The sequence below is a fragment of the Methylomonas rhizoryzae genome (assembly GCF_008632455.1).
GTDB lineage: Bacteria > Pseudomonadota > Gammaproteobacteria > Methylococcales > Methylomonadaceae > Methylomonas > Methylomonas rhizoryzae.
This window is the reverse complement of the sequence record NZ_CP043929.1, coordinates 2,535,464-2,593,134: the sequence shown is the minus strand read 5'-3', so window position 1 is coordinate 2,593,134 and position 57,671 is coordinate 2,535,464. Positions and strand designations below refer to the sequence as shown.

Sequence of the window (57,671 nt, the reverse complement as noted above, 5' to 3'; positions counted from 1 at the left end):
CGGCATTTCCCACGAAGTGGGCTCCATCGAAGCCGGCAAACTGGCCGACCTGGTACTGTGGCAACCGGCGTTCTTCGGCGTCAAACCCAGCCTGGTCATCAAAGGCGGCTTGATCGCCGCCGCGCCGATGGGCGACGCCAACGCCTCGATACCCACCCCGCAACCGGTGCATTACCGACCGATGTTCGGCAGCTTCGGCCGCACCGCCGCCAACAATTCGATGATCTTTTTGCCGCAAGCTGCGGTTTCGGCAGGCGTGGCCGGGCAATTGGGTTTGCAAAAACGGGTCGGCACGGTGCGTAACACTCGCAACATCGGTAAATCCGATATGAAGCTGAACGACTACCAACCGGTGATGGAGGTTTGTCCGCAAACGTATCAGGTCAAGGCGGATGGGGTGTTGTTGACCTGCGAACCGGCGGTGTTGTTGCCGATGGCGCAGCGGTATTTTTTGTTTTGATGAGATTTTGCCGTGACCGATCAATCAAATGACTACGGCAACAAGTTTACCCCGTTGCGCCGTATGGCCTCAGGAAAGTCCGCGTGGCAGTAGAGCCGCTCCTGTGCAGAAGATCGATGAAGCGTTTTACCCGTCGCTCAAGCAATGGGGGAGGGCGCATGCAGGTGTAAAAATTGTAGCCGGGCCGGTGAACTATCGGCCGCGGCGGTTGCCCCAGATTCGAAAAGCAGACGAACAGCTGCTACGCTTGGCGTGTAAGCTTTTATAACTGAACTCTATAGGGATTAATAATAAAAAATGAATTTGAATTTATCGAAATCAAACGATTTTAACGTGTTGACCGTATTGGACGAAAGAATCGATGCGCATAATTCCGCGGATTTAAAAGACTATATTTTACGCCTTATAGAGCGGGGCGAGCAGAATATCATCGTGCAATTGGAACATGTGCGGTTTATCGATAGTTCCGGCTTGGGCGCTTTATTGTCCGGGCATAAAAATACTATAGCTAGATCGGGACGGTTTGTTTTGACGAATATTCAACAGCAAGTCGGCTCCATGTTCGAGTTAACCCGTTTGAACCGGGTTTTTGAAATTTATGCCGGCGTCAGTGAAGTAAGCAACGAATAGCCAGGGTATAAAATTATGTGCTCTGAAATAATACAAGTCGACGTATTAATACCTACGCATACTAAATATCTGGATTTGATTGGTAGTATAGGCGAGCGCATAGTCAAAGAACTGGATAATTATTCAGGCGATAAAGATGCGTTAGCCTATCAATTGAATCTGGTATTGACTGAAGCCACGGCCAACGTGATTAAGCATGCCAAGGACGAACACAACGAGAATTCGGTACGGATCAGAATACATTTGCACGATAACATATTGGATATCAAGGTATTCGATCACGGGCAAGGATTTGACTTGAACAAGGTGCCTGAGCCGGATTTCGAGGATCCCAAAGAGAATGGAATGGGTTTGTTTTTTATTCGCTCGGTTATGGATTCGGTTACCTACAGCCGAGTAGGCGACCAAAATGTTTTGGAAATTATAAAATATCTGAATTAACTAATTAAGCAAGAAATAAATATGCAAGCACGGAATAACGCATGGTTGGATAATCTGGATCGGTTTGCCGTTAGAGCGCTAGGTACCAAACAGTGGTCCGGTTTGAAAAATAGTTACGTTGATCAGTTAGTCGTAGAGTACCAGGCGTATATTTCTCCCCGATTTGCGCTAAACGATATTTTGCATGTGCAGGCGGCATTTAACACTGGGCAACAGTTGGTTAGCTGGGTTAGGCCGGACAAATATCATCCCGAATATCGCTTGCATTTTTATTGCTTGCAAGAGCGTTATTTGGACGAATTCATTCCGGTATTGGAAAATTTGCATTTGCGGGTAGTGGATCAAATTCAATTCGGCTTTTCGGTCAATGATCAGCGCGTCACGCTTAAGAGTTTTATCGTTAGAGCGGCCGGCTCGGGATGTATGCCGTTTTACCGGATCAAATCCTTGTTGCTGGCGGCTTTGCAACGGATTTGCGCCGGCCGTCTGGAGAATGACCCGCTCAATCGGTTGATTCTTTTAAGCGGTTTGAGCTGGCAAGCCTGCGACGTGTTGCGCGCCTACCGCAACTATCTTCTGCAATTGGATCACCGCAGCTCCGTTACCACTATCCAGCAGGCCTTGCTGGAAAACCCACGGGTTGCTAAAAGCTTGTTCGATTATTTCGAGGCCCGGTTTCGACCGGAACCGAGTTGGCAGGAGCCGTCGCGGCGCGAAGAACAGGCCTTGTTTTCACTACGATTGGGCTTGTTGGAAAACATGGCGGCCGTCGACAGCATCCACCACGACCGCATTTTGCGCACCTTTTTTAACTTGATCGACGCAAGCGTTAGAAGTAATTTTCATCTGCGCAAAGACAGCGACGACTATTTCGTCGCGATCAAAATCGATAGCTTGGGCGTTATCGATATGCCGGCACCCAGGCCCCAATACGAAATCTATGTGCACGCCTGCGACATGGAAGGCATACATTTGCGCGGCGGCAAAGTGTCGCGCGGCGGCATCCGTTGGTCGGACCGGATAGACGATTTTCGCACCGAAATTCTGGATTTGATGCAAACTCAGATCAGCAAAAACGCCTTGATCATACCGACCGGCGCTAAAGGCGGGTTTGTGGTGAAAAACGGCCGTAGGTACGAAAATGTTGCTGCAGCCGGCAAAGCCGCTTATTTGCGCTTGATTCGCGGCTTGCTGGATTTGACCGATAACTTCTGCGGCGAGCAGGTGCTTTGTCCGGCCGAAATTGTGGCTCACGACGATCCTGACCCTTATTTGGTGGTGGCCGCCGACAAGGGAACGGCCCGGTTTTCCGATATGGCCAATGGCGTAGCGCACGAGTACGGCTTCTGGTTGGGCGATGCCTTCGCCAGCGGCGGTTCGCAAGGTTACGATCACAAAGCTTTGGGCATTACCGCACGCGGCGCTTGGGAATGCGTCAAGCGGCATTTTCGGGAACTCGGCAAAGACATTCAAACCGAACCGTTCACGGTCGTCGGCATAGGCAGCATGGACGGCGACGTGTTCGGCAACGGTATGCTGTTGTCGCGGCAGATACGCTTACTGGCGGCGTTCAGCGGACAACATATTTTCCTCGACCCCGATCCGGTAGACCTCGAGGCGGCTTATAACGAGCGTAAGCGTTTGTTCGAGTTGCCCGGTTCCAGTTGGGACGAGTACGATCGAAAACTGATTTCTGCGGGCGGCGGCGTGTATCTGCGAGCCGACAAAGATATTTCACTTTCCCCGCAAATCAGAAAATGGTTGGGCATCCGGTTCAAGGCTATCGACGGCGAATCGTTAATCCAGGCCTTGTTAAAAGCACCGGTGGAATTGTTGTGGCTGGGCGGCATAGGCACCTATGTGAAAGCCGCTGCGGAACAGCACGAACAGGTCGGCGACCGCAATAACGACAACGTCAGGATAGACGCTTGCGATTTAAGGGCTTTGGTGGTCGGCGAGGGCGCCAACCTAGGCTTTACGCCGAAGGCGCGGGTGGAATACGGCTTGCGCGGCGGCAGAATCAACACCGATGCGGTGGACAATTCGGCCGGTGTCGATACTTCCGATCACGAAGTGAATTTAAAAATCTTGCTCTCCGGTTTGGTCGGCAAAGGATTGCTTGCCGACTATCGGCAATTGTTTGCCGATCTCACCGAAGCGGTCTGCGAATCGGTGATAGCCGACAATATCGCGCAAAGTTTGTGTTTATCTTTGGATCAGCGTCGTTGCGCCGAAAATCCGGCCTTGTTCATGCAAGTCGCCGCGCGCTTGGAGGCCTGCGGATTGTTGGACAGAGAGTTGGAAGCCTTTCCTACCGACGAGGAAATCAAAACCCGCTCCGATCATGCGTTAACCCGGTCCGAGTTGGCGGTGCTGATGGCGTCGGCGAAAATGTATTTGACCAAGCAATTGGAGGAGCACGGCGATTTATTGCAGGCGGCCTGTTATGACCAATACCTGGCGGACTATTTCCCGCCCGCTCTAGCGGTAAATTTTAAGGCGTGGTTTTCCGAACATCCCTTAGCCGCACAAATCAAGGCAACCGTCATTAGTAACCGCATCATCAATCAAGCCGGCAGCAGTTTTTTGGTGCAGGAAGATAGTCAAAACGGCAATTTGCTCAATTATGCGTTGAGCTACTTGGCTCTGGATCAGATTTTCGACGCGCCGCACTATCGCGAAGAAGTCGAAGCCGCCAACAATCAGGCGGCTGCGGATATTCAATACGAAATGCTTTTGACGTTGGAGCAAGCCTTAATCCGCTGTTGTCGCTGGGCGGTTTCGCACCAACAGGCATTGACGCCGGATAACGATACCATCGTGCATTATCGTCGAGAATTAGAGCGTTATCGGCAGCATTTGCGCCAACACGCGCAACAGCCATTGCAAAGCGTCAGTCAAGCCTACTGCGGTGTCGGCGTTTCTAGGCCGCTAGCGGAACGGGCGGCGTTGATGCGGCATATGGCCGATTTCATGTTCATGACTGCGCTGGCGAATAAAACCGATTTAACCTTCAATGCCTTAGAAATCCTCATCGCGGATATCGACGAACAACTAGGCACGCGAGATTTGGAACGTCAACTGGCGCAGATGCCGAGGCGGGATCAGTGGGTGCGAGCGATTTGCAATACTTTGCAAGCCGACATACAAGACTTTGTCGCTCAATTGTTGGTCAACATGGTGAAAGCATCGGCAAGTTCCTGTAGCCAATTTCTTGCCGGGCATGTAGATAATGCGGCCGTGGATAAATACAAAAGCTTGTATTTGGAAAACAAGAAAAACAGCCCGCCAAATTTGTTGGCTTATGTGCTGTTGATAAGACAATTGGGCGGATTGGTCTGTGATAAATCCGCAGCGGCGAGGTAGGTAGCATCCACGAAAAACCGGTAAGATGCCGACCCGTCTTTCCGCGTCAGCAGACTTTTGACGTTATTTGACTATCCCGGCCGGTTTCTGAAACTATGGGGCAAACACGAGCATAGTCATCAACCCGCCGCATAGTAGAGGTTTGCCGATATGAGTTTTGCCACTTTGAGCCAGTTGTTTCTGTTCTTGTTATGGCCGGCGGTTTTTCTGGCGGTTATTTATTTCAAGGATAAGGAAAAGTTTAAACAACGGCTGAAGCAGTTCAAATTTAAGGATTGGTAACGCGGAAAGTCGGCGATGCAGCCGGATTTTTCCCGTGTCTGGGAGCGGTCCGGCGTCTACCCCGTAAACGTTAGCCATTCCGGTTTGAAAATCAGCAACAGGCCGACCACAAGCAACACCGCTCCGCCTACCGCTTGAGCGTGTCGTGCATAAGTACCGGTCAACCCCGTTAACTGCAAGGTTTTCATGGCGACGAAAAATATCAATAAGTCGTCCGACATAAACACCAGGATATAAAGTCCCAAATAGGCGTGATACTGCCAACTGGGTAGCGCGCTTAACACCAGTATTTGAGTGTATACCGCAGGGATACCGGCCGAGCAGATTAACTCGACCAAATTGACCAGAAAAGCCAGCAGCACTATCCCGGTTATCGCCAAAAGGAAACGGCGTTCGCCGGCCAGCGTCCGTAAACCGGCGAATACTCGTTGCCTGGATGCGCTGTTGGTCACCTTGCAAACCGCTTCCGGATTAGTGAAATAGTCGCGTAAGTAATAACTTCCGCCTGCCAAGGCCAGCACGCCGGTCAGCAAGCGTATCCATAGCAACATGCCCAGAAACAGTAGCAGGTTGAGCCAAGCGGCCATAAACAAATAATAAACCGCTGCCGACGCCATGATGAACACGCTACCCAACACCCACATACGCAAGCGGTCTTTTAAACCTATCAACAAGCTGATCAGAAAAATCAAGGTCCACATCGCGCATGGGTTAAAGCCGTCGATTGCCCCCAGCATAACCGTCAACACCGGCAACGAAACGTGGGCAATCGATACTTCGCCGAATATCGGTAGTTTTAATACCTTCGGAACCGCAGGCGGACGAGCGGACGCTTGTAAACCCTCACTACCGGTTAATAGGGAATGCACGATGTCGTTACAAGCCGAGCGTAAACAGTCTGCCGCTGCGGTTTTAATCGCTTCTCCGCTGGTGCCGTCGTCGCTAAAGCCTTGAAAAAAGCGTTCACCGATGACGGTTAGCGGTACGCCGGGATGCTCTATGCCGAAATGTTCGGTGATGACGGAAAAGACTCTTCGGTTATCCGCTTCCCGGGTCAATTCCAAATAGCGGATCGGCGGACTGTCACCCTGCGCCGACCAGGTTTCTAGGTAACTGATTGCACGGCTGCAATGGGGGCAGCCGTCGGCCCAAAACAGGTAAACGGTAACCGCTGCAGTATCGGCTTGAGCATGAGCATTGGCGCTAAACGCTGCCAATAGCAAGGATAAAAACCCTAAGCATGCGCGGATTTTGTTCGCTGGCCGCATTGCACATCTCCTATTCGTCGACAGTATAAGACGTACTCAAGCTTAGACCCTGCACAACGCGCTCCGCGTCGGCTTGATCTCAAGATATTGAACAAGCAGAAGTTTCCCGGAAATTTGAAAAGGTCGATGGCGTAATGGCACTGGCTTGTATCCTTTTTCAATAGCCTTTGCGATGAACAAACTCAGCGCCAATTCGATGCGCGGCATCGGCTGCTAATTGCAAGGCTTTCACCTTGCAGCCGTTTTTCAAGATGTTGAAAAACATTTCAATCTCCCATCGGCAGCGATACCCGTCGACCAGGGGCGCCGCCTCGGACCAGGTTTGTACTTCAATATTCGTCAGCAGTCGCCATTTTATTTCGATCACAATGCCGACGGAATAAAAACCTCCACCGCTGGGGAGGGTGCGGACGATAGATTTTTGGTGTTGGATAAAAACGGTAACGGCACCATAGATAATGGCTGCGAATTATTCGGCAATGCTTATCTGAAAAGTAACCAAGATAAAACCTAGACAGGTTTTGTCTTGCGGGCTTGTAGCTGCCATTTTGTCTGCCAGTTTTGGCGCGACAGACTGACGAAATTGTCACTGGCTACGCTGAGCGGATAAAACTGTTCTCGATAAGCCAATGATTGATAGATACTTATCTTAGTGACCCAAATCATGCTCTAACGTGCGGAATTAAAATTTAAAAGCCGTAGAATTCAACCGGCATGGCCCGAATATACAAAAGACCGAAAAACCGATCCCAATGGTCACAGCCGATTTCACAACACGCAACAGGATAACAAGATGAGTTTTGTAAACGAAAAGATCCCGGAAGCCGATTTAAAACGTATCGATTTCAGTAAAGTCGCTGATCCGTTAAGTAACAGACCCATTTTTCCACCCCATGAATGGACAATTGATCGTGATAGAGATATTGCGTTGATTTCTTTGGGCGGTGGGATTGGGGAAAACGCCAGGTATCCCCACTTTTTCCTTTTTTATTGGCAAGGGCGAATTATACACGTCCAATTGTCTTCGAAATTTACTGGCGACTTTCCGACTAACGATCTGGAAGTCACCTGGAAGCTTTTGTTCCACAGCCGGCTGGAAGGCGTGCCGGAACAAGAGCTGATTGCTACGTTAAAAGAGGCGTTGACGTGTCATGGTTACTTAGGGTTCGATTGCCGAGATCAGGTCAAGGCATGCCATTTTGATTTTGATGGCCAACATTCGATAGGAGGTTAAGGGTATGACGCTGCAAGATATTCTGAACGATTTACGAATCAACAACGCCAAATCCGAAGGATTTTACACCACGGACTAGCTCGTCGAACTATTCAAGAGCGCCTCTATCGATGTGCCCGGCCCGCGTAGGGCGCAATAACCAGCGGCATTGCGTCGTATTTAATAAATTTGGTATTGATATTAAAAAAATGGATTACCGACGAATTTGGCATCCTGCGTAACCTATTTTTTTACGATCAATTTATTGCAAAGAAAAAATAATGACATGTTGATACAACATATTCAATTTTTACGGGATTAGATCAAATCGGTAAAGGCGAATCACCCATTTAAAATTCACGGCTGGGTGGTATTGCCAGAACATATGCATTGTTTGATTGAATTGCCGAAAAACGATACCGATTACGCAACAAGAATATGTTTGATAAAAATTGGATTTTCCAAGGCAATACCAAAAACCGAGCGAAGATCAGTCATTAGAATAAAACGAGGAGAACGCGGCATTTGGCAAAGGCGTTACTGGGAGCATGTAATAAGAGATGAAGCAGATTTTCAAGCGCATCTGAACTGTATCCACTATAACCCGGTGAAACATGGCTGGGTCAAGCAGAAAAAGACTGGCCGTACTCGACCTTTCATTTATGGGTCGAGCGCGGGGTTTATCCTTTAAATTGGGCAGGAAATGACGGAGATTTATATGAGTTTGAGTAGTTTGAAGATACGGCTCAATGCCCGCTGGTTATTGCGCCTTACTGCTTTAATGCAAGACCGGACCCCATTATCACCCCGGCCTTGGTTCCTTCTGATGACTTTTTTCTTGAAAATTCTTGTAAATGGCTTCGATTAAATCAATAGTTAAACATATCGCTGAAGAAGGAGTTCAGGGTTTTGGTTTTGGGTTTATATTCATATTTATTGGAGTGGGCCTGATACTTGGTGTGGGTGGATATTCCGATCTAAAAATTGGTAGATACTTTATGCTTTTTGGGATATTTATAATTTTAGTGCGCTGGATTATTTTTTATTAAAATTAATTTTTACTGAAAGGAACTATGTATGTCTGAGACGCTTGAAAATATACAGACAGTAACTGGAGTTGCTAGAACAATTGGCGCTATTATTGCGCAAAGATATGGTGGAGAAACTGGTCAAGCGGCGGCTGCATATTTGCTTGGTCAGCCAGTTTGGGTCGCAGCAGCAGCGGATATGGTTGCAAAAACACAAGATGGAACTATTCCTAATAGTCAACTTGGAGAAGAATTAGCCGAAGTATTTAGTCAAACAGCGAATACTCTTTCTGGGTTTGGGTATTTAGCCGATTTCGCTGATATTGGTTTTCTTCAGTTTTCTGGATATACAGGGCTTCTACTTATTGCGTATGAAAATACATCAGATAAGCGCCTAGCAAAAAGTTAGCGTGTATTTAGAGCCAAATCCACGGCCAATTTCCTCAATGGCCTGTTCCAGTTCATCCGGCGTATATGCTTTGAAAGGCAGCCATTCATATTTCATCTTATGCCACAGCAATTCGATTCGGTTCAATTCAGGACTGTAGGGAGGCAGAAAATAAAATCGCATGCCTTTCTCTTCCAATAAATCCCAATAAGGTTTCAGCTTTTTGGCGGTATGAATGGAGGCATTGTCCAAAATCACCACCATCGGCTTGCTGACGCGTTCGATCAACGCCATCAGAAAGCCAAAGAACCACAGACCATTTACGCTCTGCCAAAGTTGGGTCAACAGTAGCCGCCCCGATGACAGCAGCGCGCCGATCACATTTATGCGCTGCGCGCGCTTAGCGGTAATGGCATGGACTTCGCCGCGCTTCGTCCAAGCCGAACGATTCGGTGGTTGCGGCGCAAATCCGGCTTCATCCACATACGCCAATTCGATATCACCGGCTTCCGCTTGCTTAATCAGTTCTGCGATATCGTGTCTCGCTTGTTCGAAGCGTTCGGGATCTCGCTTTTTTTTAAACTATAGCGCGTGCGCTTCCAGACATAGCCCATGCGTTTCAACTCGTTTCGCAACGTACCGGCACTGATCGTCACGCCGCATTCCGCCGTCAGTCGACTGACCAGAGCCCGACAGGTCAATGGTTCTGCCTCAATCCAGCCTTTGAGCTGATTGCGATTCGCGTCCGTCAGTTTACTCGGCGCACCACTGCGCGGCTGATCCGGTAAGCTCGCTAGCCCGTTTCTCCACCACTTCCGCCGCCGCTCACGAATCGCTTCCGGCTTTACACCCTGATGCGCGGCAACCGCAATCACTGTTTGACCATCGGATAACATCAGGATGGTTTGCGCCCGTTCGCGCTCTCGCCAATCACTCCCTTTCTTGACGATTATTTGGAGTTGCTCTCGTTCGGTTTCGCTCAATTCAATCGGTTTTACGCGCATTCCTTTAGTTATCGCTCTGTTCAAAACCCTGCTATTCTACTGCATGGCGATTTATTGTTAAGCGCTTAGCTACAAAGAGACTTTTTTGGACTTCAATATTTGACGGCCTTACCGGAATTGGTAACCTTGATGAGTGGGTGACACATGTTAAAGAGCTATTTCCTATCATCGACTCTCTCATAAACATAGGACATTGTATTGGGCTAAATTTACCAACGCCATATGATATAGCAGGCTGTTGATTTTATCTCCCCTGTAACCCGCATTGGCTGGTTGAGTCAGATGTGTTGGTAAATCATAAAGTATTGTTCTAAATGATAAAATAGTTCTATCTCCAATATATTGCACTGTCCCCATGCGCGGCGCCGACATTACTCAAGAAGACCTGTTCAGTTACCGAACCCTGGAAAGCCGGATTCCCAAAAAGCATCCGCTACGCAAGCTGCGTCAAGTGGTCGACTTGTTGCTCGCCACGCTAAACGACGAGTTCGACGCGCTCTACGCTCGTCGCGGTCGAGATTCCATTCCGCCGGAACGCTTGTTGCGCGCCAGTTTGTTGCAAGTGCTATTTTCCATCCGTTCGGAACGGCAACTGGTGGAGCATATCGACTTCAACCTCTTGTACCGCTGGTTTGTCGGCTTGACGATAGATGACGAGGTGTGGGATCACTCGACCTTCAGCGCCAACCGCGACCGTTTGCTCAACGAACGGATCAGTCGTTTGTTTTTCGAACGGGTACTGGCCTTGGCGGAGTGGAAACAGCTGATCTCTGACGAGCATTTCTCGGTGGACGGCACGCTGATTCAAGCCTGGGCCTCGCACAAGAGTTTCGTCAAGAAAGACGGCTCGACCCCGCCGCCGGAAGATGGCGGCCGCAATCCCACGGTCAACTTCAAGGGCGAGAAACGCAGCAACGAAACCCATGCCTCGACTACCGACCCCGATGCTCGGCTGTACAAAAAGAGCGAGGGCGACAAATCGCAGCTGGCTTTCCTCGGTCATGCCTTGATGGAGAACCGTAATGGCTTGGTCGTCGACGTCGAAGTCACCCAGGCCACCGGCACCGCAGAACGCGAGGCGGCCCATGCCATGGTCAAACACGATCCACAAACCGGGCGCGACCTTGGCCGCCGACAAAAATTACGATACGCAGGATTTTGTCGCCAAGTTACGCCAGCGCAAAGTCACGCCGCATGTCGCCAGCAAGGAAAAAGGTTCGGCCATCGACGGACGTACCACACGGCATGAGGGTTACCGGAAAAGCCTCAACGTCCGCAAGCGGATCGAAGAAGTCTTCGGTTGGGCCAAGACGGTCGGCCCGCTACGCCCAACCAAGTTCCGGGGGTTAAAGAAGGTCGCCGCGCAAACGATTTTTACCTTTGCCGCCTATAACCTGACGCGCATGGGTACCATTTTCGGCTGGCGATACAGTACCGCCTAGGCGGTGGTGCGCCTGAAATCCGCCAAAAGGCGGAATTTAACGCCCTTCGGGGCGAATATAACCGGCTAAAACCGGTTTTTGAGGTGTGATCGGGCTTCCAGAAGCCCAACAAAACCAAAAAATGGTTTTGAAGCCGAAGGCATATAGGCAAATTTCAACACCCTGTTAAGGTAAATGAAACATGAACTTCATAGAAAACGACGAACAATTCGATGCCATGCAAGAAGCTCTTTTAAGAGAAATAGTCCGTGCAATCCGCACGGGTTTGGGTGACATCGGTATTGAGCCGGAAAAGGCATTTGAAGCCACGGAAAAAATGACCTTCAGTATCGCGGCATTACTAGACGGGGCTAGACCTGTAATGATTGAAGGGGAAAAAGTTAAGCCGTTCCTCGCTTTCAAAAAAGATAAAAATTGCCTTCTTTCAAACGGCGGCTCGTCCCTGCATGAAATGGCGTTCGATGTCGCCCTTGAAGTCTGTGGCGATGTAGATGAAGCGGCTGGCTTGGAATAAAGCAGAATTTTTACAATAGACATTTTCTTACGAAAATGATTTTTACCGCTTAAAGGTAGATAGACGTGCTGCCAAAACCCTTTGCCACACTCAACAGAGCCGACCTTGAACAGGCTCCCATCTGGGAATGGGCGCCAGAGGATTCGTCAGCAACAGAAAACGAGTTGGCAGATGAATCCTTTGTCTATGCGACCCAGTACGCCAGCATACCGATGGTTGATTATGGGCAATTTGTGGTCAGCGCGGACATTACGCTCAAAGAAGGCGGCGTAATGCCGGGAATCTGCGAAGTCAGCGTGGCCGCTGGCGAGCTCGCTGTTGTACCCGAGGTTGTTTTCATGCTGGACAGACAGCTTACCATACCCGCCGTGGAAACCAACCGGCTGTTGTCCCGTTATACCAAAACGCTGGAAAACTATCCAACTGGTTTTGTTTTGAAGGTACTGGTCGAGGGGGAACGCGAACTACGTTCCGGTAGTATAACCGCTGGCGACATGAAGGATTTGGTCGCAGTCGGCATGGACATGCTGAATGCATTAAAGTCGCTTCGAGCAAAATAACTTAGATTAGATCATGTGCCTGCAAGACTACCCCTTCCGCTTTGACCGATGGCCCAAAGGCATCGCTTATCCGCAAGACCATGATGGCGGTGATTCGCTTATGATTTCCATTGATCTTGGCGCGGTAGAGGAGAGCACTAAAAAGAAAATCATACATGAATGGTGTGCTTTTCTACCTGGCCAAGCGGGATTAAAACGGCTCAGCCTCTGGTCGCATGTAAACCAGCCGCTGTTCGAAGCAGCCTGCCAGCTTGACGGGCTGGAAGTTTTGCAAATCAAGTGGAGCAACATTACCAAGCTCGATTCAATCCGCAAGCTTAAAAATCTGCAGGCGCTTTCAATCGGCAGTTCTACCAAGATTCAGTCGATTGAGCCGCTCGCCGATCTTATTTCCTTGCACCTTTTGGAAATTGAAAACTTCAAAAAGATCGTTGATTTTTTCCCATTCACGCGACTGAAAAATCTGGAGTACCTGTCCGTGACGGGAAGCATGTGGACTCGGCAGAATGTCGGCAGCATGGAACCGTTTGCCGAGATGACCTGGCTAAAATCATTGGCGATCGATACAACCCACGTTAAGTCAATCCGCCCTTTGGCACGGTTAACGCAACTAGAAAATCTTGATATTGGCGGCAGGCTGCCATTTGAAGAATACGCCTGGTTATCAGCTAAATTGCCCAATACGGATTGCCGCTGGTTTTCACCCTATCTGGAACTGTCCGAGAGCGGATATAGCCCTTGTAAAACCTGCGGACAAAAAGCCATGGTGATGCTCACCGGCCGGGGTAAACCGGTTATCTGCAAATTCTGTGAGGCCGATAAGCTGAACAAACATGTGGCGGTATTTAATGCGGCTCGACAAAACGCGGGAAAGGAACCAGGCGTTTAACAAGATATTTTGGTTATCTAATGAAAATTAATTCATAAAATTATCGGGGGCGTTTGGTCGAGTTTGATAAGTATTCATTGAAAATGAGATCAATTTTTACTTGAATCCGACCGCAGCACACGCCAACACCAATCGTTTAACGAATCAATAAGCATTGAAGCGCTCCAGCCATTCGGGTAGATTTAGTGCCCACCATCGATCCCATTCCTGAGTGTCCTCAACATCAAAATAATAGCCTTCTTCGCTAAAATTGGCGCGGGGCAGCCATGTCAGATCGCTGGCATAATTGTAGATCGACCTCAATCCTTCCTTGCAGGGTTGACTGAGAAATTTTCCAGCACTTTGCGTTGTAATTGCGCATAAGCCGCCGATTCCTCTTCAGTAACATACTGAAACCAGGAGACCTAGTCCACCTTCTTGCCGCTTTCATCGATGTGTTCGCACAGAAGTTGTCAGATCTCATAATTTCTGAAAAAGCCATGACCATAAAAATCAAGCGTTTGCATAAATGTTGAGATTTTCATTCCCTTAAAAAATCGCAGTATTAACGGTAAAAATCTAACAAAATCTCACAATTTATGAAATCCTGGCAGGCAAGTCCCGGCCATTTGCCGACTGTCGCGATTTTCAAGCCAATGGCAGTTGAGCGCTCCTGACTAGCCATTCAACGCACCGACGAGTGGCGCTGATGAACGTAGCGCGGATCGAACCGATGCAGCGGGCCAGGTGGTGGTTTACAGCGCTAAAAAGCCATTTGCAAGCCCCACACACAGAGCGAAGTCAGCATATCAGTATCACTCGCCCACTTCACCACTTGGCGGGAAAATAAATCGATGACCTCGGCCACGTAAAGCCAGCATTGTAAGGTCGAGACGAGGGGTGATTAGACCGAGGGACTTTGAAAAAGGGGAATAGATATCTTAATTCTGCACAATGCTAATTCCGGGAAACTATTTGGAGCCATGTTCTGACTTTCGTTTTTAGGCGCACCGATAAGCCAAACATCGAAAGCTACCTGTCGGGGGCGCCCCGACAGGTATAGGCGGCTGAGTTAGCCTCAATGGATGCATTGCAATAGGAAATTTCCCCTCAATTAAAACAACCTTTCAGCCAGCTCACGAGCATGGCTATAACGGTGATACCGGCGCTTAGCGTTAGCATACCGCCAAGGCTCGGTCCGCCGATTCCGAAAAAGCCGAGGACAGCCAATATGGCGGTTCCAACCCCGGAACCAATCAACAGTACGCGCAGCATTTGGCACTGCGCGGGCCGGCAATTGTTAATCCAGGTGCGGACGGTAGCGGCTAACAAGGCAAAGAGCAAAATTCCGGCCGTTGTCCGTGCGCTTCCGCTGAGCACGCCGAGCGCAGCCAAAAACGTTACGATGAGCAGAATGCTTACAATGCCGAGCATACGGCATTTCCGATAAGCTTCTTGCCAGTTACCGTCGGGCGATGCCACTACTTTGGAGGAATCGCCGCCAAAAACGTCGACCCGGTTGGCGATTAAACCGAGATAGCGGTCGAAGACGAAGTACCACCGGTTGTTCAACGGGATTCCCCGTGCTATCCAGCGCAGCACGGAAAGCTGCCGTTCTTCGTTGCCCAGTATGGTCTCTTTGTTCCGGACCGGAATCGCGAGCTGGAATGCGCCCAGAACACGCCGCCATTCGATGTCCGGCCGTACGATGGACGCCGACAAAGCTGCAGCCTCAGTGCTCCGAGGTACATCAGGGCCACCATAGCCGAAGGCATTCGTGATTTGCCGGACCAAGATGTTGAACTCCTGCCCTTTATCCACCGTTACGGGCATTTCGACGGAAAGCAGACCGGCGTAACCGTTGGCGGTGCCGGAAGGAATCGGTATATAGGTAATACCGCCGCTGGGGCACAGCAAAGTATGCGCGTCGGCTGGTTCCAGCCGGTGGTTGGTGTACATTTTGTCGGCCATCGCAAGCACATCGCTCACGTCGACCTCGGGCAGGTAAATCGTCGCCGTGCTTCCGTCCGGCATGTTTCCCCAATCGATCATCAACTCGTCTGGCAACAGACCCGCTTGAATTGCCGCAGCGGGTGTCGACCGGATTTCGAAGGTGCTCACCGCCTGAGCGGAACCAATGTCGCTCCAGGCTATGTTGCGTTGCGCCAGTTTGTCCCAGTTCGATGGATCTTTGCCCACGGGTATTGCGACCTGATCAAACGCGATCTCGGCAATCAGGCATTGATGCCCATTGCGGATGATGGCCTCCTGCACGGAAACGGCGGCGTCGGCCGCGGAAAACGGGCCATCCTCGTTTCCCGCTATCACGGTCGCCGGCAAAACTTTATTGGATGGCTGGTTGGTATCCAGCCAGCAGCCGAAGAATACGTCGACTTCCGAGCCGTCGGCGTTCGCGGTAATGGTCTGTACGTTTCCGAACACAGTGCCGGAGCCGTCGGTTCGAGTATCGGCCTGGTCAACCATACCGGTAGTTGCGGTATTGACGCGCGGTAGCGCAAAGCACGGAATCGTCACGTATTCGTTGCCCCGAATACCGGGCAGCGGGATTTTTTGCCCGTTGAAGGTACCGTCGGACCAGAACCGGTAAGCGCCCGTCATCGGGTAATTCGTTCCCGCCGGTATATCGTAGTCGGTGTTGGTCGACTGGGTCGATAACAGGCGGAAGAACACTCGCACGTTTGCGGCGCTGAGAGTGCCGATGTAATGCACTTTGGCCAGCGCAAAGTTAAAATAGGTATCGCCGCTATGCAGATAAAGCGCAGAGTTTGCCTGGTCCACCGGTAGCCCGTCGAACGACTGGCCGCCCGCCGTGCCGTTTCCGTCCGTCAGTGCTTTCATCACGTCTTGAATGAAGGCCGGCGCATCCGATGCACCGGCGCCCATCGTCACGCCGAATTTCGTTTCGCCAGCTCTGACGACGAATACCCTGAGATCGATACTCAGCCATGGAGGATCACCGTGCAGGATGAAGGGATTCGGCTGTTTGATCAGTTCGATTTGGGCGGAGGCGGACAGATCGAGTCCGGCGATCGCTGCATTCAATGTGAGCAATCTGGTCGATTCCGGAAAGTCGAATGCATCGTTGGTCGCACCGAAATCGAGGTCGTAATGGAAGGTGACCCGTTGTTCTTCCGCCCCGTAGCCCCCGGTACTCGTCGTGTTGCCGGTGCAATCGACGAGCATGTCGCTACCGATCGGCGATAGCACGTCCAAGGTGTCGTTCGCGGCGGCGATGCCGATTTCCGCCGCGGTAAACCCGTCAACCACGACTCGAAAGGCGTTCGGAACGACGGCACTGCCGGCGGCGCGCCGGGCACTGATTTCATCTTCTCCCAGCGTACTGCGTTCCACCAGAAAGTGCATGCCTAAATCGGGCCCGATTCCGATCGCGTGAAAAGCCTGTTTGACCGAGAGCAGATGGTTCAGGTTGCCCGGATACAGATCCTTGCAGGCCGAAATGAAGGCAAGGCGGAAATCCGTGAATACGGCGTTATTGGTCAGAAGGCCGGTCGAAATGACCCGGTACACCATTTGTTCTACCGGTCCGATGCCGATGCCGGCGACGGTAACGCCGGAAAGTCGGTGGGTTCCGCCGTTGATCATCAGATAGACAGCGTGGGTGATAATGGGGCAGTTCCAATGCACGCCGTGGTAGTCTAAACCGCCTGTATAACGGATGCTGTAGTGGTCGGGATAAAAGCCGTTCCGGCAACTGGTTGCCTTGGTTACGTCGCTGGTGGCATCGTATTGGACCACCCCTGCCGTGTCGCGGCTGGGATCGATCATATTCCGGCCCACCGTACCGTCCAGCCGGTATTGCCGGCCATGATGCCAAGGCCACGGATCGTCGGCGGCGTGGCCGCTGGCAACGAAAGCGCCGAAAAGATCGGCAATCGCCTCGTTCAAAGCGCCGGTTTCGCCGTCATAGGTTTGAACCACGTTGAAGCCGGTGTTGACCCCGTGGGTAAATTCGTGGGCCGTCGTATCCAGAACCGGAAAAAAATCACGATCGATGCCGTCTCCGTCACCGAAATACAATTCGTGCGTGCCGGGGTCCCAAAAGGCATTGTTGGGCATGCCGATAACGCCGCCGGGGTCATACATGTTATGGGCGTGGCCCCTGACGTCGGCACCCGCGCCGTCCCAGCTATTTTGCCCGTGAGTTTGGTAGTAATAATCCAGCACATAGCCCAGGAAACGGTGCAGATCGACTTCGGTGCGTTGGTCGTCGAAACGGTTTGCCGGTGCGGCTCCACCATTATTCCAGTTGTCGTCGGCATCTTCCGAGTAGTTTCTCAAGCTCAAGCTGGCGGTATTTGCATCGTCATAGGTGTGGATAACCGGTCTGGTCCCGACCGGCCAGGCTGCCGAGGTTGCCGTATCCCTCAGCCGGAAAACCGTCCCCGAGGCCTCGGAGTTCAGTGCAGCGCCGGCCGAGTAGTAGCCGGTACCCACGGTCTGTAGCGCGGGATATTCCAGCAGAACTTGGCCGTCGATGGCGTCTATCAGATAAACCGAATCGGTGGAGCCGCCGGCGGCCGACGGTACGACTCTGATTTGCCAGCAAAGATAGTATTTCTGCGCTTGCTGCTCCTTATGCAGGGTTTTGGCATCGACCACGACCAAGGCCGGGGCCGTATCGTTAAAGGGGACGGAGCCGGGGCCGGCCCGGTCTTGGGCGATTTCGACCGCACGGCCGGACCGGATTCGGGGGCTGTCCGGCACGTCGATCGATGTAGCGAGTGTGGAATTGACCAGGTAGACGGCTCCGTCGGCGCCATAGTGAACGGTTACGTTTCCCCCCAGCACTTCGGCGCTTCCGTACTTCTGTGTGAAGACCACATGGGTCATGCCCTGCCGGTCGATCATGACTCTTGCATTATCGAGGCCAGTGCTTTCGTCTATGTCGCCGAGGATGCTGCGGTTTTCCCGGATAAAACGGCGGGCGCAGCCGTAAGGCGCTCCGGTTAATTCCGCGGAGGCTATGCTATCGGCAAGATTGCCTCTCAGCATTGCAATCGCCGATTTTTCCGGGTTGAAGGTGACGGCGAGCATAGGGTCTCGGGCGCGCAGTTGCGCGATATGTTCATTCAGTGCAATCCGATTCATGATTTTCCCCTTCTATGTGTTTGGTCTTGATGCATCGTCTCTGCAAGTTATCCCCCGATGGTTCCGTTGAATACCGATGCAATGAGGAAAGATACATTTTCAAAAGGTTGTTTTTAAAAGGCATCGTGACGCTAGCGGGCGCTTATGGCGTGAAGTTCAAATCTTCGGAAACGGCAATCGCCTACCTATGCGTCAAGACCGGGCGTCGGCCGGTCTTGACATTCGATACCTGGAAATATGGCCAGCGGGTGTCAAAAGCGGCTAGTCCGTCAGTCGTCGATTTACCGTATAGGCTATTCCCAACGCCCATGAAGGCAGCGTATTGCCCATACAAATGAATGTTTCCGTTGGTAGGAGCGGCGCTTGCGCCACGAAGCGCCGCTCCTCGGGATATGCTGGCTTTCACAGTGGCGCTTAAAGAAAGACGGCTAGCAACCTTACGGACTCCAGTTAAAAGTGACATAAGCGGCATTACCGTGCCGGGTTGTGTTGTACTCGTAGCCGCTGACGTAGCCAAGGATTGCCCGGTCCCATACCGCTAGCCTGATGCCGTATGCACATTTCACTTTAACCGGCGCTTGCGGAATACTGCACAAGTTAAGTGTGGCGATTTCAAGCCCCGGTCCGCCGTCATGAGCGCCGATGATTCCGGTATCGTTGATACCCGGAATGCCGGAATCGTAGCGGCCGGAACCGATTTCGACGCCGGTTGCGGCGATATTTCCGCCGAATACGGTCAGGTTGAAGTTTCTGAAATAGTCATCCCTGAAGTTACCCCAGATCTTAATCAAGTCGTCGCCTTTAAACTCCTCGCATTTTTTATAATGGCCACTGACATCCTTGACGGCAACACCTGAGGTCGGCAGCAACGCCGGCGTACCGCCAAATGAGAAGAACGCTATGCCTTCGTTATCCAGCTTGATCGCCACTTCGTCGTCGCAAATTAGCGTTTTGTCCGGTTTTGCCACTTCCAGCCTGAGTAAATAAGCGCCATTTTTTCCAGCGCTTTTCCAATGCACCAGTGCGGTAAGAGCGTAGTTCGCCACATCTGTGTTGTACTCGCTTATGCTGAACCAGCCATCGCTATCCGGGCTCCTCGGAATAGTGGTAATAAACGGTGAAGGATGGCGTGCGATTCTGTCGTCTTTGACGTTATTCCAGGTGGCACCGCCATCATCGCTGTAACGAAACCGGTAATAGGCGGCGTCCGGAAGGTTGACATTTCCCCAGCAAGCGACGACCCCGCCAAAAGGCCGGTCGAATACGAAAGGAACCGCAGTTCCTACGGCGTTGATTTTGATTGCCAGGCCTGCGCTGCTGCCGGCTTTGCTGATATCGTCGGTATGCACCTCATTTACGATGCTGATATCGCATTTGACGCTTTGGCCGTCTTTGGGCCTGATCTGGATATTGCGTTCCAGTGCATTGCCCCAGGGCGGAATGTGCATGGGACCGAACGGCGTGGGATCCTGATTCCAGGAAAGTATCGCTTTGACTTTGACGATATTTTCGATCGTACATGTTTTCAGTTTTGAAGCGATATCCGGAATGCTCGCACTGACGGCGTAATACAAGTGATTGTCGTTGACAGCGGGTATGTCGTGGGCCGCTACGGTCGATGTCGCTGCATGCTGGTAGCCAGCGCCGTCGTGGTAATCGATATAAAAAGCGACATATTGGGTGCTTCCCAGCGTACAAAGCTCCCCATTGAATCCGTAAGGCAATTTAATTTCGATGACGGCTTCCAGCAGGTCGTTTTCCGGATATAGGCCGACGCACTTCAGTTCTTCATAAGTCGTGTTGTAGAACATCGGTTTTACCGGAACCAGCCAGCCCGGATCAATGGCAAGCTTGGGAAGCATTGCCTCGACGGTTTTCGGGGGTAGGCTGTAAACGGCATTCAATATGACGTTTTGGTCTTGCGACTCACTGATCGAACCGAAATAGTTCGGGTTCTGCATGATCAGGTTTTTGAACTCAATCCGCTCCGGTTCTACCTTGCCTTCCTCCTTGATGATTCGTTCCGCCTCGAATGACTGGTCTATCAGCGCCTTAATCTCGGCCTTAGTTCCGGTAATTACGAACTTTTCGACAGGAGGGATGGGGCCTATTGGCGGCTCAACCTGTAAGTCAGGCACTGGTTTGAATATCTCGATGGGATCGTATGTGAGAATGGGATAAAAGACCACGGGTTTTTTCTTCGGCTTGATTTGAACCCAAGTTTCGAGAATGTTACCCCATGCCGGCGTGTATCCGGGACCTGTCGGTAATCTCTCCCAGGAAAGAATCGCTCTGACTTTGACGATTTGTGGCGTCTCGCAGGCCAAATAATCTTTGGGAACAAACGTCTTGCGTACTGCATAATAAAGATGGCTGTTGACGCCGGTTGAAAATTGACCAAGTAAGAGGCCGAATTCCGGCCGAAAATTGACCAGGGTTATTAACCTGTCCTGTCCAAAAATTAGACAGGAGCTTAGAAGGTGATAACCATGATCTTATTTTCAAAAATTCGGCGGATGTATTTCCGTGACAAACTCTCCATCAACGAGATTGCCAAACGGACGAGTCTGTCTCGCAATACCGTTAAAAAGTGGTTGCGTATGCCCAATGGGACCGACCCGAAATATAAACGCCAGCCCGGCTCAACCAAGCTTTCCCCGTTTGAGGATCAACTCAAACAAGCGCTGATCGCTGACAGCTATCGCCCCAAGCGGGAGCGACGAACCGCCTTGAAGTTATTGGAAGAGTTACAGAAAGCCGGCTATGACGGCGGCTACACGCAGCTTACCGATTACATCCGTGCCTGGCGTCAGGGTGTCGGTAGCCAGGCTGGCAAACACGCCTTTGTCCCATTGAAATTCCGTTGGGGCGAAGCCTTTCAATTCGACTGGAGCGAAGAGTCTCTGGTGGTCGGTGGCGTTTATAGGCGTTTGCAGATTGCCCATACCAAGCTGTGTGCCAGCCGTGCCTTTTTGCTTTCCGCTTATCCAAGCCAAAGCCATGAGATGCTGTTCGACGCCCATCGCCGCGCATTTCAGGCTTTTGGCGGCGTGCCGTTGCGGGGGATATACGACAACATGAAGACGGCGGTCGACAAGGTACAGAAAGGCAAAGAACGCATCGTCAATACGCGTTTTGCGGCAATGACGGCGTATTACTTGTTCGATCCTGACTTCTGCAATGTCGCATCCGGCTGGGAAAAAGGCATCGTTGAGAAGAATGTGCAGGATAGCCGGCGGCGCATTTGGCTGGATGCCAGTCAACAATGTTTTGCCAGCTTTGCCGAGTTGAATGAGTGGCTGGAAGCCCGTTGCCGAGCCTTGTGGACGGAACTATCTTGGCCGGAACGCCAAGGGTTAACGCTACAAGAGGCGCTGGAACTGGAACAACCGGAGTTGATGCCCATGCCTGGCGTGTTCGATGGTTACATTGAGTTTGTGGCTCGTGTATCCAGCACCTGCTTGGTGACGGTGAAACGAAACCGCTATTCGGTGCCTTGCCGTTTTGCTAATCGACGGATCAGTGTGCGCTTGTATCCGGAACAGCTTGAACTCTATGCCGACGATGCCTGGATTGCCAGCCATGTGCGACTGTTGGATCGCGATCAGGTCAGCTACGATTGGCAACACTATCTGCCGTTATTGGCGCGTAAACCCGGCGCGTTACGCAATGGTGCGCCCTTTGTTGAGATGCCGAAACCGTTGTCTTCTTTGCGGCTCGTGTTAAACAAGCGCCCTGGCGGTGATCGAGCGATGGCTGATCTTTTAGCCTGCGTACCCCGGCAAGGGCTGGATGCGGTGTTGGCGGCGGTTGAGTCTTTGCTGGCCGCCGGGGTGATCAGTATCGAGCAGGTCAAACATCTCGTGTCTACGCTCGCCGGGGACGGTCAACCGCCTGCCGAACCGCAGACGGTAATCACGCCTGACGTCTTACAGATCAAGGATGCGCCCATCGCCGATACCGCGCGATATGAGCAATTGCGCGAAGCGTTCGACTTAGCTCTGGTGGATCAGGAGAACGGCGATGCGTGATCTGGAAGCGGAATTGAAATCTCTTAAACTCTTCGGCATGGCCTCAGCTTACGCCGAAGTCGCCAGCCAAGGCGGTGCCAAATTGCAATCCTCGGAATGGTTGCTGTGGCAACTACTGCACGCGGAAATCGAGGACCAACACATTCGCTCGATTCGGTACCAACTTCAAAGCGCACGATTCCCCGTGCATCGCAACTTGGCCGGTTTTGACTTTGAGCAAGCCAAGGTGGATCGCGTCTTGGTGGAACAACTGGCGAGCGGCGCCTTTATCGACGCCGCCCATAACGTGGTGCTGGTGGGCGGCACCGGTACCGGCAAGACGCATCTGGCCACCGCGTTCGGCGTCAAAGCCGTTACTGACCACGGCAAGCGCGTCCGTTTTTATTCCACCATCGATCTGGTCACACAACTCGAACGGGAAAAGGCCGCTGGCAACCAAGGCAAATTAGCCTATCGCTTGATGCAGGTCGATTTGGTCATCTTGGATGAACTGGGCTACTTGCCGTTTTCCAAGGATGGTGGCGCGTTGTTGTTTCACTTGTTATCGAAGCTGTACGAGCGAACCAGCGTGGTCATCTCCACCAACTTGACCTTTGCCGAATGGCCCAGCGTGTTCAGTGATGCCAAAATGACCACCGCCTTATTGGATCGACTGACGCACCACTGCTATATCCTTGAAACTGGCAACGAATCCTATCGCTTCCGGCAAAGTTCTGAAGAAGCCAAGGCTCGGATACAAGCGAGAGAGCAAGCTAAACGCAGTGGAAAAACACCGGAAGATATCGCCTACGAGGAAAATCCGTTTTAAAAATCCAGCTTGGAAACGGATAGCAAGACTACCGATTGTTATCCGTTTCCTTTACACTGATCCACAGCCGGTGACTTCAAAAACCGGCTCCGCCCCCTGGTCAAATTTCAACCGGTACGGTTGGTCAATTTTATACCGGTGTCAACACCGATGCTTTTACGGAATCGAGCGACAGAGTCGTAAGAGTCCCACCGGGGTAGTGGTGATAGCACGCATGGGAGAGATCAGGTGGGCAACAAGGGAAGTCCCTGTGGGTGCCCTGATGGCACCGGGCAACGGCGATCCCGTGAGGGATGGAGCCGGCCTGCAGGGATGGCGGAGGGGCGCGTAGTAGTGGTGAAGCCGGGTAACGCCGGTAGAGCGAAGGCGCCCTGTTTCGAAACGTGATGAGGAAAGTGATAAGAGCTAAGGGGATTGACGTGAGTCTACCAACCTCGACAAGTACGGTTCAGATATTACAGACTTCATTGCAGGCGAAAGCCAAAGCAGAACCAGACTACCGTTTCTACAGCCTATGGGATAAAGTCTGTCGTATCGATGTGTTGCAAGTTGCCTACCGGCGCTGCCGCGCCAATCGTGGCGCTCCTGGCTATGATGGCATCCGCTTCGAGCCGATCGAAAACCAAGGGCTAGACGGCTGGCTGGAAAGAGTGCGGCAGGAGTTAGTGGTCGGCGAATACCGGCCGCAGCCCCTGTTGCGCGTGTGGATACCCAAGGCCCAAGGCGGACAGCGTCCTCTGGGCATTCCGGCTATCCGTGACCGCGTGGTCCAGATGGCGGTGTTGTTGGTGATCGGTCCGATTTTTGAAGCCGACCTGCTTCCCCGACAATACGGATTCCGACCTGGAGTCGATGCCAAGATGGCGGTCAGAATGATCCATTTCGGTATCTCCCAAAGGGGCAAACGGGAAGTCGTGGACGCCGATTTGTCTAACTACTTCAACACGATTCCCCATGGTGATCTGATGCGCTGCGTTAGCCGCCGGATCGCGGACGGCACGGTGCTGGCTACGATCAAACAATGGCTAAACGTAGCGGTGGTGGAGCATTGCGAACACGGTGAGCGCCGAACCACGGAAGCGAAGGACACGGGTCGAGGCACCCCGCAAGGCGGTATTATCTCGCCCTTGCTCAGTAATCTTTACTTCCGGCGCTTTCTTTTAGCCTGGCAGAAATTTGGTTTTGCCGACCGGCTTCAGGCCGAAGTGGTGAACTATGCCGATGATCTGGTGATTCTCTGTCCGAAAGGACGGGGTCAGGCAGCCATGGAGGCCATGCGGTGGCTGATGAACCGACTGGGGCTGACGGTCAACGAGAAGAAAACCCGTCTGGCTATGCTGCCAGAGGAGCAGTTTGATTTTCTTGGTTACACCCTGGGCCGATTCTACGGCAAGGATGGACGCCCTTACTGGGGAACACGTCCGTCGAAGAAAGCGATCAAGCGATTAAAACAAGGTATCCATGACGCCACGTCATCGCGCTGGAACGCCAAACCGGTGCAAAGCCGGATTGACGAACTCAATCCGATGATTCGAGGTTGGGCGGGTTATTTCAATCAGGGACCGGTCTGCCCAATCTACCGATGCATCCAGGATTACGCGGAGCGACGGCTGCGAATCTGGTTAATGCGCAGACGTGGTCAGCGCGGAACGGGGTATCGCCAATACCCTGACGAGTACCTGTATGAAACTCTGGGGCTCTACCGCCTGCCACGTACGCGCGCCGACCTGCTGAACGCGAAGGCTTGAGGTTCGAAAGAAAGCCGGATGCGGGAAATCTGCACGTCCGGTTTGACGAGCGAGATGTGGAAACGGAGCGATGGTTAGGCTAATGAGGCACTGCCAAACGAAAGAGGCAGCAACAGTTAGGCCTAACCTTAGGCCATCGCGCCACATCTCGACTCTACCGATAGGCCAAGCACCGTTCTCGACAAAGCGGATCAGCTTCGGCCATTGCGAGGATAGATAATGCAAGGCTTTGCCCAGCAAACTGCCGGGGGTGACCGCATGCAGATGCTCTACCAGCAAGCCTTCGATCTTGGTTAACACTGGTTTGCTCAACTGTTGCCGCTGCTGTCCACGTTGTTCGGCGCTCAGGTCTTTCGCTTTGGCTTCAATCGCGTACAGTTCGCCAATAGCCGCAATAAACTGCGTTGCTAATTGATCCGGTCCACGTGCGGCCTTGGGTATGGCGGCCTCCGCTTCGACGAAGTAACGGCGCGCGTGTGCCCAACAGCCGAGGTGAATGACACCGCGCACCGCCGCAATGGCGTTATACACTTCATAGCCGTCGCTCATCAGGACCGCGCCGGGCTTGATGCCGTCATACAGCGGCTGCGCATGCGTGCCGCCGCGCCCCGGCGTGTAGCTGAACAGTCGGATCGGCGGCCCGGAGCCGGTCATCTGCGCCCACAAATAACTTTTCGTTTGCGCGGCGCGCCCGGATTCCTTAAGCACCTGCACGACGGTTTCGTCGCCCAGGATCAGATCGGCCTCCAGCAGATGGTCGCGCAGTAAATTGATGATGGGCTGCACCGCCTGCCCGACCCGTACCATGCTGGCGGCCAGCGTGGTGCGCGACAGATCGCCGCCGAAACGGCTGAGTAATGCAGCTTGTCGGTACAGCGGCAGACCATCCTGGTATTTGGCGGTGACGATCCAGGCCAATGCGGCTTCGGTGAATAAGCCTTTGGGAATGATGCGAACCGGTGCCGGCGTCACCCGAATGCTGTTGTCGCAGCAGGGGCAGGCATATTTGATACGGTGATGCTGAATCACCCGAACCTGTTGCGGCACGATGTCGAGTTGCTCGCTGATTTCGGCGCCGATTTCCACCAGCCGACTGCCGTCATGGGCGCAGACGCGTTCGGCTTCCGGCAATTCATGGCGGACGATCTCGCGCGGCAGATGCGGATCGAGCGGTTTGCGACCGCGCTTCTTGCGACTGTGACCGGCCACCTCGACCGCTGCGGGCGTGGTTTCCTCGGCAATCGGCGTACCTTGCGGCGCCAACGCTTCGGCTTCGTTCAGAAACAGATCGCGCTGAGCCGGATTGGCCCGCGCTTCGGACTTGGCGGCATATAGCTTATGCAAAAACGCATCCACGCGTTCTTTCAAACAATCACGCTCGATCGTCACTAACCGCAGTTGTTGAGTCAGCCGTTGTTGCTCGGTCAGCAACGCCTGATAATCTTCGGCGGACAGCGTGATGGTGGTCGTCATGCTGCTATTTTAATCGATTTAACTCATTGTTTCAGCTAGTTTTTGTATAGATTCGCGCCGGATGCGGCCGCATCGCCGCCAGGTCAATACCGGCTAACAGCCAGTGCAGTTGCTCGACCGTCAACGTGACGACAGCCGCCTCTTTCGGCCAGCAAAATCGATCCGTTTCCAGCCGTTTGAGCATCAGCCAGAAACCGGTACGATCCCACAACAGCAGTTTGATTCGATCCCTCCGCCGATTGCTGAACACGTAAATGGCCGGCTCAAAGGGGTTCAGGCCTAATGCCTGCTCGACCAACAATGCCAAGCCATTAATGGCCTTGCGACCATCGACCGGCTCGCGGTGCAGGTAGACCTTCAATCCGGCGTCGAAACGGAACATGGCAGCTCGGCTAAGACTTTCAAAATCAATGGTAGATCGGTCAGCGCACCAGAGGGCAACGCCAGTTTAACGCCGTTGGGCAACTCCGCATTGAGTATCGACTCAGCCGATTTTTCAGCGTTCAGTGAATGAACGGGTACAAAAGCCGGCAATGCTAACGGAATGTTCGTGTTCGGTTGCCCCGTTTCACGGTAAAGCCCCATCCACTTGCGCAGCAGATTGGCATTAATACCGTATTCCAGCGCGACCTTGGCTACCGAAATACCCGGTTGCAAGCAAACGTCCACCAACTCCCGCTTGGCTTCCGGATCATACAGACATCGGCCGTCTCGACCATGTCCCACGATTAATGGGCGCGATAATTGAATCTTGTGCTCCTTCATAGGTGTCCACCTTGTGATAAGTGGACACTATCTTCACGCCTTTCGGTCTGCTTATACAGATGTGGTTAAAAGATCGCTTACGGTGGTATCCAGCGCCCAGACCTGATTGGCACGGTTGATGGTCATGCCCCGCAGCAAGTAGGGATAGATTTCATGCCCCGGCGTCTTCTTGCTGGTATTGGGTTTGCAGTACACGGCTTCGATGCCCATTTTCGCCATCAAGGTTTTCACATGCTTGCGGCCAATCGGGATGCCTTGCCGATTCAGCTGATCCCGTAACTGGCGAGCGCCCATGAATGGGTGTTTCAGGTGCAGTGCGTCGAGTCGGCGCATGATGTCAACTTCGCGCTCCGGAACCGGCTTGGGCAGGTAGTACACACTGCCGCGACTGATGCCTAATAGCTTGGCCTGCCGACCAATCGGCAATTTGGATTGACGGTCGATCATCGCTTTGCGCTCAGCAATCCCGCCTGGGTGAGCGCGCCTTCTAAAAAATCGTTCTCCAATGTCAGTTGACCGATTTTCGCGTGTAGGGCTTGCAGATCGACGGGGGGCGATTCCGGCTCCGCGGGCTTCCCAAACACCTCGGCGGCCCGCTCGCTCAGCTGCTTCTTCCAATCGACAATCTGATTTTGATGAACCTCGAATTCCTGGGTCAACTGCCCCAAGGTTTTATCGCCCGCCAAGGCCGCCAGGGCGACTTTGGCTTTGAAGGCCGGTGAATGTTTTCTTCGCGGTTTTTTAGACATCTTCTGCTCCATTGCTTTGTCCTTACGGACGTTCAAAAGTAGCAGGTCTTTCACTTAATCGGTTGTTCAATTTTTCGGCACCACCTCTCTTTCAATTTCGGGACGTCGTTTGTAACGGTATTGCCGGCGCTAGCTAATTTGCATTGCCGGGCATTCCCCCGTTTAACATCCCCAGCGCAAGGCGGCGGTGTTGACCGGCGCGTCCCAAAGTTGCCGCAATTCGTCGTCCAATAGCGTGACGGTGAGCGAACATCCGGCCATGTCCAGCGAGGTAGTGAAATTCCCGACTAGTGAACGCTGCACGTGCAAGCCGCGTCCGCTCAAAAATTGCCAGGCCAGTTCGTATAGCAAATGCAGTTCGACCAACGGCGTTCCGCCGAAACCGTTGACGTGCAGCAGGATGGATTGTCCGGCGCTGGGGGCGAGTTCGTCGATAATGTGGCCGGCGACTTGGGCGACGATTTCGGTTGCCGGCGCGATTTTACCGGTTTCCCGGCCGCGCTCGCCGTGAATGCCGACGCCGATTTCCATTTCGTCGTCCGCGATGGCGAACGTCGGATGGCCTAGCGCCGGCACGGTGCAGCTGGTGAGTGCGACGCCCATCGATGCGGTGTTTCCGACCACGCGTTCACCCAGCGCTTGGCAGGCGGCCAAATCCAGGCCGGCTTCGGCGCCGGCACCGACGATTTTTTCGATGATGGTGGTGCCGGCTACGCCACGCCTGCCGATGCTGTGGTTTTTCGGTAGGGAAATGTCGTCGTTGACCACTACCGTGGCGTTGGGACAATCCAGCATTTCGGCCGCCATTTCGAAATTCATCACGTCGCCGGCGTAGTTCTTGACGATGAACAGTACGCCTGCGCCGGTATTGACCATTTGAGCGGCAGCCAGCATTTGATCCGGGGTGGGCGAGGTGAATATTTGGCCGGGGCAGGCGGCGTCCAGCATGCCGTAGCCGACAAAACCGCTGTGCAGGGGTTCGTGGCCGGAGCCGCCGCCGGAAATCAAGGCAACCTTGCCGGGTTTGTTTTGTTTGCGGCACACATAGTTCGGTTCGGTATGTAAATCGACGATGTCGGCATGGGCTTTGGCGAAGCCGCGTAAGCTGGTGTCCAGCAGGGTCGCCGGGCTGTCGAGGAATTTTTTCATGCTTACCTCCGGTTTATAGTTGTTGTAAGGCAGTGGTGAGTTCTTCTATGTCGCGCATGATCCAGGTGGGCGAATAATCGAGTTGCGCCAGATCAGCCGGGCTGGAAATTCCCGATAGCAGCAGCAAGCTACGTATGCCGGTGTTGACCGCTCCCAAAATGTCGGTGTCCAGCCGGTCGCCGACCGCGACGACCGTTTGCGGCGCAACGTTTAGTATGTCCATGGCTTGCCGGTAAAACTCCGGCTCGGGTTTGCCGATGACGGTGGCTTTTGCTCCCGTTGCGGCGCAAAGTGCGGCAAGGGTGGCGCCGTTGCCCGGCAACAAGCCGCGTTCGCTCGGCAGCGATACGTCGCCGTTGGTGCCTATGAGTTGGGCGCCGGCTTGTATATGGAGTGCGGCGGCGCACAGTTTGTCCCAGGTCAGTGCCTTGTCCAAGCCGCTGACTACCAGATCCGCTCGATTGCCGGGCGAGGTGTCGTCCGAATCGGTAAGTACGAAGCCGTGTTGGCGCAAGGGAACCTGAACGCCGCTTCCGCCTATCGTAAAGATGCGGGTTTGCGCGGGTGGATAATGTTGCGCCAGATAGTGAGCGGTCGCCATGCCGGATGTCAGAATTTGCGGTTCGCAACCGGCTACGCCCATGTTGGTTAATTTAGTCAGATATTGATCGGCTGTCTGACTGGCGTTGTTGGTGGCCAGAACGTAAGGCAATTGCAATGCCGTTAGGATTTGAAAAAATTCCGTCAAGCCCGGTTGCGGTCTGTCGCCGTGCCAGAGGACGCCGTCCATGTCGACGATCAAGCCGCCGATGTTGTTGAATGCTTGCATGCTGTGCTAATGGGAGCCGGATTATCCATGCGGTCAAGTGATATTCAAGATCAGTCTTCAGCTTCCCCCGTTGAAGTAAACATTAGGACCGGAATTGACCCGCCCCCTGTCGCCTAATTCTCGTTGGCTGAATCATGACTATTCGAGATGATGGACTCAGCATGACATATTGCCGCTTTTGCTGTCCAGCGGTTGGCAGCTTGAAATAAGCAATCCGACTTACATGCTAGTCCGCTTGCCGATTGCCTCATTAGTTAATTTACATACACAGCCCGGATTGTCATGGCCCTCAAGCCATCCAATTCAGTGGCGTGGAACGGAAAAATGGGCGAGCGGTCCTGTTGTTGAGCGATGAGCAAAGGTCCAAGTTGTCTGCATTGGGCCGGAAAATAACGGGTAATCCCGCTACCTGAGCAGAACGCAGTTTAGGGCAAGGGAGCGGCCTCCAGCGCAAAGGTCAGTAACTCCGCCGCCGGCATAGGTTTGGCGTACAGGTAGCCCTGCACGAATTCGCAGCCCGCGGCCGCCAGTAGGTCTAGCTGTCCCGCTGTTTCCACCCCTTCTGCAATGGTTTTCAATCCCAGCTTGTGCGCCATGACCACGATGGCTTCGGCGATGGCACGGTCGTTAGGGTCGCTTTCCAGGTCACGCACAAACGAACGGTCTATCTTCAGGTAGTCGATAGGGAATTTCTTCAGGTAGGCCATTGCCGAATAACCGGTACCGAAGTCATCCAGTGCGACTTGCATGCCGGCGTGGCCGAGACGATTGATAATTTGCAGAATTTCGGGCCGGTCATCCAGCAGCAGGCCTTCGGTGATCTCGATCACGATATGTTCGGGAGGAACTCCGGTTTGCTCAAGATAGGCTAACCAGGAGATATAGAAGTCGCCCTTGATGAATTGGCGCGGCGACAGATTGACGCTGATTTTCCGGGCCGCCCGACCGTCGGCGTTCCAGCGTCCGGCCGTTTCCACCGCCTGACGGAACACCCAGTCGCCGATGTCGTGGATCAGGCCGTTTTCTTCGGCTATCGAAATGAATTGGTCGGGAGGTACCATGCCGCGCTGAGGGTGGCGCCAACGCAGCAGGGCTTCGGCTTTGACGATGGCTCCGCCGGCGATATCGACGATGGGTTGGTAGTAGACTTGCAATTGGCCTTTGGCCAGGGCGTCGCGCAGGTCGTTGGCAAGCAGCAACCGGGTCTGCGCCTGTTGTTGCATGGCGGGGGTGAAAAAACTAAAACCGTTGCGGCCCTGTTCCTTGGCGGCGTACATGGCTTGGTCGGCGCAAGCGATCAAGCCGTCGGCGGTGTCGGTATCGAAAGGGTAGGCGGCAATGCCGATGCTGGTGGAGACATACACGGTGTGCGTATCGAGACTGAACGGCTTGGTCATGGCATTGACGATGTTTTGAGCGATTCGGCCCAGGTGCGACATATCGTCCACCCGCGGCAGGATGACGATGAATTCGTCGCCGCCCAGCCGGGCCACGGTATCGGTTTCGCGAATGCCGGCGCGTATGCGCTGAGCGGCTTCGACCAGCAGCAGGTCGCCGATTTCGTGACCCAGCGTGTCGTTGACTTCCTTAAAGCGATCCAGATCGATAAATAGCAGGGCCAGGCTTTCTCCGTTGCGCCCGGCCTTGCCGATTTCTTCGTGCAAGCGGTCGCGAAACATGCGTCGATTGGGCAATCCGGTCAAGGTGTCGTAACTAGCCTGATGTTGCATCCGCTCTTCGATCCGTTTGCGTTCGATGGCGATGGCGCTCAAATGGCTGGCGTAGCGTAACCTCCCCATATCCAGTTCGTTTGGCTCGCCGGCTTGGCCGCGGTAAAGGGTGACGATGCCCAATTGCTGGCCTGAGGAGCCGATAATCGGATCCGACCAACTGGAAACCATGCCGGTTTTGCGGGCAAACGAACGGCAATTTTTCGAATGGCCGGCGAGGCGCATGTCCTTTATGATCAAGGGTTCAGCGCGGCCGAAGGCAACGACGCAGCCGCTATCCTCGTCGTCCACGCCGACGCCTTGACTATGCGCGGGGCAGGGAACGGAAAAAGACGGGGCCGCGCCATGGATCAAACGATGGCCTGTTTGATCCAGTAGTTGGATGCGACAACGGCAACCCGGGCTGGCGGACTCGACGTATAGGGCAATCTGCGTGAGGACCTCGCCGAGGTCGCCGCCCTGCGCCATGCGCTCGAACACGCGTCGGCGTTCGACATCCAGCAGTTGCTCCCGTCTATGCTTGGTCATGTCGAAACCCAATACCAGCAAGCCGCGGACTTCGCCGCCGCTGCTGTATTCCGGCGAAACTCTCACCAGATGACTGTACACGCCGCCATTGCCGTTGCGCCATTCCAGCGACACATCCTCGCGGGTGCCGGACGTCAGCACCCGCATTAGTAAGGCGATGTAGGCATCGATAGAGACATTGGTGGCGCGCCAGAATGCGCTGACATGCGCGCCCAGGATTTCCGCTTCGGGCAGGCCCACGGCGGTTACGAAAGCCGGATTGACGTAAGTGTGGTACAAGGCCCGATCCAGCCGCAATACATAGGTCGGCAGGTTTTCGATCAGCGTGCGAAATTCCTGTTCGCGTTCGGCCAGCGCCGATTCCATCCGCTTGCGTTCGCTGATGTCGCGGATCATGGCCATGTTGTAGCCTTGGCCGTCCGATTCAATATAATTGGCAACCACCTCGACCGGGAAAATCCGCCCGTCTTTGGTGCGGTGGCGGGTTTCGAAGGTCAGCGAACCGTGGGTTTTGAGGTCGAGCCAATGCGCGGGCCAGACGGCATGCTGATAGTCGGGGTCAACATCCGGGACGCTCAAGCCCAGCAGTTCATCCCTGCCGTAACCCAAGCCCTGACAGGCATGCGCATTGATGTAATGAATGCGGGCCTGTTCGTCGATCAGATAAACCGCTTCCTTGATGTGGTCGATGGCATAGTGCAGGCGGGCCAGTTCTTGCTCGCGTCGTTTGCGCTCGGTAATATCCAGGATGGTGCCCACCAGGAACTGTTGTCCGCGCTCGTCGCTGCAGCGGGTTTTCTTGACGATGATGCTGTGGGGGGTGCCCAGGCGGTCGGTAAATGTCGTCTCGCTGACATCCTCCATGCCACTGGCGAACACGGCTTCGTCCTTGGCCCGGAATATAGCGGCCTCGCGCGCGGAAAAAAAATCGTAATCGCATCGGCCCAGCAGGGCCTCCATCGGCTGGCCGATGAAATCGCAAAAGGCTTGATTCAGCCTGACCCAGCGATGCTCGCTGTCCTTGACGAACACCGGGTCGGCGATGGTCTCGATCACCCGGTCCAGGAATTGCCGGGATTCCTGTAGCAGGCGTTCCGACTGTTCGCGCTCCAGCTCGGCGGCCGCGCGGGTCGCCACCAGTTGCAGCAGCGAGGTCACCTCGGCGATGTCGTGCATGGGTTTGCCGTCCATCACGGCAATCAGGCCGACCACCCGGCCACAGGAATCCAGCAGCGGTAGACCGGCATAGCTCTCGACGTCCATTTCCAACAGCAGTCCATCTTCCGGAAACAGTTGCCGTATCCGCTCCGTGTAGCAACACAGCGTGCCTTCGATCACGTTGGCGCAAGGCGTTCCCTTAAGGTTGTATTGCATATTGGGCAATACCTTGCCCTTGGCATAAATCGCCACGGTTTCGGCAACGGACGAGTTTGTCGTTAATCGGTCGACGATGACATAATCCATCGTCAGGGTACGGCCCAAGTAGCGGGCAAGCGCGGTCAGGAACGATTCGCCATCCACTTGCCAGCCGCGCTGGGCGATGAAATGCAAGGTGTTTTCGATGTGCTTGCGCTCGGTAATGTCCAGTGAAGTGCCGATAAAGCGTACCGGTTTGCCGTCGGCATCGTAGTAGGGCTGGCCGCGTTCGAGTATGTATTTGACCCGGCCGTCCTGAAACAGCAGACGATGCTCGACTTCATAGCGGCTGCCTCCACGAATCGATGCGTTATACACCTGAACCACGCGCTCCCTGTCCTCGGGATGCACGGTGTCGACAAAGGCCTCGAAAGTCGCCGCGAACCGGGTTTTGTCGATTTCCCAGATGCGGAAGGTTTCATCCGACCAGGTCAGTACATCGTTAACGATATCCACATCCCAACTGCCGATATGGCCGATGCGCTGAGCTTCCTCCAGCGCGACCCGGCTGGATTGCAAGGCTTGCTCGATGCGCTTGCGCTCGCTAATGTCGCGTACCACGGTCAGACCGAAGAGTTTGCCGTTATCCTCGAAGTGGGTAGCATTGATTTCGACCGGAAATAGCTGGCCGTCGCTGTTGCGATGCCAGGTTTCGAACATGAACGATTGATTGAGCGGCGTGGACTGTATTTCCTGCAACAATTCCGGTGTGGCGCGCGGGTTGATGTCGAGCGGCGTCATGGTCAGCAGTTGTTCTCGCTGGTAGCCGAGCGATCGGCAGGCGGCGGCATTGACATATAAGAAACGAAAATCCTCGCCCAGCAGGAAGATGGCATCGGACGACAGGTCTATGGCGCGCTCCAGCAATTCCAGGCGCTGCTGGGCCTGCTTGCGCTCGGTGATGTCCAGCATGAGGCCGTGCCATTCGAGGCCGCTGTCCGGCTGCGGTGCCGGTGCGGACTTGGCTTCCAGCCAGCGAACGCCTTTGTCGGGGTGGATGATGCGAAACTCGATGTGAAACAGCCCGAGATTTTTTCCCGCGTCGGCGAACGCGGCCTCGATCATTTCGCGGTCGTCCGGGTGCGCCATGGCATGCAGCGGCCCCATGTCCTCCGCCACTTGTTCCGGTTGCAAACCGTATAGATCGCGTATCCCGCTACTCGCATAGGGGAAGCTGAAACGGCCGTCCGGCGAAAAACGGAAGGTAAACACAAAACCGGGCAGATGCGCCGCCATGCGGGAAAAGCGCTGCTCCAGGTCTATAGGGAACGGCTTCTGTTTAGAGCCATTGTTTGAAAAAGAGGAGTGGTCCCGGCGCCTATCTTGCGCCTTAAGTTTGTTCAAGCCGGTTTCCCGCGAGTGCGTTGCCGACAAGGGCAGTGGCTGGCGGAAAAAAAGCGCCTATCCATGCGCGCATTGTCGTACGGTCTATCCTCCACTTGCTTCACCGATAATCAATGTGTTAGCCGGCATTATAGTGTAGGAGATTACGGACGGACAATTGCGGTTAATGAAGAAGCGGAGGCGGGTCTATTAATAAAATGGTATGACCGGCATCCCCGCTGTGCGGAACGGCAGAATCTCAGCCGGCTAGGCTTAACGCAGTAAGTTCCAGGGCATCGCCGATGCGTTGTGCCGCCGCTAAAGCGCCTTCCAGATAGCCGCCGTATTCCGCGGCAGTTTCGCTAGCGCCGAAATAGAGTTTATCGTTCCAATGGTCGAGCTGTAGCCAAGGATGGCCGTAACGAGGATGATCGATTAGCGGGGTTTCGTCGTCCAAGTTGGCGGTATAAGGTTCGCAGTACCAATCTTGCAGCAAAATTTGCAGTGGTTTGGCAGCTGCGGCACCGAATAAACGGACTAGCTGTTCCGTGATCAAAGCTTCCAAGTCTTCACGGTATTCCCGGCGCAATGCGGCCGGCAAGGCAAAAAAGCCGGAGAGCGCGGCGATGTGACCGCTTTCGGAACCGGCATCGAAAATTTCCATCAGCGCGGCGCCTTGATATGGGGCGAAAGCGCTGCCGGAATAGCCGGCTGCGCGCCAGAACGGCTCGGCATAATAAATCAGCGCTTTGGCCTGGCCGGCCATCCAGGTTGGGGTGGCTTGCATCGCATTCCGCATGGGGCCGGCTAAAGGCGACTGAAAGTCGATGCCGGTGCCGATTAGTCTGGGCGGTATGGCTAAAACGACTTGTCGGGCGCGGACTATAATGGTGCGTCCGGCCAGTTCGAAATTAAGCTCCACGTGATCGCCCCGATCCAGCAGGCTGGTTAAGCGATGGTTTAAATGCAGGCTATTAGGCGGCAAGCGGCAGAGTAAGCTCTCGATTAAGCGATAGCTGCCGCCTACGATGCGGCGGGCCGAGGCATAGGTTGTAGAATCTTTGAAGGCCTGCGGGTTTGCCTTTCTGTCCGGCAGGTAGAGGGATAGACCCTGTTGCCACTGAGCCATGGTGCTTAAGCCGTGGCGATTGATGAATTCTGCAATGCGATGTTGGGTGTCCGGCCAAACCCAGCTAGGGCCTAAGTCGTTTCGAAAAGGGGCCGGTTCGCCGGTTTGCGAGTCCGGGGTATGACTCAAAATGCGGCCGCCGAAACGATTACGGGCTTCGAATACCGCGAACCGGAGCTGCGCTTTTTGCAAGCGCTCGGCTAAGGCCAATCCGGATAATCCGCCTCCCACAATCGCGACTTGCAACATGGTTTAGTCCTCCGGAACAAGATTCCCGGCGCAGGCCAGGCTATTTCGCTGCCACAACGGTAATTGCAAACCGTCGGCGCCCGAAATCGGCAGCATCAGTTTTCTACGCATGATGTCCCATTCACCGTCGTAGCGGCGGCCTACCCGGATGCTCCAGCCCCAGCTTATCGGAGGCGCTAGCGGTGTCCAAATGGATTCGCTATTGAAAGGCAGGGCGCGCTGCAACCAATAGCTGCTGTAACGTTCCAGTACGGTTAATCCGACGACCGGCTGATTGTCGATGGCAGCCGGTATGGCTTGAGAGATTTCGCTAGTGATTCGATAGATTTGGCTGCCGCCTTGCTGCTGGACGGGCGACGACCAGGCCATTGGCTGCTGCGCCTCTGCACTGGAAAGATGTAATACGGCTTGGTCTTCTTCGCCGCTGTCCAGGATGTACAAGCTTTTCCCGTTAGCGAAGGTAAAAAATCTGCGCGTTTGTACCAGGTGCAACAGGCTAAGTTGAGCGGAAAAAGCATCGGTGGTGTAGCGGACTTCGAAATGCGGAGACAAACTGAGTAGGGCGCTTTGACCGGTCGCCGCGACGACAGGGCCGTGCAAGGCGGCTAATTGAATTTCCAAGCGGTTGTTGTCCAGCCGGTATTTTTTTAAAGATTCGGCATTGGCTTGTCTATCTATCTCGACATGCTGGCTCAAAGCCTCCAAATCGCAATGGCTGTCCCAAAAATAGCCGGATACTGCCTCATCGTTCCGGCCCGAAAAAGGTATTACTTCGGCCGTTTGCAGGTTCAGCCGGTAATCGCCTATCAAGCCGTGCTGTACGCCGTTTACGTGTTGGAAATGACGTAATCGGTATTTTTTGCCGATGGCTAGCGTCGGTATTTCGGGTTTGCTGACCGGCTGTTTCGGTGGGTAAAGGTAGTGAATGTATTCGGGTTGCGGCATGGGTAAACAGAGATGAACGGGAATGTGTCAAAGCTGTTTACAAATTTTGATCCAAATTTTGTGGTTATTTTAAAATTCCATTTTTTCAGTAGCTTATGGTATTTGCGCACGCCGATTTTGGGTTTCAAGAAAAGCCGGGGTGTAGGAATTCCGACAAGATGGCAGGTCCCGATTCGACTTTGTCGGCTATGCGCGCGATAGGGTATGCATCAAAGCCGGGGGAGGCGAGGCGTTTGAGTAAAAGCCTCGCCCGGTTATGACGGTTTAGTGAGTGCTGTAATGGCTTTCGATGTAACGTTCGACCAGGGCTTGAAATTCGCCGGCGATGTTGTCGCCTTTCAAGGTGACGGTTTTGACCCCGTCTTCGAACACCGGCGCGACCGGAGATTCGCCGGTGCCGGGTAGGCTGATGCCGATATTGGCGTTTTTGCTTTCCCCCGGCCCGTTGACTACGCAGCCCATCACGGCGACTTTCATGTCTTCGACGCCTTTATATTTGTCTCGCCACACCGGCATTTGCTCGCGCAAATAGCCTTGAATATCCTGGGCCAGACGCTGGAAATAATCGCTGGTCGTGCGTCCGCAGCCGGGGCAAGCGGTGACCATGGGGGTAAACGCGCGAAACCCCATGGTTTGCAAAATCTCTTGAGCGACCACGACTTCTTTGGTGCGTGCCGCGCCCGGTTCCGGGGTCAGCGATATGCGTATCGTGTCGCCTATGCCTTGCTGCATCAAAATTCCTAAAGCGGCGGATGAGGCCACTATGCCTTTAGAACCGATGCCGGCTTCGGTTAGGCCCAGATGCAAGGCGTAATCGCAACGGCGCGACAGGTCTTCGTAAATGCTGATCAGCTCTTGTACATCGCTGATTTTGCAAGACAAGATGATTTTGTCCTTGCCCAATCCCAGTTCTTGCGCTTTGGCTGCGCTTTCCAGCGCGGAGAGAATGATGGCTTCGCGAGTAATTTCCGGCAACTCTTTGGGTGCGGCCAAACTACGGTTTTCGTCCAGCAACCGGGTCAGCACCGCTTGATCCAGACTGCCGCCGTTAACGCCTATGCGTACCGGTTTATTGTATTGGATGGCGAACTCTATCATTTGCTGGAACTGAGGATCGCGGGCTTTGCCTTTACCGACATTGCCGGGATTGATGCGGTACTTGGCAAGGGCTTGCGCGCAATCGGGATATTTTTCCAATAGCTTGTGGCCGTTGAAATGAAAATCGCCGATAAGGGGTACGGAATAGCCTTTTTGCGCTAATTTATTAACGATTTCCGGTACTGCTTGCGCCGCTTCCTCGTTGTTGACGGTGACTCGCACCAGTTCGGAGCCGGCGTCCGACAGCTCGATAATTTGTTGCACGCTACCGGCAATGTCGGCAGTATCGGTGTTAGTCATGGACTGGACCACAATCGGGGCGCCGCCGCCGACTTTGACGTTACCGATTAATACTTGCTGCGTGTGTTTTCTGGGGTTAATCGACATAGAATTGCACGAGTTGGAAAAAAGCTAAGTTATCTGAAAAAATACCAAGCAAATCACTTAGGTTTTAAAATTATACCCCCTTACCGAATCCACGAAAGAGCTAAATGTGCGGATAAATTACTTTTCTGATGTGCACTTGGAATTCGGCGGACAAGCGTTGCCCGACAATGATGCGGATATTGTAGTAGCGGCCGGCGACATTGGCGTTCTGGCGCAAGGCGTCGCCTGGTTGAAAGCGATAAACAAGCCTGTAGTCTACGTGGCGGGCAATCACGAGTTTTACGGCGACGAATATCATGCGGTTTATGCGATGCTGCGTGCCGAATGTGCCGGTAGCAATATTCATTTCCTGGAAAAAGATTGTTTCCTTTTTAAAGGATATCGGTTTTTGGGGTGTACCTTATGGTCCGATTTATTTATCGAAGGCCCGGAAAAAGCCGAGGCATTGGAGCGGACTTTGAATGACTTTCGCAAGATACGCTTTGGCGATTCCGGCTTCGGTCCGGAGCAATTTTCCGCTCTGCATCACGACGCAAAAAACTGGCTGCAGCAGCAATTGGCACAGCCGTTTGTCGGGCGCACTATCGTCGTCACCCATCACGCACCGACGGAATGGAGTTGGATAGAAACACCCAACTCTTTGAAAAAAATTGCTTATTGCAACGATTTGAAGCCCTTGTTTCACGAATACGAGATCGCCGCTTGGTTTCACGGCCACGTACACAATTTGGGGGATTACCGCATCGCCGATGCCCGAATTTTAAGCAACACGCGTGGTTACGTCGGCAGGCGGACGGTGGCTAATTTTGACGTGAACAAGATTGTCGAGCTTTGAGGTTTTACCCGGATAGAGGCGGTTAAAACCAAAGTTTTTTGTAAGGGTTAGGCTGGGGCTTCGGCGTTGAGAAAGCCTTGAACTTGTGATGTAATGGTGCGGTTTTATGTCTTGAACCGTCCTTGGGGTGTAGTGGTTCTCAAAGGGCTTTTGGCTGCAATTTGTCTGGAGAGCAGGCGTATCAACTATGCAATTTACGATAAAGAAAGGGTTGGATTTACCCATTACGGGTAAGCCTGATCAACAAATAAGCAATGGTAACGACGTTAAGTCGGTTGCCGTACTGGGCGCCGATTTCGTCGGACTTAAACCTAAAATGCTGGTCGCCGAGGGTGACAAAGTTAAGCTGGGCCAAGTGTTGTTCGTCGACAAGCAAAATCCCGGCGTTAACTTTACTTCTCCCGGAGCCGGAGTGGTAAAAGCCGTTAACCGCGGCGAACGCCGGGTGCTGTTGTCGGTAGAGATTGAATTGCAAGGAAAGCAACAAGAGACGTTTGCCAAATATGCCGAATCGGCATTATCCGCCTTGACTGCGGAACAGGTGAAAGAGAACTTGACGGCATCCGGCTTGTGGACCGCATTCCGTACCCGCCCGTACGGCAAGGTTCCTGCAGCCGACTCGACACCGAGTTCGATATTTGTCTGTGCCATTGACACCCGACCGCTGGCAGCCGATCCTGCCGTCGTCATTAAGGAGAGACAAAGCGATTTTGTCAACGGTTTGAGCGTAATTTCGAAACTATCCGCCGGCAAAACCTATGTTTGTAAAGCGGCGGGTGCCGATATCCCCAGTCTGCCAAGTATAGAAACGGCAGTGTTCGCAGGACCGCATCCGGCCGGATTGCCCGGCACCCACATCCATTTTATCGACCCGGTAAACGCGCACAAATTCGTTTGGCACATCGATTATCAAGCGGTGATGGCAATAGGCGCCTTATTTACCACGGGGCATCTCAACGTAGAGCGCGTCGTTTCTTTAGCGGGACCGACCGTCAAAAAACCGCGTCTGCTCAAAACGCGCGTGGGCGCCAATTTAACCGATTTGGTTGCGGGCGAGTTGGAAGAAGTCGAAAATCGGGTGATTTCAGGTTCGGTATTGTACGGACACGAAGCCAGCGGGCCTTTGGCGTTTTTGAGCGCATACAGTTTGCAAGTCTCGGTGTTGAAAGAAGGGCGCGACCGCGAATTTTTCGGTTGGATCGTGCCGGGCACTCAAAAATATTCCGCGATGAACGTGTACGTGTCCAGCAAAGACCGCAAAGACAATCGTTTATTTCCGTTGACTACCGATAAGAACGGCAGTAACCGCGCCATCGTTCCGGTTGGCGTTTACGAGACCGTCATGCCTATGGATATCTTGGCAACCCCGTTATTAAAAGCGATTGTGGTTGGCGATACCGACACCGCGCAAGCCTTGGGTTGCTTGGAATTGGACGAAGAAGACGTGTCTTTGTTTACGTTCGTCGATCCGGGTAAGCACGATTTCGCGCCGGTGCTTAGGGCAAATTTAACCAAAATCGAGAAGGAAGGATAAATGTCGGCTAGAGACTTTTTAGATAGCATAGAGCCGCATTTTACAAAGGGCGGCAAGTTGGAGAAGTACTACGGTCTCTACGAGATGGTAGATACTTTTATCTATACCCCGTCTGATGTAACGCGCGGCAAAACTCACGTTCGCGACGGCAACGACTTGAAACGTACCATGACTTTCGTAGTGATTGCCACGGCGTTTTGCATATTGATGGCCTGGTACAACACAGGCTACCAAGCTAATCTGGCCATGGAGTCTTTAGGGAAAGAATCCATAGAAAATTGGCGCCGCATTCCCATGGTGTTGTTCGGTTACAGTCCGTATAACCCCTTATCCTGTCTGGTACACGGCATGCTGTACTTCTTCCCTATCTATTTCACCACGCTGGCCGTGGGCGGCGTTTGGGAAGTGTTGTTCGCAACCGTGCGCAAACACGAAGTCAATGAAGGCTTTTTGGTATCTTCGATGCTGTATACCTTGATTTTGCCGCCGGACATGCCTTTGTGGCAGGTTGCTTTAGGCATTTCCTTCGGTATCGTATTGGGTAAAGAAGTATTCGGCGGTACCGGCAAAAACTTTTTAAACCCGGCATTGACCGGACGCGCATTTCTATTCTTTGCCTATCCGGCTTCGATTTCCGGTGACTCGGTTTGGGTCGCGGTAGACGGATACAGTGGAGCAACCGCGCTGTCTATGGCATCCGCCGGCGGATTGGAAGCTATCAAAGGTAGCTTTAGCTGGTTGCAAGCGTTTTTAGGCTTTATTCCCGGTTCCATGGGTGAAACCTCGACCTTGGCCTGCTTGTTGGGAGCGGCTTTCTTGTTGTATACCCGCGTTGCCTCCTACCGGATTATGGGCGGCGTTCTGATAGGCATGATCGCAATGTCGACCTTGTTGAACGTGATCGGCAGCAATACCAATCCGATGTTTGCGATTCCCTGGTATTGGCATATGGTATTAGGCGGTTTCGCGTTCGGTACCGTTTACATGGCTACCGACCCGGTTTCCGCGGCCAATACCGATACCGGTCGCTGGGTTTACGGCATTTTGATCGGCTTGATGATTGTTATCATCAGGGTCGTCAATCCGGCTTTCCCGGAAGGCGTGATGCTTGCAATTCTTTTCTCCAACATGTTTGCGCCGTTGATTGATTACTTTGTCGTCCAAGCAAATATCAGAAGAAGGATTAAACGCCATGCTTAATGCCGAGAAAAAAACCTGCAAGTATAACGAGCAGCTTTGTAAATATTACGAGCAGTTCAGAGTTTATGCCGATCGTATCCTGGCGTTAAGCAACGACAGTCTGGAAAAAACCATCAACGTTGCATTGGCGTTGTGCCTGGTATGCGCGGTATTGGTGTCGATAGCAACCGTTGCCTTGCGGCCTTTGCAGTCGCACAACAAAGCCTTGGACATGAAGAAAAACATATTGGACGTGGCCGGTTTGCTGGATGAAGGCACCGACATCGATCAGGCTTTTAAAGAACGCATCGAAGCCAAGTTGGTCGATCTGGCGACGGGTGAATATGTTGACGGCAATGTGGATGAATATGATCAACGCAAGGCTGCAAAAGACCCCGCACAAAATGAAGCGATTCCTGCGGATAAAGATATCGCCAGCATTCGTAGTAAAGCGAAAGTCGCTAAGGTGTTTCTGGTGAAAAGCGGTGACAAGTTGCAATCCATCATATTGCCGGTCAACGGTTACGGTTTGTGGTCGACGATGTACGGTTTCCTGTCTTTGGAAGCTGATGGCCAAACGGTACAAAGCATTAACTTGTACGATCAAGGCGAAACCCCGGGTCTGGGTGGCGAAGTGGTCAACCCCAACTGGCGGGCGCTGTGGAAAGGGAAAAAAGTCTACGGCGATAACGGCGAAGTGGCTTTGACGCTGGTGAAAGGCACGGTCGATACCAGCCGTCCCGACGCGGTCAACAAAGTTGACGGTTTGGCCGGCGCTACGTTGACCAGTCGCGGCGTCAGTAACCTTATATTGTATTGGATGGGGCCGGAAGGATTTGCGCCTTACCTGAACAAAATCAAAGCAAACGGTTAGGAGTCGTCATGGACAAAGAAACCAAAAAAGTATTATTCGAGCCGTTGGTCGACAACAACCCCATCACCTTGCAGGTGCTGGGAGTTTGTTCCGCATTGGCGGTAACCTCGCAAATGTCTACCTCGTTGATCATGGCCTTGGCCCTGACTTCGGTAACGGCTTGTTCCAGCGCGGCGATCAGCGCCGTGCGTCAGCACACCCCCAGCAGCATCCGGATTATCGTGCAGATGATTATCATCGCCTCGCTGGTGATCGTGGTGGATCAGTTGTTGAAAGCCTTTGCGTTCGACGTCAGTAAAAAACTGTCGGTATTCGTCGGCTTGATCATCACCAACTGTATCGTCATGGGCCGCGCCGAAGCCTATGCGATGAAAAATCCGCCGCTGCAAAGCTTTATCGACGGTATCGGCAACGGTGCCGGCTATAGCTTGATCTTGATTCTGGTGGCGCTGGTGCGTGAAACCTTGGGTTCGGGCAAACTGCTCGGCTTCGAAGTGTTGCCCTTGGTCAAGGACGGCGGCTGGTACGTGCCGAACGGCTTGATGTTGTTGCCGCCTAGCGCGTTTTTCGTGATCGGTTTGATCATCTGGGCCTTCCGTACTTGGAAACCGAAACAAGTCGAACACAACGAGTTCAAAATTATGGCCATTGCTCACGGTGAAGGAGGGCATCACTAATGGAAGCCTATATTGCCTTATTTGTTAAAGCGGTTTTCATCGAAAACCTGGCCCTGTCGTTCTTCCTGGGGATGTGTACCTTCTTGGCGGTGTCCAAGAAGATTTCCACAGCGATGGGTTTGGGCGTTGCGGTGATGGTGGTGCAAACCCTAACCGTGCCGGCCAACCAGTTCATCTATCAAACCTTGTTGAAAGAAGACGCTCTGGCCTGGCTCGGTATCACCGGCGTGGACTTAAGCTTTTTAAGCTTGTTGAGCTGTATCGGCATGATTGCGGCGATCGTACAAATTCTGGAAATGTTTCTGGATAAGTTCGTTCCGGCTTTGTACAACGCGCTGGGTATCTTCCTGCCGCTGATCACTGTGAACTGCGCAATTTTGGCCGGTAGTTTGTTCATGATCGAGCGCGACTACAACTTCGGCGAGAGCGTGGTGTACGGCGTCGGTTCCGGTTTCGGTTGGGCGCTGGCGATCACCTTGATGGCCGGCGTGCGCGAGAAACTGAAATACAGCGATGTACCGGCCGCGTTGCAAGGCCTGGGCATCACCTTCATCACCGCAGGCTTGATGTCTTTAGGCTTCATGGCGTTCTCTGGAATTCAATTGTAAAAGGGTATCGTAATGCTAGAAATTGCATTAGGGGTTATTTTCTTCACGGCTATCGTGATTGCGCTGGTGTTTATGATCATCGGCGCCAAAAACAAGCTGGTAGCCGCCGGGGATGTGGAAATTCTGATCAACAACGAAAAGAAGATACACGTGCCGGCCGGCGCCAAATTATTGAACGCGTTGTCGGATAATCAACTATTTGTTTCTTCGGCCTGCGGCGGCGGCGGTTCCTGCGGCCAATGCAAGGTTAAAGTGCACAAAGGCGGCGGCGATATTTTACCGACCGAGTTGTCGCACATTACCAAGCGCGAAGCGGCGCACGGCGAGCGTCTGGCTTGCCAAGTAGCGGTTAAAACCGATATGGAAGTCGAAGTCGAGGATAGCGTATTCGGCGTCAAAAAATGGTTGTGTACGGTTAAATCCAACGACAATGTCGCGACTTTCATTAAAGAGTTGGTGTTGCAATTGCCGGAAGGTGAAGCGATCAACTATCGCGCCGGCGGTTACATACAAATCGAATGTCCGCCGCACGTATCCAAGTACGCGGATATGCAGGTCGCCGAGGAATACCGTCCTGATTGGGACAAGTTCAATCTGTGGCGTTATGTATCCGAGGTGACGGAGCCCACCTTGCGCGCTTACTCGATGGCGTCTTATCCGGAAGAGAAAGAAATCATGTTGAACGTGCGTATCGCCACGCCGCCGCCTAACGCGCCGGAAGGCACGCCGCCGGGCATCATGTCCTCGTTCATCTTTAACCTGAAACCCGGCGATCAAGTGTGGGTATCCGGTCCTTACGGTGAATTTTTTGCGAAAGATACCGACGCCGAAATGGTATTCATCGGTGGTGGTGCCGGTATGGCGCCTATGCGTTCGCACATTTTCGACCAGTTGCGCAGGTTGAAATCCAAACGCAAAATTACCTTCTGGTACGGTGCCCGCAGCAAACGCGAAATGTTCTACGTCGAAGATTTCGACATGCTGCAACGCGAAAACGATAACTTCAAATGGCACGTGGCCTTGTCCGATCCTTTGCCGGAAGACGAGTGGACCGGTTATACCGGCTTCATCCATAACGTGTTGTTCGAGGAGTTCATCAAAAACCATCCGGCACCGGAAGACTGCGAGTTCTACATGTGCGGTCCTCCGATCATGAACTCGTCGGTAATCAACATGTTGTTGGCAAACGGAGTGGATAGGGAAAACATCTTCCTGGACGACTTCGGCGGCTAACCCGGTTTATTGCTGAACTATTAAAACGGGGAGTAACCTAAGCGGTTCTCCTCGTTTTTTGTTCCGGCACGTTTTTGTTGGAGAGCGGATATGAGTTATTTTTTAGTGACGTTTTTATTTATGTTGGTAGTGGTGGCTATTATGGCGATAGGCGTGATATTCGGCCGCCACGCGATCAAAGGCTCCTGCGGAGGGACAGGTAACTGCATTTGCAAGGAAAAATGCGATGCCAGGAAAAAACTCGAAGCCGAACAGCTGGCCGCAGGCAGCGATTGTCAGGCTTGATTGAAGCGATTGCCGGTCCGGCGTCCGGCAATGGTTGATCTTAAAAGCGGTTTTAGTGTTGTGAAAGCCCTTGCCGGTAAGATTCCGTCGAAATACGGTATCTGTCTATTACCAGTTTAGCCGTCCGGGTGAGCTTGCAAATGTTACTCACCCTGTTTGTACTTTACTTTGATAGCTCAACTTCAAAGTGAAGGTGATTTAACTTTGCAGCTTTTCTTTTATCGTCCGAATAATCCCCGTCGTCGAATGTCCCTCGATAAACGATAGGATTTTTACTTCTCCGCCGGCAGCCAGCACGCTGGCGTGGCCGGCTATGCCGGTGATGTCGGTGTAGTCGCCGCCTTTGACCAGGACGTCCGGTAGCAGTTGGGCTATGACTTCCTCGGGCGTGTCTTGTTCGAACGCTGCCACCCAATCCACACACTCCAGAGCTGCCAACATTTCCATACGGTGTTCCAGATTGTTGACCGGCCGTTCCGGGCCTTTCAAACGCTTGACCGAGTCGTCGCTGTTGACCAGCACGATCAAACGGTCGCCCAAGGTTTTGGCTTGTTGCAAGTATCGGACGTGGCCGGGGTGCAAGATGTCGAAGCAGCCGTTGGTGGCGACCACTTTTTCGCCGTTGGCTTTGGCTGCGGTACGCTGTGCCAGCAGTTCCGGCCCACTGCACACGCCTTTGTGCCGGGCGCGCGGGCCTTGTAAAGCGGTGGCCAATTCGTCGATATTGACGGTGGCTGTGCCGAGTTTGCCGACCACGACGCCGGCGCCGACATTAGCTAGCTGAGTGGCTTCCGCCAGCGGAGTTTTTGCGGCCAGGCTGGCGGCCAGGACCGAAATGACGGTATCGCCGGCGCCGGTGACGTCGAATACCTCACGGGCGTGGGTCGGTAAATGCAGCGGTTCGGCAGCGTGGTTGAGTAAGGTCATGCCGTGTTCGCCGCGGGTAACCAGCAAGGCATCCAAACCGAGTTCCCTGATTAAGTTCATCCCGCGCTCGACGATTTGTGCCTCGCCGTGGCAAGGGCCGACCACTGCCTCGAATTCGCTTAGATTCGGGGTAATCAAGCTTGCGCCGTGATAAATTGAAAAATCGCTGCCTTTGGGATCCACCAATACCGGCTTTTTCATTTGCCGGGCTAACTGTATGAATCGTTGCACCTGACTTAAGGTGCCTTTGCCGTAATCGGACAACACTACGACTTGGGATTGAGTGAGTTCGGCATGAAACAAATGCAACAAAGGATCGGTGTCGACGTGCTGAAAACCGTCCTCGAAATCCAGCCGGATCAATTGCTGATGTCGGCTCATGACCCGTAATTTGGTGATTGTCGGAAAATTGGCAATCGCTTGAAATAGACAGAGTACCCCGGCTTTTTTCAATAGAGCTTCCAAGGCCGCGGCTGCCTCGTCTTGGCCGACAAAACCCAACAGGGAGGCTTTGGCGCCCAGCGCGGCAATGTTCAGCGCAACGTTGCCGGCGCCGCCGGCCCGTTCTTCGTGTTGTTTGACGTGTACCACCGGCACCGGCGCTTCCGGGGAAATCCGCGAGGTCGGGCCGTGCCAGTAACGGTCCAGCATCAAGTCGCCGACAACTAAGACTCGCGCGGCGGAGTAATTCGGTAAGTGCATAAGGTCTGAAGCATTTTATAAATAACCTCGCTATTATAACGCTACTATCCTGGTCGGGCCGCGGCGGCACGCGCTGAGAGAGGCATTTGCTTATGAAGAAAATGAATTCGTATAACGGAAGCGACAGCCGGCATATTATGACTCTGTATAGCGCCTCACAAAATTTTGCAGCGGTTTGCGAATTCGAACCGTTTACGATTATTATGCAAAACCCTTTATTGCTAATGGATTTGGGCTAGGCTTTGTAAAGGGTGGCCAAACTAGCAAGCAGCATTAACTTTTGCGGCTGTTTATTCCTTCAAAGGGATATTGGAGTTGTCTCCCGGCATGCGGTCATCATCGCGTTTCTCTCTGTACTGAGTAGCGAATTCAAGCCCGAGTAGGCGCGTCTCAGTCTGCGCGGGATAATTCACTTAGATCCTTGCATAATAGGTATTGTGATAATGGAACAAGAAAGCAAGCTTTGCGTTCCTACTTTAAATAAAGCATCCAGCGACACTCAGACCATTTTGGTGGTAGATGACACACCGGACAATTTGGCGCTCATGGATGCCTTGTTGCAAACGACTTATCGAGTTAGGGTAGCCAATAACGGCGAACGTGCTTTAGAACTGGCAAACGTGCAACCGCTTCCTGCGTTGATATTGTTAGACGTCATGATGCCGGGCATGGATGGCTTTACCGTTTTGGCCAGACTGAAAGCCGATCCACTCACCAACGATATTCCGGTCATCTTTATTACCACTCTTGATAGCCAGGAAGATCAATTGGCCGGATTCGATCTAGGCGCGGCGGATTATATTACCAAGCCCATTATGGCGCCCGTTGTGTTGGCGCGAGTTCGGACCCATCTTGAGCTTAAGCAAGCACGGGACAGATTACGGGATGATAAAGCCTGGCTGGAAGCCGAGGTCCAGCAGCGGATGAAAGAAAACGAATTGGTACAGACCGTCAGCATACGGGCCTTAGCGCATCTAGCGGAAACTCGAGATCCGGAAACCGGTAATCATATTCATCGTACTCAGGGCTACATTCGTCTTCTGGCCAATAAATTGCAATCGCATCCGCGCTTTGCCGACTTTCTGACGGAAGCCTATATTGCGATGTTGGTCAAATCGGCGCCGCTACACGATATTGGTAAAGTCGGTATTCCCGACAACATTTTGCTGAATCCCGGCAAACTGGCTGGCGAAGACTGGGAAGTGATGAAAACCCATGCCAAGCTGGGATCGGATGCCATAGAGCGTGCGGAACGGGACGCCGAACAACCGGTCGCCTTCTTGCGCATCGCCAAGGAAATCGCGCGCTGGCACCACGAAAAGTGGGACGGCAGCGGATATCCCGACGGTCTGGTCGGCGATGCCATCCCTATTTCCGCCCGGCTCATGGCGCTGGCCGATGTGTTCGATGCCTTGGTGTCGTCGCGGCCTTACAAACCGGCGCTGCCGTATGAACGCGCGCGGGCTATTATCGCTGAAGGAAAAGGAAGGCATTTCGATCCGGACGTGACCGACGCGTTTTTGGCTGGTTTCGATGAGTTTGTGGCCATAGCCGAGAATACTTAAGAGCGGAGTGTAGCGCTCGGCCATGAACGATTCCCCCAAACAGCGCTTGGCCAATGCCGGTGGGCCTTTACTGATCGTTACCGTATACGCGGTATTCGGCGCACTATGGATCTTGCTTTCCGACGGGGCTTTAAAACTGTTGATCCAAGATGCCGCCCAGTTTGCCGTGGTCAGCATGTTGAAAGGCTGGTTGTACGTAGCAGCCACTTCGTTATTGTTGTACGGATTGTTGCGGCGTTTCGAACTTAGACCGTTAAAAACAGCCGCCTATACGTCGCAAGCGGGCTTTCGCCGCTGGCTGCCCTTCACTCTGTTGACTTTGTGCGTCATCGGTTCCGGGGCTTTCGGCATCACCTATCACTGGCAACAGCAACAGCGCGACGAGCTGGCCCGTATTAAAGCCTTTGCAAATCGCAATGCAGCCGGTATTGCCGACGAATTGGAAAAATATGCTAAGAATGCAGCCTATCTACGCGGCAATGCCTATTTTGCGCAGTTGCTACAGCAATGGCTTATCCTTGGCAATGCAGCCGCCGCAACACACTTACGCATCTGGGTGAGCGAATACGAGCAATCCATGGGGTTTGCTTCCGCCTTATTTCTCGACCCGTCCGGACGTAAACTTTGGTCTTCGAAAGCGACTGCGGAAGATATTTCGCCGCCGCTGCTCGCGGCGGTTCAGCAAGCGGGCACGGCAGGCGGCGTTGTCCGTACCGAACTCTATCCGGATGCCGAACGGAAAATTCATTTGGATTTTGTCGTGCCTATTGGCGCCGATCAACAAATATTGGCGGTCGTAGTGTTGCGCACCGAACCGCTTGACCGGCTCTTCACCCTGTTGCAAGCAGGGCCGGATGCAGGAGCTAGCGGCGAATCCTTGCTGCTGCGCCGGGATGGCGCCGATGCCTTATACCTCAGCGCATTGCGTTACCGTCAGAACGCGGCTCTGTCCTTGCGCCAGCCGCTGGTTGATGCCGATTTGCTGTCAAGTCAATTACTGCAAGGCGCTAAACAGCCCGGAGAATTGATCAGCGGCGTCGATTACCGCGGCGAAGCGTCGGTTGCCGTAGCTTACCCGGTACCCGGTACGGATTGGTTTTTAATCGTCAAAAAAGATAGCGCCGAGTTTTACGCCAATGCCAGTAAAGACTCGGCCGGACTGCTGTTGATTTGTCTGTTGGTGTTGGCGATCGGCGGTACCTTGCTCACCTTGCAGGATCAGCAGGCGCAGCTTAAGTTAATCGAGGAACGGCAGCGGACGCAACAGGCGGTGCAGCTGCAAGCGGAAATACTCGCCCACCTTACCGAGGGCATCAACGTCATTGGCGGCGACGGACGTATTTTGTTTACCAATCCGGCCTTTGCTGCCATGTTCGGGTATCGGATCGACGAACTGCTCGAACGTGATCTTGCCATGCTCAGCGCGCAAACCACGAAGCAAACACCGGCGGAAGTTGCCGGTCAGATCATCGAACAACTTCGGACAAGCGGACGTTGGCAAGGAGAATGGCTCAGCCGCCGCAAGGACGGCAGCATTTTCTGGAGTTATGCCGATATATCCCGTCACGAAATGCCGGTTTGGGGCCCGGTTTGGTTATCGGTCCAGCACGATATTTCCGATCGTAAAATGGCGGAAACCCGGCTAAATCAACGCAATGAAATGCTGGAGCGTTTCAACCGCATCGCCGTCGGCCGAGAATTGGCCATGTTGACCATGAAGCAACAGATTAACGCTTTGGCCGGCGAACTCGGCCGTCCTCCCCCATATACCGGGAGTTCCGAGACGGCCGAACCTTGGCAACCCGAAGATGCGCAACAGGTGCAAGTGGCCATGGTTAACTTACTGGAAGACGCACAAACGGCCCGCGACGAAGCCAATAAAACCGCCCGGACCTTACGCGCCAGCGAACGTCGCTTACTCATGGCGCAAGAAGGCGGGCACGTCGGTATTTGGGAACGTAACTTGCTCGACGACTCGATCTATTGGTCGCCGGAATGCGAAAGACTTTACGGGGTGGTGCCCAGCAGTCAGCATAGCTACCAAGACTGGCGCGCTCGACTTTATCCCGACGATCTGAATCTGTTCGACGCTCAATGGGAGCGGCACATCGAGCGGGGCGAACCGTTCGAAACCGAGTTTCGTATCCGCCGCGAGGATAACGGGGAGATACGTTGGCTGTATTGCAAAGGTAGCGCTCAACGCGACGAAAACGGCAACATTGTCCTGTTGTCCGGCATTCACATCGATATCAGCGATAGAAAACAGGCGGAATTAAGACTGGCGGAAAGCGAGCAACGCTACCGAACCTTGGCCGACAATTTGCCCGGCGCCGTCTATCGCAGCGAAGTAAATCCCCCCTGGCGCATGATCATGCTATCCGACGGCGTGAAACTGTTGGTCGGTTATGAAGCCTGTGCTTTTCTGGCCGGCGATTCCCCGTTGACCTGGACCGAGATAGTGCTCGCCGAAGACAGGGTCGGCGTCGAACAAGCGGTAAGCATTGCCGTTGCCTGTCGTCAGCCGTATCGCTTGGTATACCGTATCCGCCACGCCGACGGCGGCATCCGTTGGGTTATCGATCACGGCAGGGCCGGTTACGATGCGAGCGGTTCAGCCGAGTTTCTCGACGGCGTCATCATCGACGTCACGTTGCAAAAACAAGCCGAAGAACAGTTGCGCAAGCGTAACGCCGAACTCGAACGCTTCAACCGGGTAACCGTAGGCCGGGAATTACACATCATAGAGATGAAAAAAATGATCAATGCGCTATCGCAAGAACTGGGGCGCGAACAGCCGTACAGATTGACTTTTTTACATGACGAACAGAAATCCTGACAAAAGCCCGGGTTTCGGCATTTCGCTTGCGCTCCTGTGTCCTTTTACGGCCTGCGGCCTGCAGTGGCTGTTTTGGGACGCTTACATCAAACCTTACGTGTGGTTTTTATTTTTCCCCGCCGCTTTTTGTAGTGCCTGGCTGGGCGGGCTGCGCGGCGGCTTGACCGGTACGGCAATCTCCACCTTGCTCGCTTGGTACGTGTTCATTCCGCCGCAATTTGCATTGACCGTGGTGGATACCTCCTCACTGGCTTCTATCGCATTGTTTGCCGTAATGGGCGGTTTGTTCGCCTGGTTGTTCGAGCGTTTGCAGCGGGCTATGCGCAACAGCGAGGAGGCGAGGTTGTCGGCCGAACGTAGCCAACAACAGCTTACCGGGCTGTACCGGAAAACCTTGGAACTCGACCAATTGAAAAGTCAATTCTTCGCCAACGTTAGTCACGAACTGCGAACGCCTCTGACCCTAATCATGGCTCCGTTGGAAAAGCGTCTAACCATGGTTAACGGCGATACGGCGGAAAGGAGAGAAACAGAGATGATGTTGCGGAATGCCCGGCTGCTGTACCGTCAGGTTTCCGATTTGCTCGACGCCGCCAAACTGGAAGCAGGCAGCATGCAAATTCACTATGCGCGCCTCGATTTAGCGGAATTAACCCGAACTACTGCGGCGTATTTTGACTCTTTGGCCAATGAACGCGGTATTGCTTTTGTAGTTAATGTGCCCGCTGCGTTGCATGCCGAAGTCGACGCTGAAAAAGTAGCGCGCATCTTGCTCAACCTATTGTCCAACGCATTCAAATTCACGCCGGATGGCGGCTATATCGACCTTAGACTCCTCCGGACCGATGCGGCGGCAGTGATAGAAGTTGAGGATAACGGTCCCGGCGTGCCGGCCGATTTACGCGAGGCGGTATTCGAGCGTTTTCGCCAATTGGAGGGCAATGCCGATCGCCGGCACGGCGGAACGGGTTTGGGTTTGGCTATCGTCCGCGAATTTGCCGCGTTGCACGGCGGTAGCGCGCTGCTAGGCGAGGCTCCCAGTGGCGGAGCGCTGTTTTCGGTGCGTTTGCCGCTTACCGCCCCGACCGGTATCTCATTGGCGGCGGCAAGCCGGTCCGACGCTCTCATAGGCAATCGGGCGGCTATCGAGAGTTCGCTAGCGCGTCCCATGCCGGCAGCTGCCGCAACTACAGCGGACAGCCGGGACGCGCCATTGATCTTGGTGGTAGAAGACAACGCCGATTTGCAAACCTTCATCGCCGCCAGTCTGCAACCTTATTATCGGGTTGCCGGCGCGGCTAACGGCCGGCAAGGCGTTACGTTAGCGTTATCGCTGATGCCGGACCTGATTTTGACCGACCTGATGATGCCGGAAATGAGCGGCGATACGATGATTGCCGAACTGCGCCGGCAACCTGAATTTGCCGATGTACCCATCCTGGTCCTCTCCGCCAAGGCCGACGACGCGTTGCGCATACGCTTACTGCAAGCCGGCGTTCAGGAATATCTGATCAAACCGTTCAGAGTCGACGAATTATTAACCCGAGTAGCCGGTTTGATAGGCGAGCGGCAACGGATAGATTCCAGGCTTAGGGAAAGCGAAAACCGATTCGAAGCCACCTTCGAACTGGCGGCGGTGGGAATTGCCCTGGTCGCGCCGGACGGCCGTTGGCTGCGAGTCAATGCAAAACTTTGCAATATTGTCGGCTACTCGGCCGCCGAACTGTTAGCCAAGACTTTCCAGGACATCACTCACCCGGACGATCTGGCGGCGGATCTAAGATGCGTCAGGCAAATGCTGGAACGACGTATCGATCACTATACGATGGAAAAACGCTACCTTCGCAAGGACGGCAGCATCGTCTGGGTCAATCTCAGCGTGTCCTTGGTCGACAAGTCCGACTGCAGTCCGGATTATTTCATATCGGTAGTAGAGGACATTTCCAGGCGCAAACAAGCCGAAGCGCAACTGGAGTTATGGCGGGAAGCTTTCGAAAAGTCCGAGTTCGGCGTGGCGATAGGCGATCCCGCCACCCAAACCATACTCGCCGTCAACCCCGCTTTTGCCCGGCAGCGGGGCTACTCTGCCGAAGAATTGGCGGGCAAACCGGTCGAGACCTTGTTTCCCGAGGATTGTTGGGAAACAGTCAGGCCGCGCATACTCGACGCCGACCGGTTAGGCCATGCCAGTTTCGAATCCGAACATCTGTGCAAGAACGGCGAACGTTTTCCGGTGCTGTTGGATATTACGGTTACCCGGGCGCTGGACGGTAAACCGATGAGACGGATAGGCTTCGCGCTGGACATCAGCGAACGCAAGCAAGCCGAACGGGAGCTCCGTCGGCAAACGGAAGAATTGCAACACCGTAACCTGGAATTGGAGCGTTTCGATAACGCCGGGATCGACCGCGAACTGGCGATGATTCGGCTCAAGCAACACGTGAACGATTTGGCGGCAGAGCTAGGACGCATGCCGCCCTACGACGTGTCATTTACGGATCAGGCCGATGTGCCGCCGGAGAATTCGCCGTGATCCGGGGGTTCCCGCCGCCGCGCCCACGTCTGCTTCCCTATGTTCTGGCGATACTATTGCCGTTGCTGATGTTCGCCGTTCGCATGCAGTTGGTTGTCGTATTCGGCCAACGTCCGTTACTGATTTTGTTCATGCCGGCGGTCATCGCCATAGCGATGTTAGGCGGTTTGGGGCCTGGTCTGGTTACGACCGCTTGTACCGGATTGCTGACGGCATATTATTTTGTCCCGTCTCAAGAGCACTGGGCGATTACCGAAAGCCATAATCTCCTGCAATGGAGCATGCTGATACTGAGTGGCATTTTGGCCGGTGTATTGTCCGAGTCGCAACGCCGCTCGCAGCAATACGAGGCGGATAGGCGCCGCGAGTTGATGGATGCGCACCGGCAATTGCAGGAAAGCGAAATCCTGTTCCACTCGATTTTCGACGGCATGCTGGACGCTGCCACCCTTACCGATACCGAGCGCCGCATCAAGCTGGTGAATCCGGCGTTTACGCAAATGTTCGGTTATACGCCGGAAGAGGCTGGCGGCCACAGCACCCGGATGTTGTATGCCGATCCCGCCGACTTTATCGAACAAGGCATTCGCCGCTATCGGCTCGAAACGGGCGGCGATACCGCGGTTTTCGAAATGCGTTACCGGCGTAAGGATGGCAGCGAATTTTTGGCCGAAACCAGCGGGACCCGGATTGTGGCGCCGCACGGCAAAGTGCTCGGTTTCATGGCGGTTCACCGCGACATTACCGAACGCAAGCGCACCGAACGGGAGCGAGCCGAAGCCCAGGCCGCCGCCTTGCAGACGCAAAGCATGGCCAGGTTGGCTGCCCTCAACCGCCTGGAGGATGCCAACACCGCACGTCGAGAGGCCGAGGCCAGCCAAGCGTATTTGGAAGCGGCGATGGCCGCTATGTCCGAAGCGTTGTTCATCACCGATTGCGCAGGGCGTTTTATTCATGTCAACGACGCTTTTGCGGCTTTTCACCGCTTCAACGGTAAAGCGGAATGCGCCAAAAACTTTGCCGACTATCCCAGGCTGCTGGAAACGTTTCTACCTTCCGGAGAACCGGCCCCGCTCGAACAGTGGGCGATGCCGAGAGCCTTGCGGGGCGAATCGGCTACCGATCAGGAATACGGCTTACGGCGCAAAGATACCGGCGAGTCCTGGATGGGCAGTTACAACATGGCGCCTATTCACGATGCGAACGGCAACATCGTCGGCGCGGTGGTGACCTGCCGCGACATCACGGAACGCAAGAGGGTCGAAAAGGAATTGCAAGACGCGGTGGGCGCACAGCATTCCGCGCATATGGCATTGCTGTCGTTGATGGAAGACGCCATCAATGCAAAACAGGCGGCCGAAGACTCGGCCCGGGAACTGCTTCAGTTGTCCATGGCCGTGGAGCAAAGCCCGGAGAGCATTGTCATCACCGATTTAGACGCCAACATCGTTTACGTCAATCCCAATTTTTTGCGGCAAACCGGTTACGACCGCGCGGAAGTGATAGGCCAAAACATCAAGTTGTTGCAATCGGGCAAGACGCCGCGGGAAAACTTCGCGTCGCTATGGGAGGCCATAGCCTCCGGCAATTCCTGGAAAGGCGAATTCTACAATCGCCGCAAGGACGGTAGCGAGTACATCGATTTTGCGATAGTCACGCCGATTCGTCAGGCGGACGGCAGCATCAGCCACTATGTTTCGATACAGGAAGACATCACCGAGAAAAAACGCATTACCGCCGAACTCGATGCGCATCGTAACCATCTCGAGCAATTGGTGTCCGAACGTACCCATCAACTCGAAGAGGCGAAAATTGCCGCCGAAGCGGCCAACGTATCCAAAAGCGCCTTTCTCGCCAATATGAGCCACGAAATTCGCACGCCGATGAACGCTATCCTCGGGCTTACCCATTTGTTGCGCAGCGAAGGACTAAGTCCGCAACAAGCCGAACGCTTGGCTAAAATCGAGAGCGCCAGCCAGCATCTCTTGTCCATCATCAACGACATTCTCGATTTATCCAAAATCGAAGCCGGCCGTATCCAGCTGGAGCATCGCGATTTTCAGCTATACGATATTCTCGATCACGTGCAATCGTTGACATTCGACCAAGCGGCGGCGAAGAACCTAACCATTGCTATCGAAGCCGACGCGGTTCCGATATGGCTACGCGGCGATCCGACCCGCTTGCGTCAAGCCTTACTCAATTACGTCAGCAACGCCGTCAAGTTTACCGAACGAGGCCGCATCATCTTGCGTGCCAAAGTGCTGGAAGACGACGGCAAGCGCCTGCATTTACGCTTCGAAGTGGAAGATAGCGGGATTGGGATTGCGCCGGAAAAACTGCCGATACTGTTTCAAGCCTTCGAACAGGCCGATCTGTCCACCACCCGTAAATTCGGCGGCACGGGCTTGGGCTTGGCGATCACCCGCCATCTGGCGAAATTGATGGGCGGCGAAACCGGCGCCAGCAGCAGCCTGGGTGTAGGCAGTATTTTTTGGTTGACCGTCCGTGTCGAACACGGCAGCGGCATTGCCGGGTCGCTTGCGGATCGTGCCGTCAAGGATGTCGAGAAACGCTTGCGCCACGAAAAAGCCGGAGCGCATGTCCTGCTGGCCGAAGACAATGCCGTTAATCGGGAAGTTGCGGTGGAACTGTTGCGTATGGTGGGTGTGCTGGTCGATGTTGCTGAGGACGGAGCGGTTGCGCTGAGCAAATCCCGCCTCACCGATTACGATTTGATCCTGATGGACATGCAGATGCCGGGCATGGACGGCTTGGAAGCCACCCGTGCTATCCGTGCCCTGCCGGGCTGGGAAAATAAGCCGATTTTGGCCATGACCGCCAATGCATTCGACGAGGATAGGCAGGCATGCCAGGCGGCCGGCATGAATGATTTTATTGCCAAACCGGTTGAGCCGGATCAGTTTTACGC

The 57,671-nt window shown here is 53.6% G+C and carries 41 protein-coding genes and 4 pseudogenes (2 of these 45 running past the window's edge); 29 read left to right on the top strand and 16 right to left on the bottom strand.

Annotated features, from left to right (window positions below):
- The 5 genes from ureC to F1E05_RS20750 all read left to right on the top strand — a co-directional run.
- Positions 1-460, top strand: partial view of an urease subunit alpha gene (ureC, locus tag F1E05_RS11540; RefSeq protein WP_150048592.1) — the 3' end only. Its footprint begins 1,244 nt before the window's first position; 460 of the gene's 1,704 nt are visible here — the last part of the coding sequence; its start codon lies off the left edge, out of view; the stop codon is at positions 458-460.
- Between the two features lie 297 nt (positions 461-757).
- The gene (locus F1E05_RS11535) at positions 758-1,090 is read left to right on the top strand and encodes an STAS domain-containing protein (RefSeq protein WP_150048590.1); all 333 of its coding nucleotides are present in this window, start codon (positions 758-760) and stop codon (positions 1,088-1,090) included.
- A gap of 15 nt (positions 1,091-1,105) precedes the next feature.
- Positions 1,106-1,531, top strand: coding sequence for an ATP-binding protein (locus F1E05_RS11530; protein WP_150048588.1), 426 nt, complete (start codon positions 1,106-1,108; stop codon positions 1,529-1,531).
- A 21-nt stretch (positions 1,532-1,552) separates the two neighbouring features.
- Positions 1,553-4,897: an NAD-glutamate dehydrogenase domain-containing protein gene (locus F1E05_RS11525; protein ID WP_150048586.1), complete on the top strand. Its 3,345-nt coding sequence runs from the start codon at positions 1,553-1,555 to the stop codon at positions 4,895-4,897.
- A gap of 150 nt (positions 4,898-5,047) precedes the next feature.
- Entirely contained in the window at positions 5,048-5,179 is a 132-nt protein-coding gene (locus F1E05_RS20750) for a hypothetical protein (protein WP_269473481.1), read from the top strand.
- A 56-nt stretch (positions 5,180-5,235) separates the two neighbouring features.
- Here F1E05_RS20750 and F1E05_RS11520 read toward each other — a convergent pair whose 3' ends face one another.
- Positions 5,236-6,447, bottom strand: coding sequence for a glutaredoxin family protein (locus tag F1E05_RS11520; RefSeq protein ID WP_150048584.1), 1,212 nt, complete (start codon positions 6,445-6,447; stop codon positions 5,236-5,238).
- Between the two features lie 217 nt (positions 6,448-6,664).
- Here F1E05_RS11520 and F1E05_RS11515 point away from each other — a divergent pair, with 217 nt between their 5' ends.
- The 5 genes and pseudogenes from F1E05_RS11515 to F1E05_RS11500 all read left to right on the top strand — a co-directional run bounded on the left by F1E05_RS11515 (position 6,665) and on the right by F1E05_RS11500 (position 9,097).
- On the top strand, positions 6,665-6,961 hold the full coding sequence (locus F1E05_RS11515) for a hypothetical protein (protein ID WP_150048582.1): 297 nt from the start codon (positions 6,665-6,667) through the stop codon (positions 6,959-6,961).
- Between the two features lie 279 nt (positions 6,962-7,240).
- A complete protein-coding gene (locus tag F1E05_RS11510; protein WP_150048580.1) occupies positions 7,241-7,681 on the top strand; it encodes a hypothetical protein in 441 nt (146 codons plus the stop codon).
- 188 nt (positions 7,682-7,869) lie between these two features.
- A pseudogene (locus tag F1E05_RS20905) lies at positions 7,870-8,392 on the top strand (REP-associated tyrosine transposase).
- Positions 8,393-8,514: 122 nt separating this feature from the next.
- Positions 8,515-8,709, top strand: coding sequence for a hypothetical protein (locus tag F1E05_RS20610; protein WP_232056635.1), 195 nt, complete (start codon positions 8,515-8,517; stop codon positions 8,707-8,709).
- 28 nt (positions 8,710-8,737) lie between these two features.
- Positions 8,738-9,097 carry a hypothetical protein gene (locus tag F1E05_RS11500; protein ID WP_150048578.1) on the top strand — a complete coding sequence of 120 codons (360 nt, stop codon included), beginning with the start codon at positions 8,738-8,740 and terminating at the stop codon, positions 9,095-9,097.
- Here F1E05_RS11500 and F1E05_RS11495 read toward each other — a convergent pair.
- The gene (locus F1E05_RS11495; protein WP_232056862.1) at positions 9,083-9,598 is read right to left on the bottom strand and encodes an IS630 family transposase; all 516 of its coding nucleotides are present in this window, start codon (positions 9,596-9,598) and stop codon (positions 9,083-9,085) included. The two genes, F1E05_RS11500 and F1E05_RS11495, sit on opposite strands and share 15 nt — an antisense overlap.
- The gene (locus F1E05_RS11490) at positions 9,598-10,080 is read right to left on the bottom strand and encodes a helix-turn-helix domain-containing protein (protein WP_150047952.1); all 483 of its coding nucleotides are present in this window, start codon (positions 10,078-10,080) and stop codon (positions 9,598-9,600) included. The genes F1E05_RS11495 and F1E05_RS11490 overlap by 1 nt, the downstream gene beginning before the upstream one ends.
- A gap of 355 nt (positions 10,081-10,435) precedes the next feature.
- On the opposite strand from F1E05_RS11490, the pseudogene F1E05_RS11485 reads away from it, so the two are divergent.
- From F1E05_RS11485 to F1E05_RS11470, 4 genes and pseudogenes are all read left to right on the top strand, one after another.
- Positions 10,436-11,522 (top strand): annotated as a pseudogene (locus F1E05_RS11485) (IS5 family transposase).
- A gap of 181 nt (positions 11,523-11,703) precedes the next feature.
- On the top strand, positions 11,704-12,036 hold the full coding sequence (locus F1E05_RS11480; RefSeq protein WP_150048576.1) for a hypothetical protein: 333 nt from the start codon (positions 11,704-11,706) through the stop codon (positions 12,034-12,036).
- Positions 12,037-12,101: 65 nt separating this feature from the next.
- Positions 12,102-12,596, top strand: coding sequence for a hypothetical protein (locus F1E05_RS11475; protein WP_150048574.1), 495 nt, complete (start codon positions 12,102-12,104; stop codon positions 12,594-12,596).
- 13 nt (positions 12,597-12,609) lie between these two features.
- Positions 12,610-13,485, top strand: coding sequence for a leucine-rich repeat domain-containing protein (locus tag F1E05_RS11470; RefSeq protein ID WP_150048571.1), 876 nt, complete (start codon positions 12,610-12,612; stop codon positions 13,483-13,485).
- 1,089 nt (positions 13,486-14,574) lie between these two features.
- On the opposite strand, the gene F1E05_RS11465 is transcribed toward F1E05_RS11470, so the two are convergent.
- Both F1E05_RS11465 and F1E05_RS11460 read right to left on the bottom strand, forming a co-directional pair.
- Positions 14,575-18,594 (bottom strand): M4 family metallopeptidase, encoded by a 4,020-nt coding sequence (locus tag F1E05_RS11465; protein WP_150048570.1) that lies wholly within the window; start codon positions 18,592-18,594, stop codon positions 14,575-14,577.
- Between the two features lie 437 nt (positions 18,595-19,031).
- Entirely contained in the window at positions 19,032-20,732 is a 1,701-nt protein-coding gene (locus F1E05_RS11460; RefSeq protein WP_150048568.1) for a hypothetical protein, read from the bottom strand.
- Positions 20,733-21,083: 351 nt separating this feature from the next.
- Here F1E05_RS11460 and istA point away from each other — a divergent pair, with 351 nt between their 5' ends.
- The 3 genes and pseudogenes from istA to ltrA form a co-directional block, all read left to right on the top strand.
- Positions 21,084-22,625, top strand: a complete 1,542-nt coding sequence (istA, locus tag F1E05_RS11455; protein ID WP_150048566.1) for an IS21 family transposase — start codon at positions 21,084-21,086, stop codon at positions 22,623-22,625.
- Positions 22,618-23,433: an IS21-like element helper ATPase IstB gene (istB, locus tag F1E05_RS11450; RefSeq protein WP_150048564.1), complete on the top strand. Its 816-nt coding sequence runs from the start codon at positions 22,618-22,620 to the stop codon at positions 23,431-23,433. Before istA ends, istB begins: the two co-directional genes overlap by 8 nt.
- A gap of 386 nt (positions 23,434-23,819) precedes the next feature.
- Positions 23,820-25,022: pseudogene (ltrA, locus tag F1E05_RS11445) on the top strand (group II intron reverse transcriptase/maturase); the annotation flags it as partial.
- Positions 25,023-25,055: 33 nt separating this feature from the next.
- On the opposite strand, the gene tnpC reads toward ltrA, so the two are convergent.
- The 10 genes and pseudogenes from tnpC to ispG form a co-directional block, all read right to left on the bottom strand.
- Positions 25,056-26,654 carry an IS66 family transposase gene (gene tnpC / locus F1E05_RS11440; protein ID WP_232056634.1) on the bottom strand — a complete coding sequence of 533 codons (1,599 nt, stop codon included), beginning with the start codon at positions 26,652-26,654 and terminating at the stop codon, positions 25,056-25,058.
- Positions 26,655-26,685: 31 nt separating this feature from the next.
- Positions 26,686-27,036, bottom strand: coding sequence for an IS66 family insertion sequence element accessory protein TnpB (tnpB, locus tag F1E05_RS11435; protein ID WP_150048560.1), 351 nt, complete (start codon positions 27,034-27,036; stop codon positions 26,686-26,688).
- Positions 27,012-27,419: an IS66-like element accessory protein TnpA gene (tnpA, locus tag F1E05_RS11430; protein ID WP_190303115.1), complete on the bottom strand. Its 408-nt coding sequence runs from the start codon at positions 27,417-27,419 to the stop codon at positions 27,012-27,014. Before tnpA ends, tnpB begins: the two co-directional genes overlap by 25 nt.
- Positions 27,420-27,500: 81 nt before the next feature.
- Positions 27,501-28,168: pseudogene (locus F1E05_RS20605) on the bottom strand (IS3 family transposase); the annotation flags it as partial.
- Between the two features lie 162 nt (positions 28,169-28,330).
- Positions 28,331-29,317 (bottom strand): dihydroxyacetone kinase subunit DhaK, encoded by a 987-nt coding sequence (dhaK, locus tag F1E05_RS11415; protein WP_150048553.1) that lies wholly within the window; start codon positions 29,315-29,317, stop codon positions 28,331-28,333.
- A gap of 13 nt (positions 29,318-29,330) precedes the next feature.
- Positions 29,331-30,146: an HAD-IIA family hydrolase gene (locus tag F1E05_RS11410; RefSeq protein ID WP_150048552.1), complete on the bottom strand. Its 816-nt coding sequence runs from the start codon at positions 30,144-30,146 to the stop codon at positions 29,331-29,333.
- 425 nt (positions 30,147-30,571) lie between these two features.
- Entirely contained in the window at positions 30,572-35,164 is a 4,593-nt protein-coding gene (locus F1E05_RS11405) for a PAS domain S-box protein (protein ID WP_150048550.1), read from the bottom strand.
- 238 nt (positions 35,165-35,402) lie between these two features.
- Positions 35,403-36,521: a flavin monoamine oxidase family protein gene (locus F1E05_RS11400; protein WP_150048548.1), complete on the bottom strand. Its 1,119-nt coding sequence runs from the start codon at positions 36,519-36,521 to the stop codon at positions 35,403-35,405.
- Between the two features lie 3 nt (positions 36,522-36,524).
- Positions 36,525-37,466 carry a hypothetical protein gene (locus F1E05_RS11395; RefSeq protein ID WP_150048546.1) on the bottom strand — a complete coding sequence of 314 codons (942 nt, stop codon included), beginning with the start codon at positions 37,464-37,466 and terminating at the stop codon, positions 36,525-36,527.
- Positions 37,467-37,730: 264 nt separating this feature from the next.
- Positions 37,731-38,951: a flavodoxin-dependent (E)-4-hydroxy-3-methylbut-2-enyl-diphosphate synthase gene (ispG, locus tag F1E05_RS11390; protein WP_150048544.1), complete on the bottom strand. Its 1,221-nt coding sequence runs from the start codon at positions 38,949-38,951 to the stop codon at positions 37,731-37,733.
- A gap of 106 nt (positions 38,952-39,057) precedes the next feature.
- Here ispG and F1E05_RS11385 point away from each other — a divergent pair, with 106 nt between their 5' ends.
- From F1E05_RS11385 to nqrM, 8 genes are all read left to right on the top strand, one after another.
- Positions 39,058-39,786 (top strand): metallophosphoesterase, encoded by a 729-nt coding sequence (locus tag F1E05_RS11385; RefSeq protein WP_150048542.1) that lies wholly within the window; start codon positions 39,058-39,060, stop codon positions 39,784-39,786.
- Positions 39,787-39,973: 187 nt separating this feature from the next.
- The gene (locus tag F1E05_RS11380; RefSeq protein ID WP_150048540.1) at positions 39,974-41,320 is read left to right on the top strand and encodes a Na(+)-translocating NADH-quinone reductase subunit A; all 1,347 of its coding nucleotides are present in this window, start codon (positions 39,974-39,976) and stop codon (positions 41,318-41,320) included.
- Positions 41,321-42,520 carry an NADH:ubiquinone reductase (Na(+)-transporting) subunit B gene (locus F1E05_RS11375; RefSeq protein ID WP_150048538.1) on the top strand — a complete coding sequence of 400 codons (1,200 nt, stop codon included), beginning with the start codon at positions 41,321-41,323 and terminating at the stop codon, positions 42,518-42,520. It begins immediately after the preceding gene.
- Complete coding sequence (locus F1E05_RS11370) at positions 42,513-43,373, top strand: Na(+)-translocating NADH-quinone reductase subunit C (protein ID WP_150048536.1); 861 nt, start codon at positions 42,513-42,515, stop codon at positions 43,371-43,373. Before F1E05_RS11375 ends, F1E05_RS11370 begins: the two co-directional genes overlap by 8 nt.
- An 8-nt stretch (positions 43,374-43,381) precedes the next feature.
- Entirely contained in the window at positions 43,382-44,050 is a 669-nt protein-coding gene (locus tag F1E05_RS11365) for an NADH:ubiquinone reductase (Na(+)-transporting) subunit D (RefSeq protein ID WP_150048533.1), read from the top strand.
- Complete coding sequence (gene nqrE / locus F1E05_RS11360; RefSeq protein ID WP_150048531.1) at positions 44,050-44,658, top strand: NADH:ubiquinone reductase (Na(+)-transporting) subunit E; 609 nt, start codon at positions 44,050-44,052, stop codon at positions 44,656-44,658. The genes F1E05_RS11365 and nqrE overlap by 1 nt, the downstream gene beginning before the upstream one ends.
- Positions 44,659-44,670: 12 nt before the next feature.
- The gene (gene nqrF, locus F1E05_RS11355; protein ID WP_150048529.1) at positions 44,671-45,891 is read left to right on the top strand and encodes an NADH:ubiquinone reductase (Na(+)-transporting) subunit F; all 1,221 of its coding nucleotides are present in this window, start codon (positions 44,671-44,673) and stop codon (positions 45,889-45,891) included.
- A gap of 90 nt (positions 45,892-45,981) precedes the next feature.
- Entirely contained in the window at positions 45,982-46,176 is a 195-nt protein-coding gene (nqrM, locus tag F1E05_RS11350) for a (Na+)-NQR maturation NqrM (protein WP_150048527.1), read from the top strand.
- 198 nt (positions 46,177-46,374) lie between these two features.
- On the opposite strand, the gene hldE is transcribed toward nqrM, so the two are convergent.
- Positions 46,375-47,805 carry a bifunctional D-glycero-beta-D-manno-heptose-7-phosphate kinase/D-glycero-beta-D-manno-heptose 1-phosphate adenylyltransferase HldE gene (gene hldE / locus F1E05_RS11345; protein WP_150048525.1) on the bottom strand — a complete coding sequence of 477 codons (1,431 nt, stop codon included), beginning with the start codon at positions 47,803-47,805 and terminating at the stop codon, positions 46,375-46,377.
- 443 nt (positions 47,806-48,248) lie between these two features.
- Here hldE and F1E05_RS11340 point away from each other — a divergent pair, with 443 nt between their 5' ends.
- The 4 genes in view from F1E05_RS11340 to F1E05_RS11325 are tightly spaced (at most 22 nt apart) and all read left to right on the top strand, a layout consistent with a single transcriptional unit that may run on beyond the window.
- On the top strand, positions 48,249-49,370 hold the full coding sequence (locus tag F1E05_RS11340) for a response regulator (RefSeq protein WP_150048524.1): 1,122 nt from the start codon (positions 48,249-48,251) through the stop codon (positions 49,368-49,370).
- Positions 49,371-49,392: 22 nt separating this feature from the next.
- Positions 49,393-52,206, top strand: a complete 2,814-nt coding sequence (locus F1E05_RS11335; protein ID WP_150048522.1) for a PAS domain-containing protein — start codon at positions 49,393-49,395, stop codon at positions 52,204-52,206.
- On the top strand, positions 52,187-54,739 hold the full coding sequence (locus tag F1E05_RS11330; protein ID WP_150048520.1) for a hybrid sensor histidine kinase/response regulator: 2,553 nt from the start codon (positions 52,187-52,189) through the stop codon (positions 54,737-54,739). The genes F1E05_RS11335 and F1E05_RS11330 overlap by 20 nt, the downstream gene beginning before the upstream one ends.
- On the top strand, positions 54,736-57,671 hold the 5' portion of the coding sequence (locus F1E05_RS11325; protein ID WP_150048519.1) for a PAS domain S-box protein. It continues 676 nt past the right edge of the window; 2,936 of the gene's 3,612 nt are visible here — the first part of the coding sequence; it begins with the start codon at positions 54,736-54,738; its stop codon lies beyond the right edge, outside the window. The genes F1E05_RS11330 and F1E05_RS11325 overlap by 4 nt, the downstream gene beginning before the upstream one ends.

What these genes read in the sequence shown, in the direction of transcription:
- F1E05_RS11535 (WP_150048590.1), top strand. Translation starts at nt 758, where the DNA reads ATGAATTTGAATTTATCGAAATCAAACGATTTTAACGTGTTGACCGTA.
- F1E05_RS11530 (WP_150048588.1), top strand. Translation starts at nt 1,106, where the DNA reads ATGTGCTCTGAAATAATACAAGTCGACGTATTAATACCTACGCATACT.
- F1E05_RS11525 (WP_150048586.1), top strand. Translation starts at nt 1,553, where the DNA reads ATGCAAGCACGGAATAACGCATGGTTGGATAATCTGGATCGGTTTGCC.
- F1E05_RS20750 (WP_269473481.1), top strand. Translation starts at nt 5,048, where the DNA reads ATGAGTTTTGCCACTTTGAGCCAGTTGTTTCTGTTCTTGTTATGGCCG.
- F1E05_RS11520 (WP_150048584.1), bottom strand. Translation starts at nt 6,447, where the DNA reads ATGCGGCCAGCGAACAAAATCCGCGCATGCTTAGGGTTTTTATCCTTG.
- F1E05_RS11510 (WP_150048580.1), top strand. Translation starts at nt 7,241, where the DNA reads ATGAGTTTTGTAAACGAAAAGATCCCGGAAGCCGATTTAAAACGTATC.
- F1E05_RS20610 (WP_232056635.1), top strand. Translation starts at nt 8,515, where the DNA reads ATGGCTTCGATTAAATCAATAGTTAAACATATCGCTGAAGAAGGAGTT.
- F1E05_RS11500 (WP_150048578.1), top strand. Translation starts at nt 8,738, where the DNA reads ATGTCTGAGACGCTTGAAAATATACAGACAGTAACTGGAGTTGCTAGA.
- F1E05_RS11490 (WP_150047952.1), bottom strand. Translation starts at nt 10,080, where the DNA reads ATGCGCGTAAAACCGATTGAATTGAGCGAAACCGAACGAGAGCAACTC.
- F1E05_RS11480 (WP_150048576.1), top strand. Translation starts at nt 11,704, where the DNA reads ATGAACTTCATAGAAAACGACGAACAATTCGATGCCATGCAAGAAGCT.
- F1E05_RS11470 (WP_150048571.1), top strand. Translation starts at nt 12,610, where the DNA reads ATGTGCCTGCAAGACTACCCCTTCCGCTTTGACCGATGGCCCAAAGGC.
- F1E05_RS11465 (WP_150048570.1), bottom strand. Translation starts at nt 18,594, where the DNA reads ATGAATCGGATTGCACTGAATGAACATATCGCGCAACTGCGCGCCCGA.
- istA (WP_150048566.1), top strand. Translation starts at nt 21,084, where the DNA reads ATGATCTTATTTTCAAAAATTCGGCGGATGTATTTCCGTGACAAACTC.
- istB (WP_150048564.1), top strand. Translation starts at nt 22,618, where the DNA reads ATGCGTGATCTGGAAGCGGAATTGAAATCTCTTAAACTCTTCGGCATG.
- tnpC (WP_232056634.1), bottom strand. Translation starts at nt 26,654, where the DNA reads ATGACGACCACCATCACGCTGTCCGCCGAAGATTATCAGGCGTTGCTG.
- tnpB (WP_150048560.1), bottom strand. Translation starts at nt 27,036, where the DNA reads ATGTTCCGTTTCGACGCCGGATTGAAGGTCTACCTGCACCGCGAGCCG.
- tnpA (WP_190303115.1), bottom strand. Translation starts at nt 27,419, where the DNA reads ATGAAGGAGCACAAGATTCAATTATCGCGCCCATTAATCGTGGGACAT.
- dhaK (WP_150048553.1), bottom strand. Translation starts at nt 29,317, where the DNA reads ATGAAAAAATTCCTCGACAGCCCGGCGACCCTGCTGGACACCAGCTTA.
- F1E05_RS11410 (WP_150048552.1), bottom strand. Translation starts at nt 30,146, where the DNA reads ATGCAAGCATTCAACAACATCGGCGGCTTGATCGTCGACATGGACGGC.
- F1E05_RS11400 (WP_150048548.1), bottom strand. Translation starts at nt 36,521, where the DNA reads ATGTTGCAAGTCGCGATTGTGGGAGGCGGATTATCCGGATTGGCCTTA.
- F1E05_RS11395 (WP_150048546.1), bottom strand. Translation starts at nt 37,466, where the DNA reads ATGCCGCAACCCGAATACATTCACTACCTTTACCCACCGAAACAGCCG.
- ispG (WP_150048544.1), bottom strand. Translation starts at nt 38,951, where the DNA reads ATGTCGATTAACCCCAGAAAACACACGCAGCAAGTATTAATCGGTAAC.
- F1E05_RS11380 (WP_150048540.1), top strand. Translation starts at nt 39,974, where the DNA reads ATGCAATTTACGATAAAGAAAGGGTTGGATTTACCCATTACGGGTAAG.
- F1E05_RS11375 (WP_150048538.1), top strand. Translation starts at nt 41,321, where the DNA reads ATGTCGGCTAGAGACTTTTTAGATAGCATAGAGCCGCATTTTACAAAG.
- F1E05_RS11370 (WP_150048536.1), top strand. Translation starts at nt 42,513, where the DNA reads ATGCTTAATGCCGAGAAAAAAACCTGCAAGTATAACGAGCAGCTTTGT.
- F1E05_RS11365 (WP_150048533.1), top strand. Translation starts at nt 43,382, where the DNA reads ATGGACAAAGAAACCAAAAAAGTATTATTCGAGCCGTTGGTCGACAAC.
- nqrE (WP_150048531.1), top strand. Translation starts at nt 44,050, where the DNA reads ATGGAAGCCTATATTGCCTTATTTGTTAAAGCGGTTTTCATCGAAAAC.
- nqrF (WP_150048529.1), top strand. Translation starts at nt 44,671, where the DNA reads ATGCTAGAAATTGCATTAGGGGTTATTTTCTTCACGGCTATCGTGATT.
- nqrM (WP_150048527.1), top strand. Translation starts at nt 45,982, where the DNA reads ATGAGTTATTTTTTAGTGACGTTTTTATTTATGTTGGTAGTGGTGGCT.
- hldE (WP_150048525.1), bottom strand. Translation starts at nt 47,805, where the DNA reads ATGCACTTACCGAATTACTCCGCCGCGCGAGTCTTAGTTGTCGGCGAC.
- F1E05_RS11340 (WP_150048524.1), top strand. Translation starts at nt 48,249, where the DNA reads ATGGAACAAGAAAGCAAGCTTTGCGTTCCTACTTTAAATAAAGCATCC.
- F1E05_RS11335 (WP_150048522.1), top strand. Translation starts at nt 49,393, where the DNA reads ATGAACGATTCCCCCAAACAGCGCTTGGCCAATGCCGGTGGGCCTTTA.
- F1E05_RS11330 (WP_150048520.1), top strand. Translation starts at nt 52,187, where the DNA reads ATGACGAACAGAAATCCTGACAAAAGCCCGGGTTTCGGCATTTCGCTT.